General features: G+C 44.6%; 48 protein-coding genes, 3 tRNA genes and 1 riboswitch (1 of these 52 running past the window's edge). Of the genes, 26 read left to right on the top strand and 25 right to left on the bottom strand.

The genetic code is table 11. From position 1 onward, the window contains the following. The first annotated feature begins 401 nt into the window (after positions 1–401). A complete protein-coding gene (locus AB4185_RS02780; protein WP_372134804.1) occupies positions 402–2,393 on the top strand; it encodes a DNA topoisomerase III in 1,992 nt (663 codons plus the stop codon). Between the two features lie 18 nt (positions 2,394–2,411). Here the strand turns inward: AB4185_RS02780 and AB4185_RS02775 are convergent, their stop codons facing one another. Both AB4185_RS02775 and AB4185_RS02770 read right to left on the bottom strand, forming a co-directional pair. Then, positions 2,412–3,443: a DUF3080 domain-containing protein gene (locus tag AB4185_RS02775; protein ID WP_372134802.1), complete on the bottom strand. Its 1,032-nt coding sequence runs from the start codon at positions 3,441–3,443 to the stop codon at positions 2,412–2,414. Further along, complete coding sequence (locus AB4185_RS02770) at positions 3,421–4,107, bottom strand: SDR family oxidoreductase (RefSeq protein WP_372134800.1); 687 nt, start codon at positions 4,105–4,107, stop codon at positions 3,421–3,423. The genes AB4185_RS02775 and AB4185_RS02770 overlap by 23 nt, the downstream gene beginning before the upstream one ends. A gap of 262 nt (positions 4,108–4,369) precedes the next feature. Here AB4185_RS02770 and AB4185_RS02765 point away from each other — a divergent pair, with 262 nt between their 5' ends. Both AB4185_RS02765 and AB4185_RS02760 read left to right on the top strand, forming a co-directional pair. Next, positions 4,370–5,290 (top strand): histone deacetylase, encoded by a 921-nt coding sequence (locus AB4185_RS02765; protein WP_136973525.1) that lies wholly within the window; start codon positions 4,370–4,372, stop codon positions 5,288–5,290. A gap of 193 nt (positions 5,291–5,483) precedes the next feature. Next, positions 5,484–7,610, top strand: coding sequence for a methyl-accepting chemotaxis protein (locus AB4185_RS02760; RefSeq protein ID WP_372134798.1), 2,127 nt, complete (start codon positions 5,484–5,486; stop codon positions 7,608–7,610). A gap of 75 nt (positions 7,611–7,685) precedes the next feature. Here AB4185_RS02760 and AB4185_RS02755 read toward each other — a convergent pair. The 4 genes from AB4185_RS02755 to AB4185_RS02740 form a co-directional block, all read right to left on the bottom strand. Then, positions 7,686–7,776: transfer RNA gene (locus AB4185_RS02755), tRNA-Ser, on the bottom strand. A gap of 418 nt (positions 7,777–8,194) precedes the next feature. Then, positions 8,195–8,285 (bottom strand) — tRNA-Ser (locus tag AB4185_RS02750). A gap of 138 nt (positions 8,286–8,423) precedes the next feature. Continuing rightward, entirely contained in the window at positions 8,424–10,232 is a 1,809-nt protein-coding gene (locus AB4185_RS02745) for a DUF3413 domain-containing protein (protein ID WP_017065981.1), read from the bottom strand. A gap of 28 nt (positions 10,233–10,260) precedes the next feature. After that, the gene (locus AB4185_RS02740) at positions 10,261–10,488 is read right to left on the bottom strand and encodes a YejL family protein (protein WP_004734063.1); all 228 of its coding nucleotides are present in this window, start codon (positions 10,486–10,488) and stop codon (positions 10,261–10,263) included. Positions 10,489–10,572: 84 nt separating this feature from the next. Here AB4185_RS02740 and yejK point away from each other — a divergent pair, with 84 nt between their 5' ends. From yejK to AB4185_RS02725, 3 genes are all read left to right on the top strand, one after another. Next, complete coding sequence (gene yejK, locus AB4185_RS02735) at positions 10,573–11,577, top strand: nucleoid-associated protein YejK (protein ID WP_017061190.1); 1,005 nt, start codon at positions 10,573–10,575, stop codon at positions 11,575–11,577. A gap of 105 nt (positions 11,578–11,682) precedes the next feature. After that, positions 11,683–13,086: an Hpt domain-containing protein gene (locus AB4185_RS02730; RefSeq protein WP_372134796.1), complete on the top strand. Its 1,404-nt coding sequence runs from the start codon at positions 11,683–11,685 to the stop codon at positions 13,084–13,086. A gap of 76 nt (positions 13,087–13,162) precedes the next feature. Further along, the gene (locus AB4185_RS02725) at positions 13,163–14,341 is read left to right on the top strand and encodes a chemotaxis protein (protein ID WP_372134794.1); all 1,179 of its coding nucleotides are present in this window, start codon (positions 13,163–13,165) and stop codon (positions 14,339–14,341) included. A gap of 104 nt (positions 14,342–14,445) precedes the next feature. Here the strand turns inward: AB4185_RS02725 and nhaC are convergent, their stop codons facing one another. Then, entirely contained in the window at positions 14,446–15,882 is a 1,437-nt protein-coding gene (gene nhaC, locus AB4185_RS02720; RefSeq protein WP_017063453.1) for a Na+/H+ antiporter NhaC, read from the bottom strand. A gap of 500 nt (positions 15,883–16,382) precedes the next feature. On the opposite strand from nhaC, the gene asd reads away from it, so the two are divergent. Beyond that, positions 16,383–17,501 carry an aspartate-semialdehyde dehydrogenase gene (asd, locus tag AB4185_RS02715; protein ID WP_017629874.1) on the top strand — a complete coding sequence of 373 codons (1,119 nt, stop codon included), beginning with the start codon at positions 16,383–16,385 and terminating at the stop codon, positions 17,499–17,501. 152 nt (positions 17,502–17,653) lie between these two features. Here asd and AB4185_RS02710 read toward each other — a convergent pair whose 3' ends face one another. Both AB4185_RS02710 and AB4185_RS02705 read right to left on the bottom strand, forming a co-directional pair. Then, positions 17,654–18,496 carry an ion transporter gene (locus AB4185_RS02710; protein WP_029235134.1) on the bottom strand — a complete coding sequence of 281 codons (843 nt, stop codon included), beginning with the start codon at positions 18,494–18,496 and terminating at the stop codon, positions 17,654–17,656. Positions 18,497–18,645: 149 nt separating this feature from the next. Beyond that, positions 18,646–19,284, bottom strand: a complete 639-nt coding sequence (locus AB4185_RS02705; protein WP_004734056.1) for a YchE family NAAT transporter — start codon at positions 19,282–19,284, stop codon at positions 18,646–18,648. A gap of 638 nt (positions 19,285–19,922) precedes the next feature. Here AB4185_RS02705 and adhE point away from each other — a divergent pair. After that, positions 19,923–22,628, top strand: a complete 2,706-nt coding sequence (gene adhE, locus AB4185_RS02700; protein WP_372134792.1) for a bifunctional acetaldehyde-CoA/alcohol dehydrogenase — start codon at positions 19,923–19,925, stop codon at positions 22,626–22,628. 186 nt (positions 22,629–22,814) lie between these two features. Here adhE and AB4185_RS02695 read toward each other — a convergent pair whose 3' ends face one another. The 3 genes from AB4185_RS02695 to sodB form a co-directional block, all read right to left on the bottom strand. Further along, a complete protein-coding gene (locus tag AB4185_RS02695) occupies positions 22,815–23,498 on the bottom strand; it encodes an SDR family oxidoreductase (RefSeq protein ID WP_372107080.1) in 684 nt (227 codons plus the stop codon). Between the two features lie 278 nt (positions 23,499–23,776). Then, on the bottom strand, positions 23,777–24,280 hold the full coding sequence (locus AB4185_RS02690; protein ID WP_372107079.1) for a VC2046/SO_2500 family protein: 504 nt from the start codon (positions 24,278–24,280) through the stop codon (positions 23,777–23,779). 247 nt (positions 24,281–24,527) lie between these two features. Next, entirely contained in the window at positions 24,528–25,112 is a 585-nt protein-coding gene (sodB, locus tag AB4185_RS02685) for a superoxide dismutase [Fe] (protein WP_004734050.1), read from the bottom strand. Between the two features lie 269 nt (positions 25,113–25,381). Between sodB and AB4185_RS02680 the strand changes: the two genes are divergently transcribed. Continuing rightward, the gene (locus tag AB4185_RS02680) at positions 25,382–25,720 is read left to right on the top strand and encodes a Grx4 family monothiol glutaredoxin (RefSeq protein ID WP_004741702.1); all 339 of its coding nucleotides are present in this window, start codon (positions 25,382–25,384) and stop codon (positions 25,718–25,720) included. A gap of 98 nt (positions 25,721–25,818) precedes the next feature. Then, positions 25,819–26,448, top strand: coding sequence for a DsbA family protein (locus AB4185_RS02675; RefSeq protein WP_017061180.1), 630 nt, complete (start codon positions 25,819–25,821; stop codon positions 26,446–26,448). A 190-nt stretch (positions 26,449–26,638) separates the two neighbouring features. Here AB4185_RS02675 and AB4185_RS02670 read toward each other — a convergent pair whose 3' ends face one another. Both AB4185_RS02670 and rnt read right to left on the bottom strand, forming a co-directional pair. Further along, entirely contained in the window at positions 26,639–27,964 is a 1,326-nt protein-coding gene (locus tag AB4185_RS02670) for a Na+/H+ antiporter family protein (RefSeq protein ID WP_029235135.1), read from the bottom strand. 65 nt (positions 27,965–28,029) lie between these two features. Beyond that, positions 28,030–28,674 carry a ribonuclease T gene (gene rnt, locus AB4185_RS02665; RefSeq protein WP_017061178.1) on the bottom strand — a complete coding sequence of 215 codons (645 nt, stop codon included), beginning with the start codon at positions 28,672–28,674 and terminating at the stop codon, positions 28,030–28,032. A 188-nt stretch (positions 28,675–28,862) separates the two neighbouring features. On the opposite strand from rnt, the gene motY reads away from it, so the two are divergent. Further along, positions 28,863–29,744, top strand: coding sequence for a flagellar protein MotY (motY, locus tag AB4185_RS02660; protein ID WP_017063457.1), 882 nt, complete (start codon positions 28,863–28,865; stop codon positions 29,742–29,744). A 95-nt stretch (positions 29,745–29,839) separates the two neighbouring features. Here the strand turns inward: motY and AB4185_RS02655 are convergent, their stop codons facing one another. Beyond that, entirely contained in the window at positions 29,840–30,274 is a 435-nt protein-coding gene (locus tag AB4185_RS02655) for a DUF2753 domain-containing protein (RefSeq protein ID WP_004734047.1), read from the bottom strand. Positions 30,275–30,473: 199 nt separating this feature from the next. Further along, positions 30,474–30,890 carry a lactoylglutathione lyase gene (gene gloA / locus AB4185_RS02650; RefSeq protein ID WP_004734046.1) on the bottom strand — a complete coding sequence of 139 codons (417 nt, stop codon included), beginning with the start codon at positions 30,888–30,890 and terminating at the stop codon, positions 30,474–30,476. Between the two features lie 765 nt (positions 30,891–31,655). Between gloA and AB4185_RS02645 the strand changes: the two genes are divergently transcribed. Then, positions 31,656–34,409, top strand: a complete 2,754-nt coding sequence (locus AB4185_RS02645) for a cation-transporting P-type ATPase (protein WP_102321073.1) — start codon at positions 31,656–31,658, stop codon at positions 34,407–34,409. A 180-nt stretch (positions 34,410–34,589) separates the two neighbouring features. Here the strand turns inward: AB4185_RS02645 and nth are convergent, their stop codons facing one another. The 8 genes from nth to AB4185_RS02605 form a co-directional block, all read right to left on the bottom strand. Beyond that, on the bottom strand, positions 34,590–35,225 hold the full coding sequence (gene nth, locus AB4185_RS02640) for an endonuclease III (RefSeq protein WP_017061172.1): 636 nt from the start codon (positions 35,223–35,225) through the stop codon (positions 34,590–34,592). A gap of 164 nt (positions 35,226–35,389) precedes the next feature. Continuing rightward, on the bottom strand, positions 35,390–36,082 hold the full coding sequence (locus AB4185_RS02635; RefSeq protein ID WP_012603531.1) for an electron transport complex subunit E: 693 nt from the start codon (positions 36,080–36,082) through the stop codon (positions 35,390–35,392). Beyond that, positions 36,082–36,711, bottom strand: a complete 630-nt coding sequence (rsxG, locus tag AB4185_RS02630) for an electron transport complex subunit RsxG (RefSeq protein WP_372134790.1) — start codon at positions 36,709–36,711, stop codon at positions 36,082–36,084. Before rsxG ends, AB4185_RS02635 begins: the two co-directional genes overlap by 1 nt. Before the next feature lie 13 nt (positions 36,712–36,724). Continuing rightward, positions 36,725–37,771 carry an electron transport complex subunit RsxD gene (rsxD, locus tag AB4185_RS02625; protein WP_372134788.1) on the bottom strand — a complete coding sequence of 349 codons (1,047 nt, stop codon included), beginning with the start codon at positions 37,769–37,771 and terminating at the stop codon, positions 36,725–36,727. Beyond that, entirely contained in the window at positions 37,771–40,443 is a 2,673-nt protein-coding gene (gene rsxC, locus AB4185_RS02620) for an electron transport complex subunit RsxC (protein WP_372134786.1), read from the bottom strand. Before rsxC ends, rsxD begins: the two co-directional genes overlap by 1 nt. A gap of 7 nt (positions 40,444–40,450) precedes the next feature. Further along, complete coding sequence (rsxB, locus tag AB4185_RS02615; protein ID WP_004734040.1) at positions 40,451–41,044, bottom strand: electron transport complex subunit RsxB; 594 nt, start codon at positions 41,042–41,044, stop codon at positions 40,451–40,453. A 2-nt stretch (positions 41,045–41,046) separates the two neighbouring features. Beyond that, a complete protein-coding gene (gene rsxA / locus AB4185_RS02610; RefSeq protein ID WP_004734039.1) occupies positions 41,047–41,625 on the bottom strand; it encodes an electron transport complex subunit RsxA in 579 nt (192 codons plus the stop codon). A gap of 487 nt (positions 41,626–42,112) precedes the next feature. Beyond that, positions 42,113–42,188 (bottom strand) — tRNA-Asn (locus AB4185_RS02605). A gap of 508 nt (positions 42,189–42,696) precedes the next feature. Between AB4185_RS02605 and uvrB the strand changes: the two genes are divergently transcribed. From uvrB to luxU, 3 genes are all read left to right on the top strand, one after another. Further along, positions 42,697–44,727 carry an excinuclease ABC subunit UvrB gene (uvrB, locus tag AB4185_RS02600; protein WP_372102871.1) on the top strand — a complete coding sequence of 677 codons (2,031 nt, stop codon included), beginning with the start codon at positions 42,697–42,699 and terminating at the stop codon, positions 44,725–44,727. A gap of 302 nt (positions 44,728–45,029) precedes the next feature. Next, entirely contained in the window at positions 45,030–46,418 is a 1,389-nt protein-coding gene (luxO, locus tag AB4185_RS02595; RefSeq protein WP_004734031.1) for a quorum-sensing sigma-54 dependent transcriptional regulator LuxO, read from the top strand. Positions 46,419–46,442: 24 nt separating this feature from the next. Next, the gene (luxU, locus tag AB4185_RS02590) at positions 46,443–46,787 is read left to right on the top strand and encodes a quorum-sensing phosphorelay protein LuxU (RefSeq protein ID WP_017062179.1); all 345 of its coding nucleotides are present in this window, start codon (positions 46,443–46,445) and stop codon (positions 46,785–46,787) included. 74 nt (positions 46,788–46,861) lie between these two features. Here luxU and AB4185_RS02585 read toward each other — a convergent pair whose 3' ends face one another. Beyond that, complete coding sequence (locus AB4185_RS02585; protein ID WP_017062178.1) at positions 46,862–47,749, bottom strand: YvcK family protein; 888 nt, start codon at positions 47,747–47,749, stop codon at positions 46,862–46,864. Between the two features lie 194 nt (positions 47,750–47,943). Further along, a riboswitch (molybdenum cofactor riboswitch) is annotated at positions 47,944–48,096 on the top strand. Between AB4185_RS02585 and moaA the strand changes: the two genes are divergently transcribed. The 11 genes from moaA to AB4185_RS02530 all read left to right on the top strand — a co-directional run. Then, positions 48,085–49,074, top strand: coding sequence for a GTP 3',8-cyclase MoaA (gene moaA, locus AB4185_RS02580; protein WP_009848642.1), 990 nt, complete (start codon positions 48,085–48,087; stop codon positions 49,072–49,074). Its footprint overlaps the riboswitch before it by 12 nt. A gap of 86 nt (positions 49,075–49,160) precedes the next feature. After that, on the top strand, positions 49,161–49,673 hold the full coding sequence (moaB, locus tag AB4185_RS02575; protein ID WP_004734027.1) for a molybdenum cofactor biosynthesis protein B: 513 nt from the start codon (positions 49,161–49,163) through the stop codon (positions 49,671–49,673). A gap of 12 nt (positions 49,674–49,685) precedes the next feature. Next, complete coding sequence (gene moaC / locus AB4185_RS02570; protein ID WP_004734026.1) at positions 49,686–50,165, top strand: cyclic pyranopterin monophosphate synthase MoaC; 480 nt, start codon at positions 49,686–49,688, stop codon at positions 50,163–50,165. Next, positions 50,162–50,407 (top strand): molybdopterin synthase sulfur carrier subunit, encoded by a 246-nt coding sequence (gene moaD / locus AB4185_RS02565; protein ID WP_017063465.1) that lies wholly within the window; start codon positions 50,162–50,164, stop codon positions 50,405–50,407. The genes moaC and moaD overlap by 4 nt, the downstream gene beginning before the upstream one ends. Before the next feature lie 2 nt (positions 50,408–50,409). Further along, positions 50,410–50,865 carry a molybdopterin synthase catalytic subunit MoaE gene (gene moaE, locus AB4185_RS02560; RefSeq protein ID WP_372107068.1) on the top strand — a complete coding sequence of 152 codons (456 nt, stop codon included), beginning with the start codon at positions 50,410–50,412 and terminating at the stop codon, positions 50,863–50,865. A gap of 652 nt (positions 50,866–51,517) precedes the next feature. Further along, on the top strand, positions 51,518–53,149 hold the full coding sequence (locus tag AB4185_RS02555) for an ABC transporter substrate-binding protein (protein WP_065583971.1): 1,632 nt from the start codon (positions 51,518–51,520) through the stop codon (positions 53,147–53,149). 114 nt (positions 53,150–53,263) lie between these two features. Further along, positions 53,264–54,184, top strand: a complete 921-nt coding sequence (gene oppB, locus AB4185_RS02550; RefSeq protein ID WP_017062174.1) for an oligopeptide ABC transporter permease OppB — start codon at positions 53,264–53,266, stop codon at positions 54,182–54,184. Positions 54,185–54,199: 15 nt separating this feature from the next. Continuing rightward, positions 54,200–55,102: an oligopeptide ABC transporter permease OppC gene (gene oppC, locus AB4185_RS02545; protein ID WP_017062173.1), complete on the top strand. Its 903-nt coding sequence runs from the start codon at positions 54,200–54,202 to the stop codon at positions 55,100–55,102. Between the two features lie 42 nt (positions 55,103–55,144). After that, positions 55,145–56,116, top strand: a complete 972-nt coding sequence (locus AB4185_RS02540; protein WP_012603544.1) for an ABC transporter ATP-binding protein — start codon at positions 55,145–55,147, stop codon at positions 56,114–56,116. Then, positions 56,113–57,099, top strand: coding sequence for a murein tripeptide/oligopeptide ABC transporter ATP binding protein OppF (gene oppF, locus AB4185_RS02535; protein ID WP_017062172.1), 987 nt, complete (start codon positions 56,113–56,115; stop codon positions 57,097–57,099). Before AB4185_RS02540 ends, oppF begins: the two co-directional genes overlap by 4 nt. 205 nt (positions 57,100–57,304) lie before the next feature. Further along, positions 57,305–57,671, top strand: partial view of a glutathione S-transferase family protein gene (locus AB4185_RS02530; RefSeq protein ID WP_136978363.1) — the 5' portion only. 572 nt of this gene lie beyond the right edge of the window; only the first 367 of its 939 coding nucleotides appear in the window; the start codon lies at positions 57,305–57,307; the stop codon falls past the right edge of the window.

Below are 57,671 nucleotides of genomic sequence, written 5' to 3'. Positions count from 1 at the left end.
ATAGCCTTAACTTGCACTTCTAATACAACATATTGTGCCCAATTAAACGAGAACCACCAACTTTGAGTATTGATTTAGGTCAATAAAAGCCCCAAGCTGACTAAGATCAATTCATTATTATTACGTTAGTTCTCTCTTTAGGAAAAAATAAACAAAACCAATTATATAGTGTCAAAATCGTTGCTTTTTCTAGAGCCATTGCAGGCAGTGGCCGCGTAGTTATTGGGAGATACAAAACAAGGCAGCTAGTTACGAAAGCTTGTATCAGGCATGTTTTAGTCGCGCATATTTAGTAGTCAGTAGTTTTTTGAATGCTAACTGTATAAACAACCAGTTTTTCTTGATTTATTAGGGCCACATTAGATAATGTGGCCCTAATTGTTTGTAGCATCTGGAAAAACATGTCTCGCCTTATTATTGCTGAAAAACCAAGCCTCGGCCGCGCGATTGCCGCCGCACTCCCTAATCCACAAAAGAAAGACCAAGGGTTTATCAAATGTGGTAATGGAGATGTGGTGACTTGGTGTATTGGACACTTATTGGAGCAGGTTGAGCCGGATGCTTATGACGACCGTTATAAGAAGTGGAATTTAGCCGATCTTCCTATCGTGCCGGAGCAATGGCAGCTAAGACCGCGTAAGACTTCAAGCAAACAGCTCACGGTGATCCGAAAGCTATTGAAGGACGCCACACAAATTGTCCATGCGGGAGACCCAGATAGAGAAGGGCAACTGCTAGTCGATGAAGTGATCGACTACTGCAAGGTATCCAAGGCCAAGAAAGAGTCGATGGACAGGCTGCTGATCAGCGATTTGAACTTACCAGCCGTGAAGCGTGCGCTCTCTCAAATGCGCAGTAACCGAGACTTTATTCCATTGTCTATTTCTGCTTTAGCACGCTCTAGAGCCGATTGGCTGTATGGCATGAACATGACCCGAGCTTACACCTTGCTTGGTCAAAAGGCGGGTTACCAAGGCGTGTTGTCGGTAGGGCGAGTGCAAACGCCAGTACTTGGTTTGGTTGTAAGACGTGATGAAGAAATCGAGAATTTCATTCCTAAAGATTACTTCACTCTGCACGCTTTGATCCCTTATCAAAACAACGGCCAGAGCTTTGATATTCGAGCGCGTTGGAAACCAAGCGAAGCATGTAAACCATGGCAAGATGAAGAAGGCCGAGTGCTCAATCGAAAGCTGGTTGAGAACGTGGCTAACCGAATTGCGAGTCAACCTGCAACCGTGACGGAATCAGAGCAAAAGCAAAGTAAACAAGCTGCGCCACTGCCTTACTCGCTGTCAGCTTTGCAGATTGATGCGTCTAAACGTTTTGGTATGAGTGCTCAGCAGGTGTTAGATACGTGTCAGTCGTTGTACGAGAAACACAAACTCATCACTTACCCGCGTTCTGATAGCCGCTACCTGCCTAAAGATCACTACTCACAACGAGAGTCGGTCGTGGATGCTATCGCTAACAATGCGAAAGAGCTGCAAAGTGGTGCTCAAGGTGCGGACCTTTCTCTTAAATCCAAAGCATGGAACGACAGCAAGGTCGACGCTCACCACGCGATAATTCCTACTCCGAAAAAGTCATCGGTGAACGGCCTATCTGCCAATGAGATGAAGATCTATCAGCAAATCGCTCGTCAGTATCTAATGCAATTCTACCCACCTGCTATTTTTGCCGATGCCAAGTTAGTCTTTGATATTGCTGGTGGCGTGTTCATTGCGAAAGGGCGTCAGCTTATTAACCCTGGTTGGAAGGCGTTGATGGGTAAAACAGATACCGAAGAGAAGGGGGATGGAACTGATGCGGTTCCACCGCTAGATAAAGGTTCTGTGTTGACGTGTCGTGAAGGTGTGATTGGCGATAAGAAAACCGAGCCGCCAAAACACTTCACGGAAGCGACCTTGCTACAAGCGATGACAGGTATCGCGCGCTTTGTCGCGAACAAAGACCTTAAAGCCATTTTGAAAGAGACCGACGGCCTTGGCACAGAAGCAACCCGTGCGGGCATTTTAGATACTCTATTCAAAAGGCAACTGCTAACGCGCCAAGGTAAGAGCATTCATAGTAGCCCTGCGGGCAGAGGTTTGATTCATGCTTTACCTGAGGACTCGACCTTTCCCGACATGACAGCTCACTGGGAGCATCAGTTGCAAGGCATGGCTGAACGAAATCAAGCGTATCAACCTTTCATGCAAGCGCTAGAAAGCAAGATTGATGGTTTGATGGGCAAGGTAAAAACAGGCGAAGTTCCTGAGTCTCTGCGTCATCTTCCTAAAGTCGAAAGACCGGCTTTTAAACGTCGCAAAGGCGGTGGTGCGAAGTCTTCTGCTAACAAAGGTACGTATGCTAAAAAAGGGACTTACGCTAAGAAGGGCACTAAAAGCTAAGACTTATTGAGGTTAGGATTAGCGCCCGACCTTTCGTCCGCAGCGCTTAAACAGCTGCTGCCAATAGTCCACGTGGCGACGAGTTGATGATCGAAAGGCCTGATGTGCATCTTGAATGGGAAAGTAATAATTGTGCAGTTCAGGTTGCGCGTCAAACATCCCTAGTTGCGGGGCTAACTGCTGATAGTAGCCATCCAGCTGCGCCATGTAGGGCTGAACTTTGCCTATATATTGCTGCTCGAACACATTGTTGAGATAACGAAACTTAGTGGTGTCTCGTTGTTTACCACAGATTATACTGTCATCGAAAGTAGTGAGTTGCTTGGTGATGGTATCAAGCTCAACCGATGCACGAGCGAGTGAGTAATACAAATCCCCAAGGGTCGAACTCTTCTCTAATACTTCTTGTACCTCAGTGGTTTTGCCGGAAACGAGCGGCGCGTTTAACGCTTGGTTGAGATGTTCTAAGGCGCCACTGGTTTGTCGTACCTGATCGCCGATATCAGCGTGTAACCACCGACTACCACGCATTTGTGACTGCATAGCATCGCTGGCATAGATGAGATTCCATTGATGCAGTGGAAACTGTGCGAGTTTCTGTTGCTCAATTTCTCTTAGTAATTCTACGATCTCTGGGTCTAATTCATTACTGGATAAACATTTGCCCACGCCTTCAAGTAGCGCGACTTGATAATCGTAATTACGAAACTCATCCGCGACCTTGCCCAGAACCGAATTTCTTTCTGCAATCAGATTGAACAATCCACACTGACGAAGCTGGTAACTGTCGATGAGACCGATAGAAAGCGAGGGCACGTCAAGCAGCAGTTCTCGTTTTCTCGGTAGGCTTTCAAATTCCCATTCCTCTATTATCTCGTCAGCATCTTGTACTCTGGCTATCTTTGTTTGATAGTCGTCGAACAAGTCGCCGGGGCCATCACTGAAACAGCCAGCTAGCATCACTGTTAGACAAAACAGCGTTGAGTGCTTAACTAGGTTTGAGAGATGCCCTGCATTCATCTGTGGATTACCAGTCAATTTCGCTGCCATCGAAATTGAAGAAGTGACCACTCACTTCGGTATTCGCTGACTCGATGACTTCAATCAGGCCGGAAGCTGAAGTGTCGGTGTCGATCAGAGCATTAGGGCCACCCATTTCAGTCTGCACCCAACCTGGATGCAGTGCTAACACCGTAAAGCCATCATCGGTTAAGTCGTTGCTTAGGCTCTTCACCACGGAGTTTAGAGCGGCTTTAGAGGAGCGATAGATGTAACCGCCGCCTGAGGTGTTCTCTGACATACTGCCGACTCTAGAGGATAAACAAGCGACCTTTTTGATATCGCTGTCTTTGAGTAAAGGCAATAGCGTTTCGACAAGCTTTAGTGGAGCGATGGTGTTGACTTCGAATACACGACGCCACTCTTCGACATCGGTATTACCTAGCCCATAGCCTTTAGGGCCATAGTAGCCAGCGTTGTTGATCAAGATATCAATCGACTCTATTTGCGAAGGGAGTTGGCTTACTGCTTGGTAATCGGTTATCTCTAATTGAATACAGGTAAGGTTGGTGTTGTGGTCTGTGAGTGAGAGCAGTTCTTTTGCTGAATTGTCATCACGATAAGTCGCGTACACCTTGTGATTACTTTCCAAGTATTGTCGAGTCAGGCTTAAGCCAATGCCGCGGTTCGCTCCAGTAATAAAAATAACGCTCATGGTGATTCCTTTTCAGTTCAATTAGTTAAGTTTGATGGCTTAACACGAGAAAATCAACGCTCCACCAACTGGTCATTAGCATTCCTACAAAAATCATTACTGCTGCCGCTGAGCCGCAGATCACCCCAAAGATGAGTATTACGTTTTTCATTATGGTCTCTACTTTATAATTAATAACAATGATAACCATTATCATTAATTAAGGTTGTCGCCAAGTTTGAGGCTGTTATGATTTTGAGAAAGATACGCAATTAGCCTGATTATGATTCCTTTAATTTACCACCCAATCTATTCACAGTTACCTTTACCAGAAGGTCATCGCTACCCAATCAACAAATATCAGTTGTTGCATAGTGCTGTTGAGGCGCTGATGAATAGCGAACCTCGATGGAAGTGCAAGTTTGAAGTGTGCCAACCAACGCCGGTTTCGGTTGAGCAAGTAAAACAGGTACATGATAGCGAATATGTTGATTTGCTCGTGTCTGGTAAGTTACCTGCAGCAAAGATGAGACGTATCGGTTTCCCGTGGAGCGAGCAACTTATCGAAAGAACACTCTACTCAAGTGGTGGAACCTGCTTGGCCGCTGAAATGGCAATAGAGACTGGTTTAGCGATTCATTTGAGTGGTGGTTATCATCATGCGCATCATGATTTTGGAAGTGGCTTTTGTTTGTTGAACGATTTGGTTTTAGCGGCAAAACACGCGCTGACCTTTGAACATATCGATAAAGTGCTGATCGTTGATAGCGACGTTCATCATGGTGATGGCACAGCAACTCTTTGCCAAGACAACGACGACATCATTACTCTGTCGTTCCACTGCGATAAAAACTTCCCTGCACGAAAGCCGCTATCCGATTTAGATGTGCCATTAAGTCGTGAAACAGAAGATGAAGAGTTCCTACGTTGTTTTGAACAAGTCACTAAGTTAGCGATTGCTCACCATCAACCTGATCTGATTATTTATGATGCGGGGATAGATATTCATCAAGACGATGAACTGGGTTATTTGAATGTCTCGACACAAGGGATATTTGAGCGCGACTGTTTCATGATTGAATTAGCGAAATCAGAGTCTATTCCGATGGCTTGCGTAGTCGGTGGCGGGTACCGCACTAAACACCAAGATCTGGTGCCGATTCACATGCAGCTGTTAAAAGCGGCCTATCATGTTCACGGTTAACCTCTCAAATTAGCGGCTGATAGTTCATTGAAATGATGGTGTGAAATAAGCGCCTTTTGCACCATAAAAGACACGCTTGCATCATTGTGACTCATATAAAGTACTTTTTTATTAATTAGTTACGTATTTGTGTGGTTAATTGCGGTCTGTAAATTGCTTGACCCATGTGTCTATAAAAACACAAGGGATAAAAATGAACCTGACGGACAAGGAACGTAGTTGGCTTAATTGGTTTGGCGCAACAGGAAAACTGGCTATGCGCAGAGCTTGTTTCCTCAATCGAAGTAGGACGGAGGAGCTTGAACAAGCTTTTGAAAGTATTGCTCACACGCGAGTTCAACTTCTGCATAACTGGGTCAAGAATCAATGGGACTTTTTAGAAGACTCTGCTGTTTATTTGGCAAGTCGAACGGAAGAGCAAGCACAGGGGACGTTATCTAGCCTTCTTAAACGCAGTACGGATTTTTCTGAGTTGGCGATCGTCGATGCTAAGGGGATAGCACAAGCATCGAGTTATCATGAGCATGTAGGGGTTAACCTTGGAGACAAGAAGGCTTTAGTTGAAGGGGCTTCAAAGCGTTATCTGCATGGGCCGTATATGGATCAGCGCACGTTGAACGTAGGGGCTTCGAGTTCATCGTTTCATGACCAAGTAACGCTGATGTTTTATGTCCCCTTTTCTCGGGATGAAGGGGCGCCGCAATTCCTATGTGGTCGTGTTCCAAATGATGTTATTGGTGACATTATTCAAAGAGAAGCGGGGCATATTTATAGCGAGTCGGGTGATAACTATATCTTTATGGTCGACTCCATTCATGATCCTAATACTCAGCCGGGTGTTGCGCTCTCTCGTTCTCGCTTTGAAGATAATACCTTTTCACACGGCGAGAACTTAAAGCAAGGGATTCATACTGATTGGGGAACGGTTAAGATCCAGCACCACACCGAATTTGAGATTCGCTTTACAGACCCAGCCACTAATCAGCTTCACCCAGGCGTAAGAGAAACCATTAAAAATGGCAATAACTTGTTTATTGGTTATCCGGGGTATTCTGACTATCGCCACATACCCGTTATTGGCAAAGGTATCACTTTTCAATTGGATGGTTCACCAGATACCTTTGGCATGATGTGTGAGTCCGATTTAGAAGAGGTCTACAGAGACCGAAGTCTAAGTTATACCTTATCTAAGCACTTTATCAGCTGCATGCTACTGCCTCTATTTGTTCCATTACTGTTTGCCAACCTTTATACACTCACACCTTTTATGCAGAGTGGCATTATGTTCGCTTGCGCGTTGCTTTCATTGGGCTTATTCCGTTTAGTTAGCGCCAAACCACTAGCGAAGAAGATTCATGAAATGACCGGGGTAATGCAGACCTTAGCCGAAGGTGATGGCAACTTAAGTCGGAGACTTGATCCCACCACATTCAGTCATAATGAACTTGGCAACTTAGGGCGCTGGACTAACAGTTTTATCGACAATTTAGATAACACGGTGAGTGAGTTGATCCATGCGAGTCACGAAGTTAGAGAGGTTTCGGAATCGATGTTTCGTCGCAGTGTCGTGATGAAGCAAACCAGTGATGATGCATCACAAGCGTTAAGCAATATGCTTCAGTTGAGTCAGTATCAACAGAGCGAAATTACTCATGCGAGTGTCTCAGCAACGCAAATGGACACGGTGATGAAACAAGCCGTCCTGAGCGCAGAGAAGGAGTACAATCAGTCCGTCGAAGGCATGGAGATTGTTCGCAATATCGTAGAAAGCGCGGCGCATAGCGTGAATGAGGTGAATAATGAAATGACTAAGGTGTCTGATATTATAGATATCATTACTGACATTACCGCGCAGACTAACCTTTTGGCCTTGAATGCGGCCATTGAGTCGGCAAGAGCAGGTGAACACGGGAGAGGGTTCTCTGTCGTCGCTTCTGAAGTAAGAACTCTGGCTGACCGAACTTCACAAGCTGCTAACCATATTAGTGACCTAATGAAAGAGCTGCATAGTAAGTCTCGCAGTGCTGTTGAGTCCATGGAGCGAGGTGTCGAGAATGTGAGTAAAGGAAACTTAACAGTCGACTCAAATGCTCGCAGTGAGCAAATTCAATCAGCGGTGAGTGACCTCTTTACCACGATGTCTAACTTAGATGAAAACAGTCAGAAAAATGGACAAACGGCAGATAAAGCCCAACGTTCAATATCTGACTTACAACTGTCTACTAAGCAACTCGCACGTCGAGTGTCCTTGATGGGCAATGCATTGAGCCGTTTAGACCAATTGATTGGGCGTTTTGAAGTGAGCCGAAAGGTGGCGTAGTGGAAAATACGTAAGTTCTTTACGCAAACGCCAGATACAAAAAAGCCGCTGATTTCTCAGCGGCTTTCTTTAATGTGGTGGAGGGATAGGGATTTGAACCCTAGAACCGCTATTAACGGTTGCCGGTTTTCAAGACCGGTGCTTTCGACCACTCAGCCATCCCTCCAGTGGCGCGTATAATATAAGGGTGGCTTTCGCTTGTAAATACCCTTATTAACTGACTGCTTTTTTTATGAACGCTTTTTGGTATTTTTGTTCTGAATGATTATTTATTGTTCGGTTTATTAAGAAGCCGACAAAATCTAATATTCAATAAGCTAAGTATTCCCAACTTTTGTTATACGTGAAGTGTTTCTGTGCTATTAAAAAAGAAAGTATCTAATTGGCTTGCAGGTAAAGTTATGAGGGGAGTGGCTTAGGCGCATGAACTTTTAGTTTAGAACGGTGAGATCGGAATTTAAAACTAGGTATAAAGTGAATGGGTTTGAAACTGGGACTGTAGAGAGTTTTGTTAGATGAGCTTTATATTTTAAAAAGCTTCAGATACAAAAAAGCCGCTGATTTCTCAGCGGCTTTCTTTAAAGTGGTGGAGGGATAGGGATTTGAACCCTAGAACCGCTATTAACGGTTGCCGGTTTTCAAGACCGGTGCTTTCGACCACTCAGCCATCCCTCCAGTGGCGTGAATAATATAAGGGGTGGAGGATCTTGTAAACCCTTAATTTTCATAATTTTGTTTTGTTGCTTGTTTTCTAATCATTCACGGCAATAAAAAAGGGAAGCCATTGGCTTCCCTTTGCTGTTTGCTGATTATTTAGTCATTTTTTGTGTAGAAACGCTGTAGCTCTGTCAGGCCTTGCATCAACACAGGTAAGCGAGGGCTTACGTTTTTCAGGCGCTTGTAATTTTGGTCGTACAATTTGTAGTTACCAAATTTATCCAACACCGTTGTTTGCTGGTCAGTAACAAGAGCAAGTTCACGAGAGTCGCCCGCGAGAATCCACTTTCTGTTACGTTCATTAAACAGGCTGCGACCACTACTGAAATCTGTTGGGTTCGAAGATACACCCAATAGCTCTTGCATCAGTGTTACTGACACGTCTAGATGACTAGAACGGTGGGTGTATTCAGAAGCAGACTTGCCAGGCCAGCTGATAAACAGTGGTACTTGTAACTGATAACGACTGTAGTTGGAGTTTGCACCCCAGCTGTTGGTTTTGGTTTCGTTAAACTCAGTACCGTGGTTAGAGGTAATGATAACCACCGTGTTATCGGCAAGCTCTAAGCGTTCCAGTTCAGCGTAGATAGTTGCTAGCTGAGCATCGGCCGCTGTCGCCGACTTTTGATAGTCTGCTGCAAAACGCTCTGCTGTCGTTAGCGTAGAGTCCGACTCTGAACTTGAATCGTAGCTGGCGAAGTTATCCAGTGTGGTTAATTCAATAAAGTTAAACCAAGGGCGTTTAGCTTGCGGTGATTGAATCCAGTTAGACCAAGCTTTTATGGCACTCTGGTCATCATAAGTTGCTTGCTCTGGCATCACATCACGGCCTCGGAAGATAATATCCGAGTAAAGTGCATCGCTAAAGTTGTCGCCACTGAAAGCAGCGAACTTGTAATCGTGATTCTCTAAAACATCGAGCAATACTGCGCTTGACCCCTGAGCTTCAATGCTGCTTGCGTAGCTGCTCGGTAGGCCGTAGAACAAGCCAAAAATACCGAACATATCGTTACTTGAACTGTAGTGGTTGGTGAAGTTGATCGACTGTTGCGCGTAGGCATAGCTGTTTGGCATCGCCGTCGCATTAAGTGCGTCAGAGCGAAGGTTGTTCACACTCACCATCAGGATATTAAGATCATCACTGCGGCGGTTGTATTGAATTTTTTCTAGCGGGTAGCTAACTAGGTTTACATTCTCTTTGTTCGCTTCTAAACGCTCAAGGTACTCTTCACGGTCTAATAGGCCATGTTTTTCCATAAAGCTTTTCGCTGTCATAGGGTAAGACAGTGGGAAGTTCGCTTTCTGGCTAGTAATTGGGTTATAGAAGTACGCATCAGCCCACATGTAGGTCAAGTGGCTGCTGATGAAACACAAGAAGAAGACGGCAGTAATCGGACGGCCAATGTGTTTATGAGACAGTTTACGCTGCTTACGCCAAACCCACTCAGATAGACCGAGTTGCAGCAAGAAGATAAGCGGCATAACAATGAAGAGGTGCTGCAAATCAGACGTGAATGCAGATTCCTCTCCACTGAATAAAACCTCCCACACGACAGGCGTCAGGTGGAGGTTTATATTTTGATACGTTTGGGTATCAATCAGTAGGACAGTTAAACCTATGGTCGCGAAGATAACGGCAACCAAACGTAATAACTTCCTCGACGGAAGAATAAAAGTGAGCGGGAACAGCACTAATAGATAGAGCGCGAACACTAAAAAGCCAAAATGACCAACCCACGATGCAGCCAAATAGAATTGGCCTAGCAAGGTTTCTGGCCAAGCAGATTGAGTAATATAACGAGTACCAATCAACATCGCAGCAATGATGTTGAAAAATGCAAACCAGTGACCCCAACCAACCAGTCGAGATACACGATCGCTATATGAGTTTGCGCTGTCTACCATTTATAATTCTTTTATCCGTCAATCAAATTTAGTGAGACTTTTTATCTTCAAGAGAAGAAATTAAAGCCTCGGCAAATTTTTCAGCAATTCCTTTGCGTTGTGAAGCAGCAACATTCTGATTTAAGACATTGGTTGCGATATTTCCAGCGATCATCAGTGAAAGTTCTGGCGAAGCTTTGTGCTTAGTTAGTACAGCACCTACTTCAGCTAGGATTTTTTCAACTTGATCATCTGTGTATTTAGATATAATCGGCATAAGGACTCTAATAATGATAGTAAAAGCGGCTTATGATAACCTACTATGCACGACAACTGAAACCTGAACGGTAATATTTTCACTATGAGCCTTCACCTTTCCAACGTAATTTTACACCAGCTGAGCAAGAACGATCAGGATGAGCTGATTGTTAACTATCGTGCTGAATCTCTAGAAAACGATGCTTCATCTGAAAGCCTAGTTGCTGAACTTCACCGTGTTTTTAATTCAAAAGCAGGCAAAGGGTTTGGTTCTTTCAAATCTGACAGCGAATTCCAGCAGTGGTTGCATCAACTTCGTGCTGGTGAGACAAACTTTTACGATTTTTCTCAAAAGAGTGCGCAACGTCTAAAAGACGAACTATCAAAGTACCCATTCGCTGACGAAGGTATCTTGGTAATGGCTGAATATCAGTCACTTGCAACAGATTACCTTTTCATTGGTTTATTGCCTTCAAACCAAAGCCTAAAGGTAACTGAAGGGCTTGATATTAGTGCGACTGACTACCTTGATATCTCAAAAATGGATATCGCGGCTCGTCTAGACCTTTCAACTTATGAGACTGATAAAGAATCAAACCGTTACTTAACTTACATTAAAGGACGTGTTGGCCGTAAAGTCGCGGATTTCTTCTTAGATTTCTTACAAGCTGAAGTTGGTTTGGATGCGAAACAGCAGAACCAAGTACTGATGCAAGCGGTAGAAGACTTCGTTTCTGACTCTAAATTAGAGAAAGAAGAAGCGATCAGCTACAAAAAGCAGGTTGCGGATTACTGTAACGAGCAGCTTAAAGCGGGCGATGAAGTACAAGTTCGTGAACTTTCTGGTGAGTTGCCAGCAAGCACTGATGGCACAAGCTTCTTTGACTATACTAGTGAGCAAGGCTACGAGTTAGAAGACAGCTTCCCAGCCGATCGCGCAACTATGCGTAAACTAACAAAATTTGTTGGTGCTGGTGGCGGTTTGAATGTTAGTTTTGATAGTCTGCTTCTAGGCGAACGTATCTTTTACGATCCGGAGACAGACACGCTAACGATTAAAGGCACTCCACCGAACTTACGTGACCAACTGACTCGCAATAAGTCATAGTCCGAAGTTAACGGATAAAAGCGGCAGCAGGACGTTGTCGCTTATTTTGTGCTTAATCTTTTAGCTACGGTCATGGCTTCAAGTTAACACGCACAAGGAATATAGATGGAACAATCAGTAGCAAAGCCCAAACGCTTTAAAAAACCAGCCACCTTTTTGGTTGTGCTCTTGGCTCTGTGGTTACTTCCTTCATTGGCTCTTCTTAATCTAAGCCGTTCCTACACCAATTCTCTAGCTCAAATCGAAGAGCTCGGTATTCGAGTCAACGAATTGAGGCAATCGCTTTATTTCTCAGAACCGCTTCGAGTCTCTCGTATCAATGATCTCGCACTCGATGCTCAGTTGGTTTATTCGATCCGACTGCAGATTGAATCTGATTTCCAACACGCCTTGTTTCGTCCTGATGTCAACCAACTGTTGTACGTAGCTGATCAGTTCCTAGAAAAGTTCGATGAGTTCATTCCAATAGAAAGCCAAGTTCAAGACATCGTTGATAACATTAAGATCTTGCGTGCTGATAAAGAGCTTTCCCCTCAGCTAAAACCGCTCCTCAACGAATTCGGTGTTGTGGTATTTGAAGCCATGTATTCTGAAAATCAAAGTTCGTCAGCGACTTATCGCGCCTTTGATTCCATTCTAGAAAAATCTTATTCCTTAGAAAACGAAGAACAAGATGCACTCCAACAACTACTGGCTGATGCGTCAGCATTGTTGAGTGATTACGCTCAGCTTAACTATTTGGTTGATAAGATTAAGAAAAACTCAGTAAATGAACAGATCATAAAACTCGAAGCTGAGTTCCATGATCGTCAATTCAACCTATTGTTGGTGATGCTAGGCTTAAGCTTGGTGGCGATGAGCGGGATAGTGTTTTGGGGCGTTAGGTCCACAAAAACGATGAAAGAAGCAGACCAAGAACTCAGCTCTGAACTAGAAATTAATTCAAGTAAGGAAGACGCTTCTTATAGCGATGTTGTTTCCTCAGCAGTGAAACAAGCAGATAGTGACGCTTATGTATCCGAGAACAGGCCAACGCGCCAGTCTTCCTACTCTCAACCTCCGCAGAGCGTTAACGTTACAAGCCAACCCGTTGTACCGCAATACTCTATTCAGCAAGTCCCTGAACAGGCGCCAGTAGTAGAGAAACACGTTGCCAGTGTCACAGATTCAAAGCCTGCGATTGATATCGAAGACATGTTAGAAACGCTCGATGGTGATGCTGAGTCTGTCGAACTCTTGCTTGGTGTGTTTGTACAAGACCACGCAGGTGACTACGAGAAGTTTAAGTCTTTGTTGACCAAAGATGAAACCTCCGCGGCTCGCATTGTACATAGCTTAAAAGGCGTGGCTGGCAGTATTAAAGCGTCTCGGTTAGCCATCATTGCCGCAACCATTGAAATGACAATGAAGCAGTCCAGAGCGATCAGTGAACATGATTTAGCTGAACTAGAGCAGGCTATAAAAGCCTCTGTGGATTCTGCTCATGAATATTTAGACAGTCAGCGTTAACTTTTACAGGGTTTTTGACAATACTCTGACGAAGCGCTCATACAATCCGCGCCCTTAGTCTTTTTCAGAGGTTTATATGTTACGAGTTTCGAGTCGAAGTTGGATGGTGTTGGTGCTTAGCATTGTGCTAAGTGGTTGTTCTCTCTTAGAAGTTAAGTTAGATAGTCAAACGACGCCTCTCACTCAAAAAGAGTTAAATGCTCGGCTCATGACGCGTGAATACGCCAAGATGTTTTTTACACGAGTAGAAGACTCGGCTGATTTAATCGCGCAATTTTATCCTGCTGATGACACTTTACATCAATCTTATGTGTTGCTTTGGAAGATCCATGCAGAGCAGGGATTACAACAAGCGGCTTACCAAACTTCCCCAATGTCTGCGTTAATTGACTCGTGGGTTTTCACTGCCCAAATGAATCAGTTTTATAGCCAAGGCGATGGCGCGGACCTATTCGCGACGGATGATGCGGTAGAGGCTGCTCGTTTTCTTGACCAAGAAGCAGATAAATTGGCAAAGGGTGTATTGAACTCCAGTGATTTCAAAAAAAGCAAAGCGTTCGTTGCTCAGTTTGCTGCTAGCCACCCATTTAAAGACCTCACATTCAGAAGCACACCAGCTTACCGTGAATGGCTAAGTTACCTTGGTAAAGACGAATCGCAAATCGTTCAGAGCTTAGGCACCATGCCAGAAGCCATGAGTGACGCATCTGATCGTTTAAGCCTTATGGCTGACCAGACACCGAAACTGATGTCGTGGAAGGCGGAGCTGGTTGCATTGAATAGCTCGCTAACGGGTGAAGACCTATCGATGACGCTGGAAAGCCTTCGTCAAACATCAGCAAGCATGCAAGACTTCATTGAGAACAACCCGGAGTACATGCAAACACTGGCTTCTATTATGTCGACAGAAATGCAACCATTGCTCAACGACCTCAGTGATAAAACCGACCAAAAATTAGCGATGCTGAGTGATGAACGTGTGGCATTAGAAAAAATGGTGACACGTGAGAGAGAAGCTCTAGTAGAGATGATTGCGAAAGAGCGCATCGAGATTGCCGGCATTGTGACTTCAGAAAGAGAACTGTTCACGCAAGACCTTGATCGCGTCTCTCAAGAGGTGGTGGTACTGGCGATTGATAAGCTAATGGAGTTAATCAAAGGTGTGATTATCTACTTCATCCTGTTTATCTTAGTAGTGTTCTTTGCACCGTTAGGCATCGGTTACTGGTTGGGTAAACGAACCGCCAATAAATAGATAAATAAGTAAATCAGCAGATCAAAAAAGAGCGCTCTAGGGCGCTCTTTTTGCATTTATCCATTAACGTTTTGAGTTACGTTCGAAAGCGTTAGCTCCTGAACTTAAGCTTGTTGCTTGCTTAACTCGGTCGCTTCTTCAGCTTCAAACGCTGGTGCTGTTGGTTCACACTTATCAACGAACCAACCCATGTAAGATGTCACGATAGTCACGATGATACAGATGAAGCTTAACCACATGAAGGGTGCGTAAGACAGCGTCGCAACACCAAGAATACTCGCCATGTAGATACCGTTATCACTCCAGGGAACCATACCCGACGTTAGCGTGCCACCAAACTCAGCATTACGAGATAGGTTCTTACGCTTGTAGCCTAAACGGTCGTAGTTTTTCGCACAGATTTTTGGCGTAAGGATTAACGATACGTACATTGCAGAACCGAACACGTTACCCATGAAGGCCGTACCAATTGTGCTCGTCGCTAGTGAGCCTGCGCTGTTTACGCGGCGCTCAAACACCTTAGCGATTGTCTCTAGTACGCCCACTTTATCCAGTAAGCCACCGAAACCTAGACCAAATACGATAACCGCAACTGAACCTAGCATTGAAGACATGCCGCCACGGTTAAGAATCGAATCAATAAACTCTACGCCAGATGAGATTGAGAACGGTGCCCAAGCAGTGTTGAATGCCGTTAGGAAGTCGATATCTTGGATCATGACTGCCCAGATAATACCCAGCAGAGAACCAAAACTGATGACCGGGAATGAAGGCATACGGAAAGCCAACAGACCAAGCACGATAAGTACCGGAACGAATGAGTAAGGCGTGATGTAGAACTGAACTTCCATCGCTTTGATGACAGAGTCTACTTGGCTCATGTCAACGTTGCCCGCGTAGTGGAAACCAAACGCAGTAAACATGATGCCTGTAATCACGTAGCTGATTAACGCAACTGGAAGCATGCCCTTGATGTGTTCAACCACTTCAACACCAGACATTGAAGAAGCCAGAATCACTGAATCAGAAAGAGGAGACATCTTGTCACCGAAGTAACAGCCTGACAGCACGGCACCTGCAGTAATCGGTGCTGGAACACCTAGGCCTTGGCCGATACCCATCATCGCGATACCTGCTGTACCCGCAGCACCCCAAGAAGTACCGGTCGCCAATGCAGTTAGAGAACAGATGATCATGGTCGCTAAAAGGAAGATAGAAGGGTGGATAGCTTTCAGACCATAGTAAATGATAGTAGGTACGATCCCGCCTGAGATCCAAGTACCAACAAGAGCGCCAACGGCTAAAAGTATTAAAACCGCGCCTAAGCCATTGGATATTCCTTTGAGTGCTGCTTTTTCTAAGTCTTTGTATTGGTGTCCAAGACGAATACCAAGAACCATGATAATGAACCAGCCAATATACAAGGCAAGTTGAATTGGAAGGTCAAGCTTTGCAGTAAAGGAAAAAGCAAGGGATAGAAATAGTCCTAACGCGATGAATACCTGCAATAGGTTCGGTAGGCGAGTTTTACTCTGCTTCATAAAAGCCTCTTGTGATTTCGAGCATTTATAGTGCTTCGTTATAGTGTGTGGTGCAAAACGGACACTACAGTAATTAGTTTATTATATCGAAAAAATACGCCCAAGTTGTGATATTTGACTGTTAACTCAATCAATTGTGGTTTCATAATCTAAATTTTTGTTACATTCATGATTGTTACATGTTGAAATCTGTCGCACGTTGTTTTCGTTTTGTAAAATAAAACTCTGATTAACCTTGGTTTAAAAGAGGGATTTACTGTTTGTGATGAGCGTCGATTGAATCGACTTTGGCGATGTAAATGTTTGAATTTGACGATAATGGACGCTTAATCAATGAGGTGGAGATGGAATGTCGATACAGAGATAACTGCACGATTCATTACGTTCACTTAAAAGAAACGAAAAAGTTACACTTTTTGACAAAAAGCACTTGAGTTCTGTTTCTGAAAAACTTATAGATGGGGGAGAGCAATTTTTAATTTATACATGGAGAGTGAGCGATGAGAGTAGGTCTAGTTGGTTGGCGCGGTATGGTTGGTTCTGTACTGATGCAACGTATGGTTGAAGAGAAAGACTTCGACTTGATTGAGCCTGTTTATTACAGCACATCTCAGATTGGTATTCCTGCCCCTGTTTTAGGTGGTAAAGATGCGGGTCTACTTCAAGACGCTTTTGATATTGATAGCCTAAAACAGCTTGATGCTGTGATTACCTGTCAAGGCGGCGATTACACATCAAAAGTATACCCAGCACTGCGTCAAGCAGGTTGGAAAGGTTACTGGATTGATGCAGCATCTACTCTGCGTATGGATGCTGATTCAATCATCACTCTTGATCCTGTTAACTTGGCTCAAATCCAGCAAGGCATTCACAGCGGCACCAACACGTTCGTTGGCGGTAACTGTACTGTGAGCTTAATGCTTATGGCTCTAGGTGGTCTGTACGAGAAAGGCATGGTTGAGTGGATGAGTGCCATGACTTACCAAGCAGCTTCTGGTGCGGGTGCTAAGAACATGCGTGAGCTGATCTCACAAATGGGTGTGATCAACGACAGCGTAAGTTCTGAGTTAGCAAACCCTTCAAGCTCAATTCTTGATATCGATAAGAAAGTGGCTGATACGATTCGTTCATCTTCATTCCCAACAGACCAATTTGGTGCTCCGCTTGCAGGCTCACTGATTCCTTGGATCGATGTGAAGCGTGAAAACGGTCAGAGTAAAGAAGAGTGGAAAGCCGGTGTTGAAGCGAACAAGATTCTTGGTCTAGATGGTCAGCCAATCCCAATTGATGGTACTTGTGTACGAATCGGTGCAATGCGTTGTCACGCTCAAGCACTAACGATCAAGCTTAAGCAAGACGTGCCAATGGACGAGATCGAAGAGATCATCGCAACGCACAATGATTGGGTTAAAGTGATTCCTAATGACCGCGACATCACGGCACAGGAGCTAACACCAGCGAAAGTAACAGGCACAATGTCTGTACCTGTCGGTCGTCTGCGTAAGATGTCGATGGGTAACGACTTCCTAAACGCCTTCACGGTTGGTGACCAACTACTTTGGGGTGCTGCAGAACCACTACGTCGTACTCTGCGCATTATCCTTGCTGAGAAAGCGTAATAGGCAAGATTGCTTAAATTCTATTAGCTGATAAACCGAAAGGGTTGACGACAAACGTCAACCCTTTTTAGTTTATTGCTACCTCGTTATTCGGCCCTCGAAACTGCCCTTAAATCTCTTCGCATCTCGCTACTCGAATCTCGTGTCTGCTTTTATTTCTCGTCGGTGACGACACGCTTGTCTGGATCCGCTAATTCGCTAGCACAGTGCTTGCAATACATGGCGTCTGAATCATGACCCGCTCGGTTACAGTTCGGGCACTTAACCAATTCTTTGTGCGAGTTCATCTCATTACTGAGTTCTGCAGTAATGATCCCGGTTGGCACTGCTAAGATAGAGTAACCCAATAGCATGGTCAGTGATGCTATGGCTTTACCAAGCGCGGTCTGCGGCACCATGTCACCATAACCTACCGTAGTGATAGTCACGATGGCCCAATAGATACTGTGAGGAATACTGGTGAAGCCATTGTCAGGACCTTCAATAACAAAGATCAAGGCGCCAAAGATAACCACCAAGATGCCGACGGTGCTAAAGAAGATCAGTATCTTTCGTCGTGCCATTAATAGTGAGCGCAACAGAATATTGGAATCTTGCAGGTAGCGAACCAGCTTTAGAATTCGGAAGATACGCATCACACGCAGCAGTCTCACCACACCCATAAATGAAGCGCCTGGGAAGATGATTGCTAGGTAGGTCGGAAGAATCGCCAATAGGTCAACGACACCATAAAAACTGGTGGCGTAAGATTTTGGCTTTGGGGAGCAATAGAGCCTTAACAAATACTCAAGAGTGAAGAGTGCAGTGAAGGTGTATTCGATATAACGCAGCTGTTGTGACCATTCGGTCATCACATTAGGGATGGATTCTAAGATCAGAACCAACAGCGAAGCCAAGATTGCAACGATCAGAGTTATATCAAATGCACGTCCGGCTGGCGTGTGAGTACCAAAGATAATGACGTACAAATGATGCTTGAGTGGCTTGCGTGACATAAGGAGAGGTTCGTCTTCTGTTAAATGCATTAACAGTCATTATACAAGCTTCATAATAACGAGGCGAGTGAAAGCCCAATTGCTTTACTCGCCTCATCTATATTTCAATATTGTTGCCCTTTATAGAGCAACCGAAATGTTGTTAAACGTTATGCCAAGCCTGGGAACAGATTACGTAGGCCATTGGCGATGAACTCGATGCCCAATGCGCCAAGAATCAGACCCATGATACGAGTGATCACGTTGATACCCGTTTGACCTAAAAAGCGAACGATAACCGGCGCTGAACGGAACAAAAGCCAAGAGCACGTTGCGAATGCGATGATGCTAATGCCGATGCCGACCGTATCAATAGCAGCAGGGTAGCGAGAACCATAAACAATGGTCGAGCTGATTGCACCTGGGCCTGCCATTAGCGGCATAGCAAGTGGAACAACGCCGATCTGCTCTTTGCTGATGTATTCAGACTTCTCTTGTTTGTTCTGCTTATCTTCACCGAGCTTACCGCTCATCATCGAAAATGCGATGCTCAGTAATAGTAAACCACCTGCAACACGGAATGAGTCCAGCGAGATACTAAACATATCAAGCAGCATTTGCCCCGCAACAAGAGAGACAATGAGGATCACGGCAACAGCAATGTTTGCTTGTAAGGCTGTCCTGTTCCTCTCTTCTGGCGGCATATGAGCAGTAAGAGAAACAAAAACAGGCATGATGCCGATTGGGTTTACGGCAGCAACAAGCCCAAGGAAGAATTGCATAAAAATTGCGAGTTCTAAGCCTTGCATGAGAGCGATCTCCAGTTAGCGTACTTAAGGTTGAAGGGTTGATCTGTGAATAGTTTAGGCGCGTAATGTAAGGGACAAACTCGATTTACGCGAATGAAAAAAACTAACTTGAAATGGGTGATTCTTTTTAGAAAAACTAATTGAATCTCACTTTTGTTTTAAGCCTGTTGCAAGCTAGTTGGTAGTGTTTAATTTTGTAATTTATTATTGAGTAACTGTTAACCGACGCACGAAATTAATAAAAATTATGTCAGAATCTAGCCCGTACAACGGTATGGATATACTCTCAGTAGCACGAATATAGCTGTATACATGTAATTTAACGGACTAAAAATGAAACTTTTTTACAGTTTATTACGCTATGTAGAAAAAAGTTGTCTGTTTGCTTGTTTTTTTCGCGAACGAAAAGTGTGAGTTTAATCTATATAAATCATGCTCTTAAGTTCATTTTTTCGATTGCCTTACTACTTTCTGGTTAATTCTTTTTGGGTAACTGATCTGGGTCAATTTTTTTCACACAGTGAAATAATATACTCAGCCCTGAAAGCAATTTACTAAGAACGTTGGTGTTTAAGGTTAACGGCAAGCAGCGAGTTTAATAAAAAGTTTTTAATATTTATTATTTTAGGAGATCCACCATGCCTGTAACTAACTTAGCGGAACTTGATGCTCTAGTAGCTCGCGTTAAAGCAGCACAAGAAGAGTTTGCAACATTCTCTCAAGAGAAAGTAGATGCAATCTTCCGCGCAGCTTCTCTTGCTGCTAACCACGCTCGTATTCCACTTGCTCAGCAAGCAGTTGCTGAATCTGGAATGGGTATTGTTGAAGATAAGGTTATCAAAAACCACTTTGCATCTGAATTTATCTACAACAAATACAAAGACGAAAAAACATGTGGCATCTTAGAAGAAGATGACAACCTAGGCACAATGACTATCGCTGAGCCTGTAGGTATCATCTGTGGTATCGTTCCAACAACGAACCCAACTTCTACAGCAATCTTCAAATCTCTAATTTCTCTTAAGACACGTAACGGCATCATCTTCTCGCCACACCCACGTGCAAAGAACTCAACTAACGACGCAGCGAAACTAGTTCTAGACGCAGCTGTTGCAGCGGGTGCTCCACGAGACATCATCGGTTGGATCGACCAACCATCTGTAGAGCTTTCTAACGCGCTGATGAAGCACGACGGTATCGCACTTATCCTTGCTACTGGTGGTCCAGGCATGGTTAAAGCAGCATACTCTTCTGGTAAGCCTGCTATCGGTGTTGGTGCTGGTAACGTTCCTGTCGTTATCGATGAAACAGCTGACATCAAACGTGCTGTAGCATCTATCCTTATGTCTAAGACTTTCGATAACGGCGTAGTATGTGCTTCTGAGCAAGCTGCAATCGTAGTTAGCGAAGTATATGACGAAGTTAAAGAGCGTTTCGCTTCTCACAAAGCTCACGTTCTATCTAAAGCTGACGCTGATAAAGTACGTAAAGTTCTGCTTATCGACGGCAACCTAAACGCTAAAATCGTAGGTCAACCTGCTCCAGCAATCGCTGAAATGGCGGGTGTTAAAGTTCCTGCTGATACAAAAGTACTTGTAGGTGAAGGTCTTGGTAAAGTTTCTTACGATGACGAATTCGCTCACGAGAAACTATCTCCAACTCTAGGTCTATTCCGCGCAGATGACTTCGAAGACGCAGTTGCTCAAGCGGTAACTATGGTTGAAATCGGTGGTATCGGTCACACATCTGGTCTTTACACTAACCAAGATACTAACGCAGACCGCATCCGTTACTTCGGTGATAAGATGAAGACTGCTCGTATCCTAATCAACATCCCGACTACTCACGGTGGTATCGGTGACCTGTACAACTTCAACGTTGCACCTTCTCTAACTCTAGGTTGTGGTTCATGGGGTGGTAACTCTATCTCTGAGAACGTAGGTCCTAAGCACCTTATCAACAAGAAAACTGTAGCGAAGCGAGCTGAAAACATGTTGTGGCACAAACTACCTAAGTCTATCTACTTCCGTCGTGGTAGCCTTCCAATCGCAATGAGCGACCTAGAAGGTAAGAAACGCGCATTCCTAGTAACTGACCGTTTCCTATTCAACAACGGTTACGCAGATGACGTAGTTAGCTTGCTTAAAGCACAAGGCATCGAAGTTCAAACTTTCTTCGACGTAGAAGCGGATCCAACGCTATCTGTTGTTGAGAAAGGCGCTGAAGCAATGAAGAGCTTCCAACCTGACGTAATCCTTGCTCTAGGTGGCGGTTCTCCAATGGATGCTGCTAAGATCATGTGGGTTATGTACGAGCACCCAGAAACTCACTTCGAAGAACTAGCAATGCGCTTTATGGACATCCGTAAACGTATCTACAAGTTCCCTAAAATGGGTCAAAAAGCTGAGCTTGTATGTATCACTACAACTTCAGGTACAGGTTCAGAGGTTACTCCATTCGCTGTTGTTACTGACGACAAGACTGGTGCTAAATACCCACTAGCTGATTACGAAATCACGCCAAACATGGCTATCGTTGATGCGAACCTAGTAATGAACATGCCTAAGTCTCTAACAGCGTTCGGTGGTTACGATGCAGTAACTCACGCTCTTGAAGCTTACGTATCTGTTCTAGCGAACGAGTACTCAGACGGTCAAGCTCTTCAAGCTCTTAAGATGCTTAAAGAATACCTACCATCAAGCTACAAAAATGGTGCGGCTGACCCAATAGCTCGTGAGAAAGTACACAACGCAGCAACTATCGCTGGTGTAGCATTTGCGAACGCATTCCTAGGTGTGTGTCACTCAATGGCTCACAAAATTGGTGCTGAGTTCCACCTACCACACGGTCTTGCTAACGCACTACTTATCTCAAACGTTGTACGTTACAACGCGAACGATAACCCAACTAAGCAGACTGCATTCTCTCAGTACGACCGTCCACAAGCACGTCGTCGTTACGCTGAAGTTGCTGACCACCTAGGCCTAAGCCAAGCTGGTGACCGTACAGCTCAGAAGATTGAACGTCTACTGACTTGGTTAGAAGAGCTTAAAGTTGACCTAGACATCCCACTATCTATCCAATCTGCGGGTGTTAACGAGTCTGACTTCATCGCTAAACTAGACGAGCTAGCTGTTGAAGCGTTCGATGACCAGTGTACAGGTGCTAACCCACGTTACCCTCTAATCACTGAGCTAAAAGAAGTTCTAACAACTTCTTACTTCGGCCAACCATACGTTGAAGGCGAAACTTTCGAAGGTACTACAGTTATCCTTAAGAAAGCAGACCAAAAGCCAGCTGAAGCGAAAGCGCCAAAAGCTAAAAAAGAAAAAGCTAACGCATAATAAGTAAGCATTAGTTTTGAGATAAGTTTTCGCTAGCACGATACTTATCTATCGGGAAAAGATGAAAGCCCCAGTCGAGAGACTGGGGCTTTTTTTATGTTTGGTTCGTTTGTAAAACGGATTGAGAGGCAATAGCTCTGCTACTTAATATGAGCTGAGCCAGTCATGTTCAATTGGAATAGGGAGTTAAACCTCTGCCGCGACAACTCGCCCACTGAAGTAGTCATTCGAGACAATGTATTCGGTTGTTCTGGTCAGCTCGTCTTGCAGCTGCGCCCAGTGACATCGGTTGAGCTTGCCATCGGAGTTATGAACGGCGGGAACAACGCCACCGACTCGAATGCCAAAGGGAGTCAGCTCTTTCGCCCAACTATGGGTAAAGCCAGTGATCATTGAGTTTGCGCTCTCTAAGCCAGACACATCGTGAAAGTCATCATGAGATATCACATTCACAATCACGCCTTCCTTATCTTCCTCTCGCAATCTCTCAGCACTGATTTGCCCAAACTCGAACAGGGTCGATGCCATCGATGAGAGATCATTAATAAAGCTGCTCACAGGCTGATCGCCAATTAGGCTAGGCATTGGGGAGCTTATCCAGTTATTGACCAGCACATCGGGTGTCGTGTTGAAGGTGGTTTGAATAAAATCATATACGCTGAGAATCGCTTGGCTGTCATTGCCTTTGAGCGTGTAGTGGTAAACAGAGTCAGAAAACCGGGCACACTGTAGATACGTCGCTTTAAGTGCTTCCGTGTCTTTATCACAAAGGATGACGGTGGCTCCAAGGTTAACAAAGTGGTTCGCAATCGCCCCCCCCAGTCGCGAGCCGGCAGATGTCACCAATATGATTGAGCTTTTTATTTCCATCCCAGTACCTAAACAAATCGTCCATGTCGGATAAGGATGGGTTAAAATTTATACAACGGGTGTGAATTGGTTCAAACTAAGGTGTGCCAATTAATAAGTTTTTATGAACTTAGTGGCACGTCACATTTTGTAGTAACTTCAAGCGGTAACCGACATCAGGTGTTTTTAGGTTGCCTAAGGCTAGTGGTTCATATCATTCGTGTGAATACTTTGAAGTGTGCGAGTTAGTCGAAGAAGAGCTATGGATAGACAGCGAAAAAGGGAAAGGTAGGTGATCGCTATACTTGAGCTTGAATTTGATACCGACGTTGCGCGGTGGTTAGCTCATTGTAGAGCGTGGCATGTGGCAAATCAGGTAAATGCTTGTTTTCGAGTTTGCGTCGGTCATGACCAGAAAGGTTTTGGTAAACCTCTTCGGGTAAGTCGGCTGTATCTTCAGGCATGAAGGCAAGCGCTTCAGGTTTCAAGTAATGGCTGAGTTTGGCGCTGGCAAGGCTAGCTTGATGAAAATGATTAGATTGCTGAGCTGAAATCTCATATGAAGACTGGTTTGAACGCAGTTGTTGAGGTTCTGCTACGCCAAATTGTTTGCGCAGGCGATCTTCATTTGTCTCTGTGATTTCAATGGTGTCAATTGGCGTGCAATCACGGACATCATTAGAAAACATAGATAACAGCAACGCGAAATCTGCACGGCGACCTTGCTCAACCGCTTGGCTGATCCCGATGCCGAACTTCAGTTCGTTGATGATTCCTGCTTTGTCTAAAGTATGTATTTGCATGTCGCCTCTCATTGGATACACCTTTAACGGCATGGAGTCGGCAAACTTTAGTGTTTAATTACAGGCAAATAGAGAATTTATGTAGGGTTGGGAAGAAGGCTATCAATAGTTCGAGAAGTAAGCGCTATTGGCGGGTTTATTACGAAATGTTTAGATTTTGTGGAACACGACAGATACAAAAAAGCTCACGCCGAGGCATGAGCTTTCAATAGATAACTCGCTATAAATAGCGCAGCGTAAGCAATAATTACTTAGCTAGGTTCTCTTCTACGAAAGACCAGTTTACTAGGTTCCAGAATGCAGCCATGTAGTCAGGGCGAACATTGCGGAAATCGATGTAGTAAGCGTGTTCCCATAGGTCAACAGTTAGAAGTGGAGTAACACCTTCTTCTGTTAGAGGAGTAGCAGCGTTAGAAGTGTTAACGATGTCTAGAGAACCGTCAGCTTTCTTAACTAACCAAGTCCAAGAAGAACCGAAGTTGTTGATTGCTGAATCAGTGAATTTCGCTTTGAATTCTTCGAAAGAACCGAATGCAGCGTTGATAGCTTCTGCAACAGCGCCAGTTGGTTCGCCGCCCGCTTTAGGAGCAAGACAGTGCCAGTAGAACGTGTGGTTCCAGATTTGAGCAGCGTTATTGAAAACACCACCAGTAGAAGTCTTAACGATCTCTTCTAGTGTTTTGCCTTCAAACTCAGTACCTGGGATAAGGCCGTTTAGCTTAACAACGTAAGTGTTGTGGTGCTTACCGTGGTGGAAATCTAGCGTTTCTGCTGAGATGTGTGGTTCTAGCGCGTCTTTCGCGTAAGGAAGAGCCGGTAGTTCAAATGCCATTGCTCAATTCTCCATTGATATGAAAGAGTTAACTCTTTCGATTGCTTCCAGTGATATTATTATTCATGGCTCGCTATACTGCCAACCATGGTCAATTTGCTGACTTGCGATATAGTTTAGCAAGTTTTTACTTTATTAAAAGCTTATTTCATTACTTTTGTGTGAATTGTTAGCTTAGCTTGTTAACCGCTTTTTTTATATGGTTTTTATTCTTTTAGTTTGGGGTAGAATAAAGGCAATAAAAGCCGTAATCCATTAACGAGGAAGCAATGGAAACTATCGATAAAATCAAACAGCAAATTGAAGAAAACACTATTCTACTGTACATGAAAGGTTCTCCTAAGCTACCTAGCTGTGGTTTCTCTTCTCAAGCGTCTCAAGCTCTAATGGCATGTGGCGAAAAATTTGCTTACGTAGATATCCTACAAAACCCTGATATCCGTGCAGAGCTTCCTGCTTACGCACAGTGGCCAACTTTCCCACAACTTTGGGTTGAAGGTGAGCTAATCGGTGGTTGTGACATCATTCTTGAGATGTTCCAAAAAGGCGAACTTCAGCCAATCATCAAAGAAGCAGCGGCTAAAGTTGCTGGCGATGACGCTGAATAAGTTCTAGCCTTTGCGCTGAATAGTTAAAATGAGGGGCCTTAATCAGGCTCCTTTTTTGTTTGAATTGATCGAATCATTGACTCGATAAGGAATGAACAATGAACGTAAAACTTCATTATGTGCATGATCCAATGTGCAGCTGGTGTTGGGGTTACAAGCCAACACTTGAGTTATTGAAACAACAATTGCCTGCGAGCATTGAGTTTAACTATGTAGTGGGTGGTTTGGCCCCGGATTCTGATGAGCCAATGTCAGAAGAGATGAAAGGCAAGCTGCAAGCGATTTGGAAGCAGATCGAAGCTAAGTTGGGTACTGAGTTTAACCATGATTTTTGGACAGAGTGCCAACCTGTTCGCAGTACTTACCCTGCGTGCCGTGCCGTGATTGCTGCAGGTTTTCAAGACCACTACGAAGCGATGCTTGAAGCGATTCAACATGCTTACTACCTTCGTGCGATGTTGCCACATAGCCAAGACACACATTTGCAGTTGGCTGAAGAGCTAGGTATGAATGTTCAACAGTTTGAAAATGACCTTTCTAGCAAGTTATTGGAAAGTGAGTTAGATGACCAGCTAGGCTTTAAAGAAGCGATGGGTGTATTTTCTTACCCGACCTTAATGCTTGAAGTGAACGGCATCTTTAGTGAAGTTGAATTGGATTATCATTCAACGGAAGCGACGCTTAAGTCTATTCGCGAAATTTTAGTGAGTAATGCTCCCGCTGCGTAATTCAGCGAGAGTCATCTGTATTCGCAATGATTTCTAAGGCTTACTCATCAGAGTAAGCCTTTTTTGTTTGGTGTCGCTAGTTCAATGAGAGTGAGCGGAAGGAAGAGTAGAATGAATCTCAGAGACAAAAAAGACCGCACGAGGCGGTCTTTATAAAAGTGAGTGTAGGGCTCTTTAACTACAAACCTAATTACAGAACCATGGCTGCAATCCAACCGAATACGATCAGTGGGATGTTGTAGTGCAGGAATGTTGGAACTACGGTTTCCCATACGTGCTCGTGTTGACCATCAGCATTTAGACCAGACGTTGGACCTAATGTTGAGTCAGAAGCCGGAGAGCCCGCATCACCAAGTGCTGCAGCTGTACCTACTAGGGCGATTGTTGCCATAGGCGAGAAGCCAAATGCTGCTGCTAATGGAACGTAGATAGTTGCAAGGATTGGAATCGTAGAGAACGAAGAACCAATGCCCATAGTAACCAATAGACCAACAATTAGCATAAGTAGTGCTGCTAGAGGCTTGTTGTCGCCAATACTTGTTGAAAGTGCTTCAACCAGAGATTCAACGCCACCTGTTTGCTTCATAACTGCCGCGAAACCTGCCGCTGCAATCATGATGAAACCGATCATTGCCATCATGTGAACGCCCTTGGTGAAGACATCTTGTGTCTCTTTCCAAGCAATGACGCCACCGAAGGTAAATACCATGAAACCCGCTAGAGCACCGATGATCATAGAGCCCGTCGACAGTTGAACTGTTAGCGCAGCTACGATACCCGCCGCTGCAACTAAGATGTGCTTCTTGTTGATCTCTTTCACTTCTGTTGAAACAACAGTGTGAGAGGTTTCTTTGTATTGGCGAGGCTTACGGTAAGTAAAGAATACTGCAGTAAGGAGACCGAAGATCATGCCTGCTGCTGGTAACAACATTGCCATAGGTACTTGGCTTGCTACAACGTTTTCAAGACCATTGTCGTGAAGGTTTTTAAGCAGGATGTTGTTTAGGAAGATGCCACCAAAACCAATCGGTAACACCATGTAAGGTGTAATCAGACCAAAAGTCAGCACACACGCAACTAGACGACGGTCTAGGTTCATTTTTGCGAATACGCCTAGTAGAGGTGGGATTAAGATTGGGATGAAGGCGATATGTACCGGAATCACGTTTTGCGAAGACATGGTCACTAAGATCAACGACGCAAGCATGCCGTATTTAAGACCAGTCGATGCTGCACTGTTCTCTTTGCCGTGAATGCGTTTGATAACACTTTGAGCAAGGAGATCTGTGATACCAGAACGTGAGATAGCAACAGCGAATGTACCAAGCATAGCGTAGCTAAGTGCAATCGTTGCACCGCCGCCTAATCCACTTTCGAAAGCCGCGACTGCGTCGTTCAAGCTCATACCAGAGGCTACGCCACCGATAATTGCACTGAACGTCAGAGCAACGACTACGTTTACGCGCATCAAAGCTAAAACAAGCATGATGCAAACTGAAATTACAACAGGATTCATATTATTCTCGGGATGTTGTGTTTTTTATGAAGGCAATACGAAAAAACGTTTACCGACTCTATTTTTTATTCTTCGTCAACAAGAGGCCAACCACCAAGGGCTTTCCATTTGTTTACAATGCCGCAAAATAACTCTGTGGTTTTTTGCGTATCATACAAAGCAGAGTGTGCTTCTTTGTTGTCAAATTCCATCCCTGCAGTGCGGCAAGCTTTAGCCAAAACGGTTTGACCGTAGGCAAGACCACTAAGAGCTGCAGTGTCAAAAGTAGCAAATGGATGGAAAGGGACGCGTTTAAGCTTACAGCGCTCACTTGCCGCATTAACGAAGTTCAAATCGAATGTAGCGTTGTGAGCAACCATGATTGCACGACTGCAATCTGAAGCTTTTTGTTCTTTTCTCACTAGCTTGTAGATTTCTTTAAGGGCTTCTTGTTCCGACACAGCACCACGTAATGGGCTAAATGGGTCTTTAATTCCGTTAAAGTCTAATGCTGCCTGCTCTATATTTGCGCCTTCAAAAGGCTCAATGTGAAAATGAAGCGTTGATGCAGGGTGCAGATCTCCGTTCTCATCCATTTTTAATGTAATGGCACAGATTTCTAATAATGCATCGGTTTCAGCGTTAAACCCTGCGGTTTCCACGTCGATGACCACTGGAAAATAGCCGCGAAAGCGTTTTTTTAGGGTCAGAGCTTCGTTTTCTACAGTCATGTTAGCCCAAATAAGTGTGATTAAGGCTGCATTATTGCAGATAATAGCAGTGATAAAAACTAGGGAAGGGCAATAAATCTTAAATTACCCAACCCATTACGGCTTGATAATTGCATATTTAAACGTGAGAGAAAAATGCGGCAATTGGCTGCATTGTTAAACGAATTGCTTAAGAGATACTCCACTTTATGAAGAAACAACTCATAACAGGTTCAATGCTATTTTCGCTACTTGTGTCGTCATCGGTCATGGCACAAGAAAAGCGTTACGGAGCATCTCCTCAACAGTCGACATGGGAGATGGTAGCCAACACGCCACTTGAATGTCGCTTGGTCCACCCAATTCCAAACTTTGGTGATGCTGAGTTCTCATCTCGCGCGAGTAAAAAAATCATTTTGGACTTTGAGCTTAAAATGCGCCGTCCAATGGGTGCGACGCGCAATGTAAGCTTGATCTCTATGCCGCCACCTTGGCGTCCGGGTGAAAGTGCTGATCGTATGACAACCATTAAGTTCTTCCAGCAATTTGACGGCTATGTCGGCGGTCAAACAGCTTGGGGCATCTTGAGTGAGTTGGAGAAAGGGCGTTATCCGACATTCAGCTACCAAGAGTGGCAGAGCCGAGATCAACGTATCGAAGTGTCGTTGTCGTCGGTGTTGTTCCAAGAAAAATACAATGTGTTCAGTGACTGTGTTGCTAACCTGCTGCCTTACAGCTTTGAAGATATCTCTTTCACTATTTTGCATTACGACCGCAACAGCGATCAGCTGAATAAATCGTCGCGTAAAAGGCTGAGCCAGATTGCCGATTACGTTCGCTATAACCAAGACATCGACCTTGTGCTGGTGGCAACGTACACCGACTCTGTCGACAGCAAAGGGATTAGCCAAAACCTTTCAGAGCGCAGAGCAGAATCGTTAAGAGAGTACTTCAAATCTCTAGGCCTGCCAGAAGATCGTATCCAAGTGCAAGGCTATGGCAAGCGTCGTCCGATTGCGGACAATAACTCGCCAATTGGTAAAGATAAGAACCGACGTGTTGTGATCTCTTTAGGTCGCACACAGGTTTAAGCTAAACAACAGCTTGTTTTGAAATGACAAAGCCCGTCTTGATGACGGGCTTTTTTATGTTTTAAATTTGGAGTCGTTGTTTTAACGGAACTTGTTTAATTCAAGCGGAAGCGGGCGATCATTTCACAGTTGGTCGCGGTATCGATCTTTTCCACCATAGAGGCAATTTTAGGGTTTGGGTGGCGTTTCATGAAATCGATCAGCGCTTTCTTACAGCAACCAATAGAATCGATAAAGCTTGAACATTGAGTATTAGGGCACTGAGGGATCAGTGTGAGTACCTTTTCAGAAGCCAGTTGAAGATACTTGAGCTCGTATTCAGTGTCGCCAGCCCAACGCCAGAATTGAGCAAGATTGTGGCAAGAAATCACCGAGATCAGTAAGCGTTCATCGGCTTGAATATCGGTGCGTTCTGTAATTTCTTCACTTAAGTTCAAAGCCTGCTGATAATGAAGAATACTTCGTACAGGATCGTCGAGCTGCAATGCAGTATCGGCAAGTAACGTGTGTTTTTCCCATTCGCTAATCATTGTATTACCTCACTAATCAATAGGTGGTTAATTTAAATGATAATCATTATCATGTAAAGTTTCATCAATGAGATTGTTAAGAATAATTGGTGAAGCATATCGATTATGGGGAGAGTGATAAAAAAGAAGCGAGCATAGTGCTCGCTTCTTTTTTATTTCATCAGGCGTTCAAACTCAACTTCTCAAAGAGGTTAAGGAATTAACCTTCTAGACCTGCGCTTGCTTGTTTGTTCTGAATCAGCTCAATCATGTAGCCATCAGGATCTTTAACGAACGCAATGTGTGTAGAGCCGCCTTTAACCGGACCCGCTTCTCGCGTTACGTTGCCGCCAGCTGCTTTAATCGCATCACACGTTGTGTAGATGTCATCAACACCGATAGCAACGTGACCAAAAGCAGAGCCAAGATCGTATTCCGTGGTGCCCCAGTTGTAAGTCAGCTCAATCACTGCGCCTTGAGATTCGTCGCCAAAGCCAACGAAAGCCAGTGTGTATTCGTACTCTTTGTTTTCGTTCTTACGTAATAGCTGCATGCCCATTACATTGGTGTAGAACTCGATAGACTTGTCTAGATCACCCACGCGTAGCATGGTGTGTAAAATACGACCGTTTGACATGATTTGCTCCTAGCTTGTTATTGGTTGTTTCTTTTATAGCACTATATATGAGCAAGCTCATAAGCAACACCAAAGAGATGATGAGTTTGGTCATATTTTCTTATTCTCATCATCTATCTTACTCTCCCCCTCTGCCTTTTTTCTTATTTGTATTACAAGAAATTAAAGAGCGACGGCCTTATTAATTTGTCAGTCACTAGCGCTTAATTCGCAGTTTTGCATAAATAGTAAGTTTGAGTGTTGGTCTTTTTTGTAATGGCCAAGAATGGCCTTGGTTGTTGAATTGTGACTTATATCTCCATCTTGTTGCTGATTTCCTTTCGTTTTTACAATTGGCATCTAACTTTCCATTTTATCAATTTATGATTACGCCAACATCTCCCTGTTTATAGAAAGGTTATTCCGATGTTTTACTTCGTTATTAAGGAATTTTCGATAAAATACGCCGATAACCAATGGTTTTTACGAAAGTGCAAAGGGTGTCTATTTTTTGTGCTTATCTTTTTTAAACAATAGTTTGGGCTTGTATTGTTTGTTTTATGTTTGATGTTTGATGTGGTTGTGTTTTCAAAGTAGTTGTCAAGTGTGTATCAAGTGTATCTTTTGCGATCTTTGCTAAATAGACAATCCTTACTATATAGTTTTTCAAGCGTACCAAATCGACTAAATATTCACTTTTGATTTGTGCGATTTTTCTATCACATAAGAATAGGTATTATTTTATTACATTAGCCTCGGCGTGAGGCATTGATGTGGAGTACTCAAATGACGAGTAAATGGTTTACACAACAAAGTTCAGATGTTTTAAACGAACTGAACGCAGATCAAACGACAGGTTTATCAACTTCTGAAGCGGATGCACGCTTAGAGAAGCACGGCACTAACGAACTGACTGCACAAGAGTCAGCTTCTGCGTGGGAACTGTATATTCATCAATATAAAAACCCACTGATTTTTATTCTAGCTGTTGGTGCAATCGTTTCTTGGTCTACTGGCCACGCGATTGATGCTATTGCTATTGCAGTGATTATCCTTATCAATACTGGTATCGCGTTCTGGCAAGAATTTAAAGCTCAGAAAGGGATGGAAGCGCTAAAAGAAATGGCAGCTCCAGAAGCCGAAGTGATGCGCGATGGTAAATGGATCAGTGTTCCAGCTAAAACCCTCGTTCCTGGTGACATCATCAAAATTAATACTGGCGATATTCTGCCTGCTGATGTTCGTATTCTTGAGTCAAACCGTCTGACGGTAGATGAGGCTGCACTGACCGGTGAATCTGAGCCAGTGAATAAGCAGTCTGAACGCCTTGAAGATGAGACCCTTGGTCTTGGCGATCAGAAGAACATGGGCTTCATGACAACAATCGTGACTACAGGTACAGGCCTTGCTGTGGTAACAAGCACAGGTATGCAAACTGAAGTTGGTCACATCGCTGATATGATGAACCAAACGGAAGAGACGAAAACACCAATGCAAGAGCGTATGGACACCATCGCACTCGCATTATTGGTTGTTGCTCTTGTGGTTGTTGCTATTGTTTGTGCTATCGGTGTTTACCACGGTATGCCATGGTTAGAAATCCTAACAACAGGTATCTCTTTATCGGTTGCCGCTATTCCTGAAGGTTTACCAACGGTGGTTACTATCGTATTAACGATGGGCTCGACTAAGATGGTTAAGAATAATGCTTTGGCTAAACAGCTAGCAGCAATCGAAACGCTTGGTTCTACAACCGTTATCTGTTCAGATAAAACCGGTACGCTAACACAAAACCAAATGCAGGTGATGAAAGCGTACGATGTGTCTGGTCGTTACTGGGATGTGTCAGGTAAAGGTTTTGATCCTAAGGGCGAATTCATTACCAAAGGTCACAATGTCGAAGCGACAAACAGCCCTGCAATGATGAAAGGTCTTGTTGTTGCAACGCTTTGTAACGATGCTGAATATGTAAATGCTGATGGTAAATGGACGGTTCGTGGCAACCCGACAGAAGGTGCACTAATTGTTGCAGCTGCAAAAGCAGGTCTTAAACAAGATGAAATGCTATCAACGGGTGGCTACTCAATCGTTAAGAAGTTCCCGTTCGATTCTGGTCGTAAGATGGCTTCTGTTATCGTTCGTGACCCACAAGGTAAGCACTTCCTAGCATTGAAAGGTGCGCCAGATGTTGTTCTTGGTAAATCAACCAGCTTCATGGTTGACGGTGGTTTCGTACCAACGGTTGGCTGTGAAGTTTCAGGCAACTTGGCTCTCGATACCGCACCGTCTCAAGAGCTTCATTTAAACTTTGAAGCGGCAATCCAAACCTTTGGTGGTGATGCTCTGCGTACACTTGCCGTTGGTTTCCGTGAATTAAAAGAAGAAGAGCTTGAGTTAGATTTCCCTGAGCTTGAAAAAGACGTCAGCATCCTGGGTATCTATGGCATCATGGATCCACCACGCCCAGAAGTACGCGATGCAGTAAATAGCTGTTATAGCGCTGGTGTTCGTACGGTAATGATTACCGGTGACCACGCAGTCACGGCAGCAGCGATTGCTCGTGAAATCGGAATCATCCGTAGCGAAGACGATCTAGTGGTAACGGGTGCTGAGCTTGACCAAATGGATGACGAGAAGCTGTTGTCTATCTGTTCTCAGGTTGCAGTATTTGCCCGTGTTACTCCAGAGCACAAGCTGCGTATCGTAAAAGCGCAGCAAGAGAACAATGAAGTTGCCTCTATGACCGGTGACGGCGTGAACGATGCGCCAGCACTGCGTCGTGCAGACATTGGTGTTGCGATGGGTATTACAGGTACGTCTGTTGCGAAAGACTCAGGTGACCTTATCCTGTTGGATGACAACTTCAGTACTATCGTGAAGGCGGTACGTCAGGGTCGTCAAATTTTCGATAACCTACGTAAGTTTATCCGCCAAGCACTTACAGCGAACGTGGGTGAGGTTTCGGTAATCCTATTTGCATTCCTACTCATGGGACCAGATGTAGTACTTCCGCTAACTCCACTAATGATTTTATGGGTTAACCTCGTTTCTGATGGTCTACCAGCACTCGCACTCGGTGTTGAGCCAGAAGAGAAAGATCTCATGGAGCGTAAGCCAGGCAAACGTGACCAAGGCTTCTTCTCTAATGGTCTAGGCGCTCGTATCCTAACTCGTGGTCTCGCATTAGGTGGTCTAAGCTTTGTGACATTCTCTTACGCACTCGACGGTGGTTACAGTGCTCAATACGCACAAACCGTTGCGTTTTTAACACTGATCTTTGCTCAACTTTGGAGCTTGTTCGATGCACGTACGTTTACAACGATTTATCGTAAGAATCCGTTCACTAACCACTACCTACTTGGTGCGGTGGCAGTATCGGCTATCTTGTCTTTAAGCGTTGTGTACACAAGCTTCGGTCAGTTGGTATTCAGCACAGAAGCGCTAGAGTTTAATCACTTAATATCGTTAATCTTCATTGCAGCAGTACCAACATTTGTTCTATCTGCTATCAAAGAAGTGACTAAAGTGGAGTTTATCTAAGACAGACTTCTTAGCTAAATAATTGAATCCCGCCATAAAAGGCGGGATTTTTTATGCCTGTTGTCTTGGGAACGCAGAATTAGAAGTGAAAACTTATGTAGAGGCGGATTCTAGAGAGTGGCAATAAAAAAGCAGCGCTTTAAGCGCTGCCGTATTGATTAATCGTTGTGAACGGAAAGACTAATCTTCGCTCTTTTCTTTGAATTCACAGAGGTCTTCAATGATACAGCTGCCACAGCGTGGTTTACGTGCGACACAGGTGTAACGTCCATGAAGAATGAGCCAATGGTGGACATCCAGTTTGAATTCTTTTGGGATAACTTTAAGTAGTTTTGCTTCGACATCGTCGACGGTTTTACCCATCGCTAGCTTAGTGCGGTTTGATACACGATAGATGTGAGTATCAACGGCAATGGTTGGCCAACCGAATGCGGTATTTAACACTACGTTTGCTGTTTTACGACCGACACCTGGAAGGGCTTCTAATGCAGCGCGATCTTCCGGTACTTCACCATTATGTAGGTCAAGCAGCATACGACACGTTTTGATGGTGTTTTCTGCTTTTGAGTTAAATAGGCCGATGGTCTTGATATACTCTTTTAAGCCATCAACACCTAGGTCGAAAATTGCTTGCGGAGTGTTGGCTAAAGGGTACAGCTTATCCGTCGCCTTGTTCACGCTGACATCGGTTGCTTGTGCAGACAATAGAACGGCAATCAGCAGCTCGAATGGGCTGTTCCAGTTAAGCTCAGTCTCTGGCTTTGGATTGTTTTCTCTTAAACGCTCAAGTATTTCTACTCGTTTTACATTGTTCATAGCGACATTACTTTCAAATAGTTAGGGCATGAAGCTTGGATTGCTTCTGCTTTATCATCGGTTACGCGCTCTTATGAGCGTCATTATTATATGTACTGTTTAGATCTGATTTCCCCCGCTGAGTGGTTGAGCTAACTCAGCGAGGTTTAAGCTAATTTAACTTATTAGGCATTGGTAACGCGAGCGCGTTCAATGACTGGTTTTTCTTGTTTTGGTTGTCTAGATTTTGCTTGGTTATCGATGATATTTTTCAAAGCAATTAAGAAACCAACACCAATGAAGGCACCCGGTGGAAGCAGGGCTAACAAGAAGCTGTTATCAAATTGGAATATCTGGATTCGTAACACCGAAGCCCAGTCACCAAGCAGCAGGTCTGCGCCATCAAATAGGGTCCCGTTACCAATAATCTCACGCATCGCACCTAACACGACCAATACTGATGTCATGCCTAGACCCATCCAGAAACCATCTTGAGCCGCTGGTAGCACTTCATTTTTTGAAGCGAAGGCTTCCGCACGACCAATGATGATGCAGTTGGTTACGATCAGCGGGATGAAGATACCCAAAGAGAGGTAAAGCCCATAGGCGTAAGCGTTCATCAGCAATTGAACACAGGTTACTAGCGAGGCAATGATCATTACGAATACTGGGATACGTACTTCTTTTGGCACATGATTACGAACCAAAGAAACAGAAACGTTTGAGCCGACCAGTACAAGCAAGGTAGCAATGCCTAGCCCAAGTGCGTTAGTGACTGTTGACGATACAGCCAGCAGCGGACATAACCCAAGAAGTTGCACTAGGGCAGGGTTATTGGCCCACATGCCATTTTTGATCAATGTTTTATGGTCACTCATTATTCACCACCACAATTTAGAGGTTGAGCAAGCAATGCTTGGTTGTTTTGGTTAACGTACTGGACCGCTTGTTTGACTGACTTCACGACTGCTCTTGGCGTGATAGTAGCGCCAGTAAACTGGTCAAAATCACCACCGTCTTTACGAACCTTCCAACGGTCTAGATTAGAATCCGTCACTTGCTTACCTGCAAACGAAAGAATCCAATCACTCACACGCAGATCAATCTTATCACCCAAGCCCGGAGTCTCTTGGTGAGAAAGCACGCGAGTACCTAAAATAGTACCGTCAGTTTTCATTCCAACAATGACTTTAATCGCGCCATTGTAGCCGTCTGGTGCAATCGCTTCGATCGCAATCGCGCTTGGCTCACCATTAAGCTTAGCAATGTAAGCCGGCATCGCTTGCTCAGTACCAAGCTCTTCTGCTTGAACCAAAGTACAAGACGAAAACAGCTCGTTGTCGTGCTGATCGTCTGGGATCACTTGGTTAAGAACAGACAGTAACTGAGCCTGTTCTTGTTGTTTGATCTGATCTTTGGTCAGGTAGTGAGTTACCGCGACCAAACCCGTCGAAGCACACGCAAAAATCGCGAGTACAAGGCCGTTTTTCTTAATTGCATTTAGCATGGTATCCGCTCCCTTAGTGACCGTATGTGCGAGGTTTGGTGTAGTAGTCAATCAGTGGAACACACATGTTGGCTAACAATACAGCAAACGCCACGCCATCAGGGAAACCACCCCAACTGCGGATGATAAAGACTAAACCGCCGATCAGAGCGCCAAACACTAAGCGACCTTTGACTGTCGTGGATGCTGAAACTGGGTCGGTTGCAATAAAGAATGCACCAAGCATAGTCGCGCCAGACAGAAGGTGAATGGTTGGAGAAGCGGTTTCACCAGGAGTGAGCACTAAGAACACTAAGCTAAACAGAGTAAGACTGCCGATGAAAGCCACAGGGATATACCATTGAATAACACGTTGCTTAATCAGCACTAAACCGCCGATTAGGTAAGCAAGGTTTACCCACTCCCAGTCTACGCCAGCTAACCAACTAAATTGAGGTTGAGATAGTGCTTCTGAGGCAGTATTGCCTGCCGTTAATGCCGTTTTGAATGCATCAAGCGGCGTCGCCATTGTGGTGCCATCAATGCCAAGGCGTGCTTGTTGCAGAGACAAACCTTCGTTATTGAAGCCAGTAAAGATCATCAAGAATGAGTCAATAAAGCTTGTTGCTTCTGCTGTCAGGCTCGCGGGAGCATTCCAACTGGTCATTTGAACTGGGAATGAAATCAGCAAAACAACGTAAGCGACCATCGCAGGGTTAAATGGGTTCTGCCCTAGGCCGCCGTATAAGTGTTTCGCGATAATAATAGCGAAGAACATACCAATGACGAGGATCCACCACGGAGAGTGTGGGGGAATCGCGACACTCAGTAGCCAAGCGGTTACAACAGCACTGTAATCACGCAGTGCCATTACTGGCGGGCGTTTTCTCAATAGCATGACGGCTGCTTCAAAGGTAACAGCAAGTGCAATAGCAAATACTAACTGGATGAGGGTACCCCATCCAAAGAAGTAGGTTTGAGCTAGTAGACCTGGCAATGCACAAATAGCCACCCATTTCATTAGATCTGGGGTGCTTCTACGGCTATGCGCGTGCGGTGAGCTGGCGATAAAGAAGGCCACTACTCTTTCTCCTCATTGTTCTTTTTATCTAGCTCTTGCTGTGCTTTTCTTGCTTTAGCACGAGCAATAGCGGCAGCAACGGCTGCTTTTTTAGGATCGACTGGTTCTTGTTGAGTTTCAGCTTCAACTTCAATCACTGGCTCAGGAGTTTCTGCTGTTTCGTCTTGCTTAGCCTGCTGTGCTTTCTTGGCTTTAGCACGAGCAATCGCGGCGGCAACTGCAGCTTTCTTAGGATCGACTGACTCTTGTTGAGTTTCAGCTTCCACTTCAACCACTGGCTCAGGAGTTTCTGCCGTTTCGTCTTGCTTAGCTTGTTGAGCTTTCTTCGCTTTAGCACGAGCAATCGCAGCAGCGACGGCATCTTTCTTAGCGTCGCCAGAGCTTTCAGCTGGAGCTTCACTTTCGGTTTGAGCAGCTGATTCTGCTTGTTGGGCTTTTTTCGCTTTAGCACGAGCGATAGCTGCAGCAACGGCGTCTTTTTTAGCGTCGCCAGTACTTTCAACTGGAGCCTCGGAAGCTGAACCTGCTTGTTGTGCTTTCTTGGCTTTAGCACGAGCAATAGCCGCAGCAACAGCAGCTTTCTTAGGGTCGACTTGCTCCGATTGAGTCTCGGTTTCAACTTCAACCACTGGTTCAGATGTTTCTGCTTGCTTCGCTTGCTGGGCTTTTTTGGCTTTAGCACGAGCGATAGCGGCAGTAACAGCATCTTTCTTGGCATCGCCGGATTTTTCAGCAGGAGCTTCAGCAGCAGATTCAGCTTGTTGAGCTTTCTTGGCTTTAGCACGAGCAATGGCCGCAGCGACAGCATCTTTCTTAGCATCGCCAGAGCTTTCAACAGGAGCATCCGAAGCAGATTCCGCTTGCTGTGCTTTCTTCGCTTTAGCGCGAGCAATCGCAGCAGCAACGGCGTCTTTCTTCGTATCGCCTGAGCTTTCTGCAGGAGTATCGGCTGCTGCTTGTTGTGCCTTGCGCTCTCTCGCTTGACGCTTGCGCTCTTCACGCAGTTTAGACATTTCAGAGTTGTCTGGTTCAGCGCCTTCCGCTTTTTGAGCTGCAGCTTGTTTCGCTTTTGCCTTCGCAATAGCGGCAGCAACCGCAGGTTTCACTGCTGGTTCTTCATTCGGAGCCTGATCCGCAGCGGCTTTTTGTGCTTTAACACGAGCAATCGCAGCAGCAATAGCATCATCACCGCCGGATGTTTTCATATCTTTACGGCGGTTATCTGCGGCTTTTTTAAAGCGGTTTTCACGTTCGGCTTTATCACGCTCCATACGAGCGTTCTTCTCTTCAAAACGAATCTTGGCGCGTTCTGCAGCAGCGGCTTCATCTTTTCGAGTTTTGATTTCAGCTTTTGCTTGGCGATAGTACTGAACAAGAGGGATTTCGCTTGGGCAGACAAATGCACATGCACCACATTCAATACAGTCTTTAATATTTAGCTCTTCACACTTATCTAACTCGTTGGCTTTTGCATGCCATTGCAGTTGTTGAGGAAGAAGTGATGCGGGGCAGGCTTCGGCACATGCGCTGCAACGAATACATTCCATCTCGTAAGTGCTTGGTGAAATCTCACGACGCGTTGGCGCTAAAATACAGTTCGACGTTTTAGTGATTGGCACATTGGCATGCGGCAAGGTAAAGCCCATCATCGGGCCGCCCAAAATTAAACGCGGCAGTTTTTTATCTGCTTTGTAGCCAAACTCTTCAAGTAACTCATGTACTGGTGTGCCTAATAGCGCCCAAACGTTACGAGGTTGCTTAAAGGTTTTACCGGTTAATGTCACAACGCGGTTAACCACAGGTTCGCCGTCAATTACCGCTCGCTTAATCGAGTAAAGAGAGCCGACGTTCTGAACCAAAACACCAATGTCTGCAGGAATGCCGCCAGCTGGAACCTCTTTGTTGGTGAGGATCTTGATAAGTTGCTTCTCACCACCAGAAGGGTATTTGGTTGGGATAACGCGAATGACGATATCTTTGTCTTTCGCTGCAATCTCAAGTGCTTTTATCGCATCTGGTTTGTTGTCTTCAATGCCGATAACCGTCAGCTTTGGTTGAAGAATGTGTTCAACCACTTCGATGCCTTTTAATACTTCGTCGGCATGTTCTTGAAGCAACTTGTCATCAGAGGTGATGTAAGGTTCACATTCCGCAGCGTTGACGATCAAAATGTCGGTACGACCTAAGCCTGATTGAAGCTTCTTAGCCGTAGGGAAACCTGCGCCGCCCATGCCTGAAATACCAGCTTGGCGAATCACATCAAGCAGTTCGTCAGAAGTCTTTGTCGAAAAATCTTCAACTGGATTTTTTTCAATCCAAGTGTCTAGGCCATCAGGTTTAATAACCACGCATATTTCGCTCAAGCCTGAAGGGTGAGCGGTAGTTCGCGGTTCGATAGCGGTAATCACACCCGATGTTGGTGCGTGTACTGGCAAAGTAAAACCTGTGTCTAAGGCTGTAAGTTGCTGACCTTTTAACACAGTGTCGCCAGCAGCAACCAATAGGTTCCCCGGCTTACCGATGTGCTGTTTCACAGGAAGAACGATTTCTTCTGGAAGCCTTGCATGGACGATATCAGTAGTATTCGACTGTTTCTTGTTTTCAGCAGGGTGCACGCCACCAGGGAAGTTCCAAATAGAGCCCGTGCGAATTTGTTCAATTAAAGAGATCATACTAACCCTATGCTTTAGGCTCTGACGCAGTCGCATCAGTCGCTTGGTTAGTGATATCAGTAACAGGGATGATGTTCATCTGCCATTTCCAATTTTCAGTCGTTGTTGCCACTGGAATCATTTCAATACAGTCAGTAGGGCACGGTGCGACACATAGATCACAACCTGTACATTCATCTTTAATTACTGTGTGCAGTGCCTTGGTGCCACCAACAATGGCGTCAACAGGGCAGGCTTGAATACACTTGGTACAGCCGATACACATATCTTCGTGAATGAAGGCAACGGTTTTTACTTTGTTATCTAAGTCATGAGCGGAGTCTTCAACTTCTACGCCCATTAAATCTGCTAGCTTCTCAATGGTTGCTTGGCCGCCCGGAGGACATTTGTTGATCTTGTCTCCGTTAGCGATCGCCTCTGCGTATGGGCGACAGCCAGGGTAGCCACACTGGCCACATTGAGTTTGCGGTAAAATGGTGTCGATTTGATCGACGATAGGATCGGCTTCAACTTTAAAGCGGATAGAAGCAAAGCCCAAAATAGCGCCAAAAACAGCGGCTAAAACGGCTAGCGCAATGATCGCAATTAAAATGGTACTCATGCTTATTTCACCAACCCAGTAAAGCCCATAAATGCCAAAGACATTAAGCCTGCTGTGATCATCGCAATCGATGCGCCTTTGAAGGGCATTGGAACATCAGCAACCGCAATACGTTCACGCATCGCAGCAAATAGGATCAATACAAGAGAGAAACCCACCGCAGCGCCAAAACCATAGATGATCGACTGAATGAAGTTGTGGTTTTCATTGATGTTCAAAAGTGCCACACCTAATACCGCACAGTTGGTGGTGATAAGAGGCAGGAAGATACCCAATAGGCGATAAAGAGTCGGGCTGGTTTTGTGAACGACCATTTCCGTAAATTGAACGACCACCGCGATAACCAAAATGAAGCTCATGGTACGCAGGTATTCAATACCCAGAGGGGTAAGGATGTAGGTTTCTACTAGGTATGCAGATACCGACGCTAACGTCAGAACGAAAGTCGTCGCGAGGCCCATGCCAATCGCAGTCTCCAGTTTCTTGGAGACTCCCATGAAAGGACATAGCCCTAAAAATTTCACTAGCACAAAGTTATTGACCAGCACTGTGCCAACCAACAACAAAAGGTATTCGGTCATAATGGATTAATTCTTGAGATTCCGATCCCGATATTATCCTGCTTTGCTCACCTAATAACAACCAAGGATCACTAGGGATTTAGACACTTGGTGAAAAAAACATCAGGTAATCGATTGATTATTAAAGTTACCGTAAGTATAGACGGCCAATTTTTACTTCGTGAGACAAGTTTGTAGGAGTAGTTGAATTGGATCTTTCATAAGATCATTCTTGAATTGAACTCGATTTGCTTCCTACGAATAGGGTCATATTTGTGGCTTTTTGTGCTCAGAACTATCAAAAAGAGGAGTGAAAGAGGCGAGTAAAATACGAGCCCAAAGCACTAAAACGCAAAAAGCCGCATCGAGTGATGCGGCTTCTTTAAATTTGGCCCCCTTGTCGAGACTTGAACGCGGGCGGCTAGGTTTGTGACATTAACTTGGAACAAGTTAGTCGCAGTTATATACGAAAAAAGCCCAATCTTTCGATTGAGCTTTTTTCTGAATTTGGCTCCCCTTGCAAGACTTGAACTTGCGACATACGGATTAACAGTCCGCCGTTCTACCAACTGAACTAAAGGGGAATTGCTTGTTAGCGACGCGAATTCTAATAATTGTCCGGATTTCTGTCAATAAAAAATATCAGAAAAAAGTAAGATAAAAAACTTTACTTTCTTGAACGCCTTATAGGATTTAGCTTTGCTTTAGTTATCCACCAAAATTGTGGATAAGTGTGTGTGTGAAACTTTAACAACAATAATCGGGATAAATCGAAAAATGTAAAAACCTTATCTAACGTAATGTATTTAAAAGATTTATAGCAAAATGTCGCAATTGTATAACTTTTGTAGATTATAAAACGAACAGTAAAACAAGCGGTATTTTTAGGTTTTTTGGGGAAAAGTAGTGGATTAAAATTCGAGTAATTTAGCTGGGGAAACTTTGCAGGGCACGGATAATACCAAGTTCTAAAAATAAAAGCTATAACTGATCTCTGATCTTAAGATGCATTTCTCTAGATAATTGTTGCAACGACACTCCTCCTAGAGTGACAATGACCTGATTAAAAAAACAGTATGGAAATGGCGACCTATGAGTAAACTCTTTGACTTGGTATCGGACTACAGCCCGTCCGGTGATCAGCCGACAGCGATAACCAAATTACTAGACGGATTAGATTCTGGTTTGGCACATCAAACTCTACTAGGGGTAACGGGCTCAGGTAAAACCTTTACCCTTGCCAACGTCATTTCCCAATCTCAAAGACCTGCGATTCTGTTAGCGCCTAACAAGACATTGGCGGCTCAACTTTACGGTGAGATGAAATCTTTCTTTCCAAACAATGCCGTTGAGTATTTCGTTTCTTACTACGATTACTACCAACCTGAAGCCTACGTTCCAACCACGGACACGTTCATCGAGAAAGATGCGTCTGTGAACGCTCATATCGAACAAATGAGGCTTTCGGCAACCAAAGCCTTATTAGAACGAAAAGACGCCATCATTGTGGCTTCTGTGTCGGCTATCTACGGTCTGGGTGATCCTAAGTCTTATTTGAAGATGATGCTTCATTTGAGTCGTGGCGAGGTGATGGATCAGCGAGACATCCTGCGTCGATTGGCTGAGCTGCAATATTCAAGAAACGATGTCGCCTTTGAACGTGGTCAGTTCCGTGTTCGTGGTGAGGTGATTGATATCTTTCCGGCTGAATCTGACCAAGATGCGGTTCGAATTGAGATGTTCGATGACGAAGTGGACTGCATTAGTATTTTTGATCCTCTGACTGGTGCGGTGAAACAAAGAGACTTGCCGCGCTTTACGGTTTATCCAAAAACTCACTATGTAACGCCAAGAGAAAAAATCCTTGAGGCGATTGAGAACATCAAGGACGAACTGCGCGATCGTGCTCAATACTTAAAAGACAACAATAAGCTTTTGGAAGAGCAGCGTATCTCTCAAAGAACTCAGTTTGATATTGAGATGATGACTGAGCTTGGCTTCTGTTCCGGTATCGAAAACTATTCACGATACTTGAGCGGCCGTGCGGAAGGGGAAGCGCCGCCAACGTTATTTGACTACCTGCCTGATGATGGTTTGCTGATCATCGATGAGTCACACGTGACTGTGCCGCAAATTGGTGCGATGTATAAAGGTGACCGTTCTCGTAAAGAAACCTTGGTCGAGTTTGGTTTTAGACTGCCTTCTGCATTGGATAACCGTCCAATGAAGTTTGAAGAATTTGAGTCTATAGCCCCACAAACGATTTTTGTGTCGGCAACACCAGGTAATTACGAGATTGAAAAATCAGATGGCGAGATTGCTGATCAAGTGGTACGTCCTACTGGTCTGTTAGACCCAATCATCGAAGTAAGACCTGTCGCGACGCAGGTGGATGACTTGCTGTCTGAAATCAGAATCCGTTCAGTGAAAGAAGAGCGTGTTTTGGTTACCACGTTGACCAAGAGAATGGCAGAAGACTTAACCGAATACCTAAGTGAGCACGGCGTTAAAGTGCGTTACTTGCACTCGGATATCGATACCGTTGAGCGTGTAGAGATCATCCGAGACCTACGTTTGGGCAAGTTCGATGTGTTAGTGGGCATTAACTTACTTCGTGAAGGTTTGGATATGCCTGAAGTGTCGCTGGTGGCGATTCTTGATGCAGATAAAGAGGGCTTCTTGCGTTCTGAGCGTTCTCTGATTCAAACCATTGGTCGTGCTGCGCGTAACTTGGAAGGTCGAGCGATCCTTTATGGTGATTCGATTACTAAGTCGATGAGAAAAGCGATTGATGAAACCGATCGTCGTCGTGAGAAGCAGCAAGCATACAATGAAGAGCAAGGCATCACGCCGCAAGCGTTGAAACGTAATATCAAAGACATTATGGAGCTAGGTGATCTAACCAAGTCGAAGCAGCAGCGCCAATCGAAACAAGTTCCACTATCTAAGGTGGCAGAGCCTTCTGAAAGTTATGTAGTACTTACGCCGCAACAGCTTGATAAAGAGATCAGCAAGCTAGAATCTGCGATGTATCAGCATGCTCAGAATCTGGAATTTGAATTGGCCGCACAGAAGCGTGATGAAATTGAGCAGTTAAGAAAGCAGTTTATTACCAACAGCTAATCTCACTTTTCGCTCGAGAATTGATCCCCCTCAACACAAGAATTGAGAGTGTTTCAGACAAAAAAACAGCCAGTAGTAAATGTTCTACTGGCTTACGTTTGTGAACAATCGGTCCACTAACAACGTCAGTTGGCTAGGTGACCCGAAGGCCATTTATACCGTTGCATCGTTCGTGCCAGATAGATAAAACATTGATTGTTTGAAGCAAGTAAAAAAACACACTACAAATACTGTGGCTAATTTGCATAATGCAAAGCGGAATGCGACTATAATAAGAAATGCAAATTATAAATGGCTAGGATATGCAATCAAAAACGCTAGATAACAAATCGAAGTATTTGTTGATGGTAGAGGATACCGCTTCGGTAGCAGCTTTATATCGCTCGTATCTTACACCGCTCGAAATTGATATCAACATTGTCGGCACTGGCCGCGATGCAATCGAGAGTTTGAATCATCGAATCCCAGACCTTATTTTATTAGATCTACGTCTGCCTGATATGACGGGTATGGACGTACTATTTGCTGTAAAACAAAAATACCCTGAAGTTCCAGTTATCTTCATGACGGCTCACGGCTCTATCGATACCGCTGTAGAAGCGATGCGTCATGGCTCTCAAGATTTCCTTATCAAACCGTGTGAAGCCGACCGACTCCGTATTACGGTGAATAATGCGATCCGCAAAGCCACCAAACTTAAAAATAGCTCGGAACACCCGGGAAACCAGAACTACCAAGGTTTTATCGGCAGCAGCCAAACCATGCAGCAGGTTTACCGAACTATCGATTCTGCTGCATCGAGTAAGGCGAGCATTTTCATTACTGGTGAAAGTGGTACCGGTAAAGAGGTATGTGCAGAAGCCATTCATGCGGCGAGTAAGCGTGGCGATAAGCCGTTCATCGCGATTAACTGTGCCGCTATCCCTAAAGACCTGATTGAAAGTGAGCTGTTTGGCCACGTTAAAGGTGCCTTTACCGGTGCTGCGACCGATCGCCAAGGTGCTGCTGAGCTTGCTGATGGTGGAACACTGTTCCTTGATGAACTGTGCGAAATGGACTTAGAGCTGCAAACCAAGCTGCTGCGCTTTATCCAAACCGGTACTTTCCAAAAAGTCGGCTCTTCGAAGATGAAGAGTGTCGACGTTCGTTTTGTGTGTGCGACCAACCGTGACCCTTGGAAAGAAGTACAAGAAGGTCGCTTTAGAGAAGATTTATACTATCGTTTATACGTGATTCCATTGCACTTGCCGCCATTGCGTGAGCGTGGTGAAGATGTCATCGAGATCGCGTATTCTCTGCTAGGCTATATGTCGGTCGAGGAGGGGAAGGCGTTTGTACGTTTTGCTCAGGAAGTACTTGATCGCTTTAATCAATATGAGTGGCCGGGTAACGTTCGTCAGCTACAAAACGTGTTGCGGAACGTGGTGGTTTTGAATAACGGCAAAGAGATTACTCTCAACATGCTTCCACCACCGTTGAACCAACCGATTGAAAACAGTCTGCGATTGAAAGAGAAGCAGAATGAAGACATCACGGTAAAAGATATTTTCCCATTGTGGATCACTGAGAAAACGGCTATCGAGCAGGCCATTAAAGCGTGTGATGGCAACATCCCTCGTGCGGCAGGTTTCTTAGATGTCAGTCCATCGACGATATACCGTAAGTTGCAAACGTGGAATGCGAAGCAGTAATCAACAAACAATAAGAAAATAATAATGACGAAAGTATTAAATCAGCAAAAAGTTGATGAGCTTGCCGGCGAAATAGGCCAAGAGAATGTCCCGGTTTTACTGGAAATCTTTTTAGGTGAGTTGAAAGGCTACTACGAACACCTAGAGATAAATAAAGAGTCGGATACCTCTAAGTACTTGGCTGATATCAGTCATGCGCTTAAGAGCAGCGCAGCAAGCTTTGGTGCGGATTCTTTGTGTAGTTTTGCGATTAGCTTAGACGCAAAAGTGAAGCAAGCGTTGCCTGTAACCGAGATTGATTTTCAAGATATGCAAGACCTCCTGTTATCGACGTACACTGAATATCAGCAGTTGATGACGGACCTTTAAAACAGCGAGTTATTACTGAGATTAAAAAAGGAGCAGCATGCTCCTTTTTTGTTGTTTGTCGCTTGAACCTATGGCTACGCCAACTGGGCTTCAATGGCTTGTTGAAGCTTCACACGGTCGTGTCGCCAATCTCGGTTTGCCGATGCAAGATCTGTGGTCACACAATTCCATTGCACTTCTAGTTCCGGGTGAGGTTCATTGCCTAACACGATGTCTATTTTCCTTGCCTTACAGGTACGTTCACACCACTCCAATTGCTCTTGAAGCGTCATTTTCCCTGCGGGACCGTGCTCTGGTGAAAGGTTTTCAACGAAGATAACTTTTGCCTTGGTGTTCTCAGAGATTGCTTTGCCAATCTCTGGAAGGAGAAGAGGGGGCATCACACTGGTTAAAAAGCTTCCAGGGCCAAGGACAATGCAGTCTGCTTGCTCAACGGCAGCAACGGCTTCTTTGGTTGCTGGCACTTCTGGAGACAAGTCCATCATGCGCAGCTTTTCCGTCATGTCATCAACGTTGGTTTCGCCGGTAACCCAGCGGCCGTCCATTGATAGAGCCGTGAGGTCTGAAGGATGCTCAGTCATCGGCACGATATTGACATCGACCTTGAGCATATTTCGAATCAGGTTAATTGCTTCCAATGGGCGAACGGAAAGGTTGTCTAACGCCGTCAGCATTAGGTTACCCAAGTTATGACCGTCTAGCTCACCTTGACCACGAAAGCGGTATTCGAACATCATCGAACTGATTGAAGGCTCTGTGATTAATTGGTTGATACAGTTGCGTGTATCTCCCCATGCGATGCCACCTTGGCAATCTCTAATACGTCCGGTGGAACCGCCGTTATCTGTCGTTGCAACAATGCCAGTTGCGTTGTTACCAAAGTCTTTTAATGCAGCTAACATGCGACCTAAGCCATGGCCACCGCCGATTGCTACGACTTTCTTTGAAGAGTAAATATTCATTTATTGTTCTTGTTAGGTTATTACCAACTATAATTTAGGTTAAATGCTTCTCGCTATATACTCAACAAGAGTTATTTTGAGCGTTTGATACGTTTTTTTTGCCGATGTGACCCGTTTTTTACCATCAGAGCTAGATTCACGTACAAATATTAAGTATTTTATTACTCAGCTACTGCGCGTGTGAATATAACGCTCAGTTGCCATAACTCCGAGCTCTCGCATGCTAAGTCGCACAGTGGTATTTGCTGTACCGATACGCATCAAGAGCCAGTGACATGTTGTCACAAGGGCTTAATTGGAAATGATTATGCCTCCCGTGTTTGGAAAGGTGTTCCGTGGCGCAACAATTCGAAGATAGATTCCATCGCAAGTTTTATTACTTGCGCTTGTCGGTTACAGACGTCTGTAACTTTAAATGTACTTACTGCTTACCAGATGGTTACAAACCGTCAGGGCAAAAAAACTCGTCTTTTTTAAGTGTTCCCGAGATCAAACGCGTTGTTAAAGCGTTTGCAGATTGTGGTACCTCAAAGATCCGCATTACAGGCGGAGAGCCGAGTCTGCGTAAAGACTTTCCTGAAATCATACATACCGTTGCTTCTACTCCAGGCATCGAAAAAGTAGCCACCACAACGAATGGCTACCGCATGGAGAAACAAGTAGGGCAATGGCGTGATGCTGGTTTAACCCATATAAACGTGAGCGTGGATAGTTTAGATTCGCGCATGTTCCATCAGATCACTGGTGAGAATAAGTTTACTGAGGTTATGCGAGGCATTGATAAAGCGTTTGAGGTTGGCTTTGAACAAGTCAAAGTCAACGTCGTATTAATGAAAGACCTCAATAGTCAGGAATTACCAGCCTTCCTTAATTGGATCAAAGACAAACCTATTCAATTACGTTTTATCGAGCTGATGAAAACCGGCGAGATGGACGAGTTGTTCGATAAACATCATGTGTCTGGCGTTGCGATTCGCAACCAGCTTATTGCTAATGGTTGGCTGTTAAAAGTCAAAGCCGTTAACGATGGCCCGGCGCAAGTGTTTGTCCACCCAGACTACAAGGGTGAAATCGGTTTGATCATGCCTTACGAGAAAGACTTTTGTGAGAGTTGTAACCGACTGCGCGTTTCTGCGACCGGTAAACTTCACTTATGTCTGTTTGGCGACCATGGTGTTGAACTGAGAGATCTGATTCAAGAAGATCAACAAGAGCAAGAACTCATTGATCGAATTCAGGCTCAGCTTCAAACCAAGTCCGTTAGCCACTTCTTACACGATGGCAACAGCGGCATGACTCCAAACTTGGCGTCAATCGGCGGTTAACCCGCTACACACTCTAAAGCATTTTATCGCTCAGCTTCTTCAGGCTGGGCGAATCAGTCTAATGAAAAATTTATATAGGTGAACAAATGGGTCACGCAGAAAGCAAATTCCAAGCAGCAAACATCGCAGTACTAACGGTTTCAGATACTCGTACAGAAGAAAACGACACTTCAGGCGGTTACCTAGCAGAGCATGCTAAAGAAGCGGGTCACAACGTGGTTGATAAGCAAATCGTTATTGATGACATGTACAAGATCCGTGCGATCGTATCTAAATGGATCGCTGATGAAAGCGTACAAGCTATCATGATCACGGGTGGTACTGGTTTCACTTCTCGTGACAGCACGCCTGAAGCGCTTAAGCCACTGTTCGACAAAGAAGTAGAAGGCTTTGGTGAGCTATTCCGTCAAGTATCTTACGAAGAGATCGGTACTTCGACAATTCAATCTCGTGCGATTGCGGGTTTTGCTAACCACACGGTTATCTTTGCGATGCCAGGTTCTACAGGCGCTTGCCGCACCGGTTGGACTAAGATCATCAAGCAACAGATGGATGCTAGCCACCGTCCTTGTAACTTCATGCCACACCTTTCTGTATAAGGCGGTTTGAGTATGAGCCAATTTACACACATTAACGCGTCTGGCGAAGCAAACATGGTCGATGTATCGGCTAAAGCGGAAACAGTACGTGAAGCGAGAGCGGAAGCCTTCGTTCAAATGTCGGCAGAAACGCTAGAGCTGATTGTCTCTGGTAGCCACCATAAAGGTGATGTTTTCGCAACGGCACGTATTGCGGGTATTCAAGCGGCGAAGAAGACGTGGGATCTGATTCCCCTGTGTCACCCTCTGCTATTAACTAAAGTAGAAGTGCAGCTTGAAGCTATCGAGTCTGAAAACAAGGTTCGCATCGAATCTGTTTGTAAGCTTGCGGGTAAGACGGGCGTAGAGATGGAAGCGCTAACGGCTGCTTCTGTGGCTGCGTTAACGATTTACGATATGTGTAAAGCTGTTCAGAAAGACATTGTTATCGAAAACGTGCGCCTGCTAGAGAAGACAGGTGGTAAATCTGGTCACTTTAAGGTGGAGTCATGATTACAGTACTTTTCTTTGCTCAAACTCGTGAACTTGTTGGTGTGGACAGCGTTGAAGTTGATGCACAATTTAAGACGATTGAAGCGATTCGTAGTCATCTTGTGACACAAGAAGGCAAATGGGATATCGCATTGGAAGAGGGGAAGCTTCTGGCTGCACTTAACCAATCAATCGTACCTCTGACAGCTGAAGTGAAAGACGGCGACGAAGTGGCTTTCTTCCCACCAGTGACTGGAGGCTAAGCATGGATCCAAGAGTATTAGTGACAGCTGAGGACTTCTCGGTAGGCGACGAATACGACTACTTGGCTCAAGGTACAGCTGCCGGAGCGATTGTGACGTTCGTTGGTAAAGTTCGCGACATGAACCTTGGCGACAATGTGATTGGTTTGTCTCTGGAGCACTATCCGGGTATGACAGAAAAATCACTGAGCGAGATCTGTGACCAAGCTGAGGCTCGCTGGCCTATTCAGAAGATGCGTGTTATCCACCGTATAGGTGACTTAGATATCGGCGACCAGATTGTTTACGTTGGTGTATCCAGTGCACACCGTGGTGCTGCATTTGAAGCCTGTGAATTCGTTATGGACTTCCTGAAAACCAAGGCTCCCTTTTGGAAAAAGGAACGCACGACCGAAACGACGCGTTGGGTTGATTCTCGTGATTCAGACACGAAAGCAGCGGAACGCTGGGAGAAGTAATTTCTCTTAAAGTGATGTTGCTTCAGCATTCACTCATTTGTATATGAGACAGTCAAAAACCGACCACTTAGGTCGGTTTTTTTGTACCTGCTATAAATCTATTTATAGATAATCATTGATTTGACAAATGATAATTCATTGTGGTTGCATATAAATTCAGCGCGTAATTTTGTCTTAATTGGTGCATTGGATAACCCGGTTTGGTGCAGAGCATTATGCTGTCTTGTATAAAGTGATTATCCTCACAAATAGTGTAGACGGTTTAGGTGATATGTGATGTGCAATTAGATTTCATGTGGCGTTAATGTTAATTTGCGCTCAGTGTTCTAGCATAAGATGCTAAAAAAAAGTATCAACACAGATACATCAACACTAAAGGCTGTTTTTTAATTAATCCCTCTACGCAAGTCACTACTGATTTGGGGTTTTTTAGATATTTACACTGATACCTTAAGTATTTCGGAGAATTATCCGATTTTTTGCGACTTGTTTGTGGCAAATTACTTCAATGGTTGATAGTGTGTGCCTCAATCTTTGTAAGGTTTTAGATTTTTATGCTTAAATTTTGAGCTAAATAAATCTAAATCACTGCCGTTCAGTGAACCAAGCAAAGAAGTCATGGATGCAATACATAAAACTTGGAGTTTATTAAATGTACAAGAATAAAATCACTCAGGCCCTTCTTCTAGGTGCTGGTTTGGCAGTGGCTGCCTCTTCTACTCTTTCTATCGCTGCTGAAGTTCCAGCAGGCACAGAACTGGCAAAAGTTCAGGAACTTGTTCGCGGTAACGGTACTGAAGTTGCAACTATCGACCCACACAAATCTCAAGGTGTACCAGAATCTCACGTAATTCGTGATCTTCTAGAAGGTCTAGTGAACCAAGACGGCGACGGCAACACTATCCCTGGTGTTGCGGAAAGCTGGGAAACGACAGACAACAAAACATTCACTTTCCACCTACGCAAAGACGCAAAATGGTCTAACGGCGATCCTGTAACAGCTCAAGATTTTGTATACAGCTGGCAACGTGCAGTTGATCCTGCAACGGCTTCTCCATACGCTTGGTACATGGAATACACCAAGATGGCGAATGCGAAAGATATCGTAGCGGGTAAGAAAGACAAGAGTGAACTAGGCGTTAAAGCAGTGGATGCAAACACTCTAGTTGTTGAATTAGAAACAGCGGTACCATACTTCGTAATGATGATGGGCCACACAACAATGAAGCCAGTACACCAGGCAACTGTTGAAAAATACGGTGACCAGTGGACTAAGCCAGAGCACTTTGTTGGCAACGGTGCATTCTCTGTTGATAAATGGGTTGTTAACGAGCGTCTAGTACTCAAGCGTAACGAACAGTACTGGGACAACGATAAAACAGTTCTTAACAAAGTAACGTTCCTACCAATCGAAAACCAAGTAGCGGAAATGAACCGTTTCCTATCTGGTGAAATCGATTTCACAAACGAACTTCCAACTGAGCACTTCAAGCGTCTTCAAAAAGAGTACGCAGAAGATGTATCTGTAGCGGGTAACCTATGTACTTACTACTACATCTTCAATACGAAGAAAGCACCATTTGATGATGTTCGTGTTCGTCAAGCAATCTCTTACGCGATCGACCGTGATATCGTAACAGGTGCTATCCTAGCGCAAGGTCAAAAACCTGCGTATTTCCTAACGCCTGAAATCACAGCTGGCTTCGATCCTGAGCTACCTGCTTACGGCAAGATGTCTCAGAAAGAGCGTAACGCAGAAGCGGAACGTCTTCTTGAAGAAGCGGGTTACGGTAAAGACAACCCACTTAAATTCAACCTGCTTTACAACACTTCAGAGAACCACAAGAAGATTGCTGTAGCGCTAGGTTCTATGTGGAAGAAAACACTGGGTCTTTCTGTAACACTTGAGAACCAAGAGTGGAAAACGTACCTATCTTCTAAAGATTCTGGTGACTTCGAAGTAGCACGTGCTGGTTGGTGTGGTGACTACAATGAAGCGTCTTCGTTCCTGACGCTAATGAAGAGTAACAACACTACCGGTGGTGTTCACTACGACAGCGCGGCTTACGATAAGATCATCGATAAAGCACTTAACTCAACTTCAGAAGAAGAGCGCAAAGCACTTTACCTAGAAGCTGAGGCGCTAATGGCAAACGACATGCCAATTGCTCCTATCTACCAATACGTGAAATCTCGTCTACTTAACCCGCATGTTGGTGGTTTCCCAATCAACAACGCGGAAGACAAGATCTTCTCGAAAGACCTATACATCAAAGCTCAATAATAAGCTTCGATTCTAAAAAGTTAATATAACTATAACGATACAGGCACTACATGCGCAGGGCGCGCATGTAGCGTCTTTCTAATTTTAATTGTCACAGACTGAAAGAGTGAGTTTATGCTTAAATTCATTATGAAAAGGATATTTGAAGCGATTCCAACCATGTTGGTGTTGATCACTATATCTTTCTTTCTCATGCGTTTCGCACCGGGTAACCCGTTTTCAAGCGAGCGTCCATTACCGCCAGAAGTTATGGCTAACATCGAAGCTAAATACGGCTTAGATAAACCAGTGTTTGAACAATACACCACGTATTTGACAAATATCTTACAAGGTGACTTCGGTCCCTCTTTTAAATACCAAGATTACACAGTAAATGAGCTGATCGCGGTTGCACTTCCAGTATCTGCGAAGGTAGGTTTCGTTGCTTTTATCTTCACATTATTGATGGGGGTAACGGTCGGAACCATTGCCGCCTTGAAGCACAACACCTGGGTCGACTACACCATAATGTCGACCGCCATGCTCGGGGTGGTAATGCCATCTTTCGTGTTGGCACCGGCGCTTATTTACCTTTTCTCCCTGCACTGGAACATATTCCCAGCAGGTGGTTGGCATGGCGGTACATTCATGTACATCGTGCTGCCTGTTATCGCGATGTCTCTTCTTTACGTAGCAACCTTTGCTCGTATTACTCGTGGTAGCATGATTGAAACGCTAAACAGTAACTTTATCCGAACTGCACGTGCAAAAGGTCTAAGCTACCGTTATATCATTCTAAAACATGCACTTAAGCCAGCAATGCTACCTGTTGTTTCTTACATGGGACCTGCGTTCGTAGGTATCATCACAGGTTCAGTTGTTGTTGAAACCATCTTCGGCCTACCAGGTATCGGTAAGCTGTTTGTTAACGCCGCGTTTAACCGTGACTACTCGCTAGTAATGGGTGTAACCATCTTGATTGGTTTCCTATTCATCTTGTTCAACGCAATCGTTGATATTTTGCTAGCGCTTATTGACCCGAAAATTCGCTACTAACAGGGACGCATGGTTATGTTGAAGAAAAAAGAAAATTTAGAAGCGATCGAAAAGTTCTCTGAGAGCTTAGAGATTGAAGGTCGTAGTTTGTGGCAGGACGCGCGCATTCGTTTCATGCGAAACAAAGCTGCGATGGTGAGTCTGTTCATTCTTACGCTTATGGTACTGGCAGTTATCTTCTTACCAATGCTGGCTCAGTACACTTATGATGATACTGACTGGTACGCAATGCACGTTGGTCCGAATGCGGATCACTGGTTTGGTACCGATAGCTTAGGTCGTGATTTGTACGTTCGTACTCTTGTCGGTGGCCGCATCTCATTGATGGTTGGTGTGATGGGTGCCTTCGTAGCGGTACTGATTGGTACGCTTTACGGTGCAGCTTCAGGCTTCATCGGCGGTCGTACTGACCGAGTGATGATGCGTATCCTAGAGATCTTGTACGCAGTGCCATTCATGTTCCTAGTAATCGTACTGGTAACGTTCTTTGGTCGTAACATCGTCCTAATCTTCGTTGCTATTGGTGCGATTGCTTGGCTAGATATGGCGCGTATTGTACGTGGTCAAACGTTGAGCCTACGTAGTAAAGAGTTCATTGAAGCTGCACACGTATGTGGTGTAAGCAAATGGAAGATCATTACACGTCACATCGTACCAAACGTACTGGGTATCGTAGCGGTTTACTCTACGTTGCTTATTCCAAGCATGATCCTTACAGAATCATTCTTATCTTTCCTTGGTCTTGGTGTTCAAGAGCCTATGACAAGCTGGGGCGCATTGCTTCAAGAAGGTTCGCAAACAATGGAAGTTGCAATCTGGCAATTGACATTCCCTGCGGCATTCATGGTAGTTACGCTGTTCTGCTTTAACTACGTAGGTGATGGTCTGCGCGACGCGCTTGATCCAAAAGACAGATAACGAAATAGCAATTAAAAGCTATAAAAGATTAAGGAAGCAATAATGAGCTTATTAGATGTCAAAGATCTGCGCGTCGAATTTACCACACAAGATGGTATCGTAACCGCAGTAAACGACTTGAACTTCTCACTTAACCAAGGCGAAACGCTGGGTATTGTTGGTGAGTCGGGTTCAGGTAAATCACAAACGGTATTTGCACTGATGGGGCTGCTGGCTAAGAACGGCATCATCTCAGGCAGTGCAAAGTTTGAAGGCAATGAAATTCTCAACCTGCCTGAAAAAGCACTGAACAAGGTTCGTGCTGAACAAATCGCGATGATCTTCCAAGATCCAATGACCTCACTGAACCCTTACATGAAAGTAAGTGATCAGCTGATGGAAGTACTTATGCTGCATAAAGGCATGGGTAAAGCAGAAGCGTTTGAAGAATCAGTACGCATGCTTGAAGCGGTGAAAATTCCTGAAGCTCGTAAACGTATTACCATGTATCCGCACGAATTTTCGGGCGGTATGCGTCAGCGTGTGATGATCGCAATGGCACTGCTGTGTCGTCCTAAATTGCTTATCGCTGATGAACCAACAACGGCACTGGATGTAACCATTCAAGCGCAAATCATGGAATTGCTGAACGAACTTAAAGATGAGTTCAATACGGCAATCATCATGATCACCCATGACTTGGGTGTTGTTGCTGGTTCTTGTGACAAAGTACTTGTGATGTACGCGGGTCGTACAATGGAGTACGGCACGGTTGATGAAATCTTCTACGAGCCAAGCCACCCATACGCGGAAGGCTTGCTTAAAGCGATTCCTCGTTTGGATACCGAAGGTGAAATTCTACCGACGATTCCAGGTAACCCACCTAACTTACTTCGCCTACCAACAGGTTGTCCTTACCAAGACCGTTGTCACCGTGTAATGGACCGTTGTAAGCAAGAAGCACCGATTTTGCAGCCATTTGCTAAAGACCGTCAGCGTGCTTGTTTTTCAGACTGGGAGACTTGGACAAAATGAGTAAAGAATTACTATTAGATATTAAAGACCTGAAAGTTCACTTTAGCATTGCAGCTAAGTCTGCTTGGCCTTGGGCAAAACCATCAAACCTTAAAGCGGTTGATGGGGTTGATGTTCACCTTTACGAAGGCGAAACACTAGGCGTAGTGGGTGAGTCTGGTTGTGGTAAATCAACTTTTGCCCGTGCGATTATCGGCTTGGTTGAAGCGACTGAAGGTCAAGTGATGTGGTTAGGTCAAGACCTAACTAAGATGCAGGAAGTGAAGCGTCGTGAGACTCGTAAAGAGATTCAGATGATCTTCCAAGACCCGCTAGCATCGCTTAACCCACGTATGTCAGTAGGCGATATTATTGCTGAGCCTCTAGAGACTTTCTTCCCTGAACTTTCTAAACAAGAAGTGAAGGACAGAGTTAAAGAGATGATGGCAAAGGTTGGTCTACTACCCAACGTAATCAACCGTTACCCTCATGAATTCTCTGGTGGTCAGTGTCAGCGTATTGGTATTGCACGTGCGCTTATCTTGAAACCTAAGATGATCATCTGTGATGAACCTGTTTCTGCACTTGACGTATCTATCCAAGCTCAAGTTGTTAACCTTTTGAAAGAACTGCAAAAAGAGCTAGGTCTTTCGCTGGTATTCATCGCGCACGATTTGTCAGTGGTTAAACACATTTCTGACCGTGTCTTGGTGATGTACCTAGGTAACGCGGTAGAGCTTGGTGAATCAGATGCCTTATTCTCTGATCCAAAGCACCCGTACACCAAGGCGTTGATGTCTGCCGTTCCGATTCCAGACCCTCGTCTAGAGCGTAGTAAAACTATCCAGATGTTGGAAGGTGATTTACCATCGCCAATCAATCCTCCATCAGGTTGTGTGTTCCGTACACGTTGCCCACAAGCAACAGAGGCGTGTGCGCAAACTAAGCCAACTATCCAAGGCGATGACGTACACGCAGTATCTTGCTTGCACGTGCAAGTCTAGAGCCAATCTAAAACGGTTCAGCCTGTGACAGGCTTAAGCGCGACTAGTTTTTAGAGTCGCGCTTTTTTTGTACTGCAGACCTAGTTCCTATATTTTGCTCAACAGCTTCATCAAATAATTCGAACAACTAAGCCAACTTTTTCTAGTTTTGAAAAAGTTGGCTTTTTTTATACTAGAGAAAAGTTAGCATCACAGAGGTTTGGATATGGGCAAATTAGTTGAAGGTGTTTGGCATGATGTGTGGTACGACACGAAAGAAAGCGGTGGTAAGTTTGTTCGTGAAGATGCGGGCTTTCGTCATTGGGTAGAGAACAAACCGGGCGCGCAGTTTGAGCCGGAAAGCGGCCGTTATCACTTATACGTATCGTTAGCTTGCCCTTGGGCGCACCGAACCCTTATCTTCCGCGAGCTGAAAGACCTAACCGATCACATTGACGTGACGGTTGTTTGCCCAGACATGATGAGTGAAGGTTGGCAAATGGGGTTACCTGAACCTCTATTTGGCCATACCCGCATGCACCAAATCTACACTCAAGCCAAGCCTGACTACTCGGGTAGAGTAACGGTACCTG

This window comes from Vibrio sp. 10N.286.48.F5 (assembly GCF_041469785.1).
Classification (GTDB): Bacteria; Pseudomonadota; Gammaproteobacteria; order Enterobacterales; family Vibrionaceae; genus Vibrio; species Vibrio crassostreae_C.
The sequence above is the reverse complement of the archived record's forward strand: the minus strand, read 5'-3'. Positions and strand labels throughout refer to the sequence as shown.

Bases quoted from the DNA above. Each gene is read 5' to 3' on its own strand.
- AB4185_RS02780 (WP_372134804.1), top strand. From the start codon at position 402: ATGTCTCGCCTTATTATTGCTGAAAAACCAAGCCTCGGCCGCGCGATT.
- AB4185_RS02775 (WP_372134802.1), bottom strand. From the start codon at position 3,443: ATGGCAGCGAAATTGACTGGTAATCCACAGATGAATGCAGGGCATCTC.
- AB4185_RS02770 (WP_372134800.1), bottom strand. From the start codon at position 4,107: ATGAGCGTTATTTTTATTACTGGAGCGAACCGCGGCATTGGCTTAAGC.
- AB4185_RS02765 (WP_136973525.1), top strand. From the start codon at position 4,370: ATGATTCCTTTAATTTACCACCCAATCTATTCACAGTTACCTTTACCA.
- AB4185_RS02760 (WP_372134798.1), top strand. From the start codon at position 5,484: ATGAACCTGACGGACAAGGAACGTAGTTGGCTTAATTGGTTTGGCGCA.
- AB4185_RS02745 (WP_017065981.1), bottom strand. From the start codon at position 10,232: ATGGTAGACAGCGCAAACTCATATAGCGATCGTGTATCTCGACTGGTT.
- AB4185_RS02740 (WP_004734063.1), bottom strand. From the start codon at position 10,488: ATGCCGATTATATCTAAATACACAGATGATCAAGTTGAAAAAATCCTA.
- yejK (WP_017061190.1), top strand. From the start codon at position 10,573: ATGAGCCTTCACCTTTCCAACGTAATTTTACACCAGCTGAGCAAGAAC.
- AB4185_RS02730 (WP_372134796.1), top strand. From the start codon at position 11,683: ATGGAACAATCAGTAGCAAAGCCCAAACGCTTTAAAAAACCAGCCACC.
- AB4185_RS02725 (WP_372134794.1), top strand. From the start codon at position 13,163: ATGTTACGAGTTTCGAGTCGAAGTTGGATGGTGTTGGTGCTTAGCATT.
- nhaC (WP_017063453.1), bottom strand. From the start codon at position 15,882: ATGAAGCAGAGTAAAACTCGCCTACCGAACCTATTGCAGGTATTCATC.
- asd (WP_017629874.1), top strand. From the start codon at position 16,383: ATGAGAGTAGGTCTAGTTGGTTGGCGCGGTATGGTTGGTTCTGTACTG.
- AB4185_RS02710 (WP_029235134.1), bottom strand. From the start codon at position 18,496: ATGTCACGCAAGCCACTCAAGCATCATTTGTACGTCATTATCTTTGGT.
- AB4185_RS02705 (WP_004734056.1), bottom strand. From the start codon at position 19,284: ATGCAAGGCTTAGAACTCGCAATTTTTATGCAATTCTTCCTTGGGCTT.
- adhE (WP_372134792.1), top strand. From the start codon at position 19,923: ATGCCTGTAACTAACTTAGCGGAACTTGATGCTCTAGTAGCTCGCGTT.
- AB4185_RS02695 (WP_372107080.1), bottom strand. From the start codon at position 23,498: ATGGAAATAAAAAGCTCAATCATATTGGTGACATCTGCCGGCTCGCGA.
- AB4185_RS02690 (WP_372107079.1), bottom strand. From the start codon at position 24,280: ATGCAAATACATACTTTAGACAAAGCAGGAATCATCAACGAACTGAAG.
- sodB (WP_004734050.1), bottom strand. From the start codon at position 25,112: ATGGCATTTGAACTACCGGCTCTTCCTTACGCGAAAGACGCGCTAGAA.
- AB4185_RS02680 (WP_004741702.1), top strand. From the start codon at position 25,382: ATGGAAACTATCGATAAAATCAAACAGCAAATTGAAGAAAACACTATT.
- AB4185_RS02675 (WP_017061180.1), top strand. From the start codon at position 25,819: ATGAACGTAAAACTTCATTATGTGCATGATCCAATGTGCAGCTGGTGT.
- AB4185_RS02670 (WP_029235135.1), bottom strand. From the start codon at position 27,964: ATGAATCCTGTTGTAATTTCAGTTTGCATCATGCTTGTTTTAGCTTTG.
- rnt (WP_017061178.1), bottom strand. From the start codon at position 28,674: ATGACTGTAGAAAACGAAGCTCTGACCCTAAAAAAACGCTTTCGCGGC.
- motY (WP_017063457.1), top strand. From the start codon at position 28,863: ATGAAGAAACAACTCATAACAGGTTCAATGCTATTTTCGCTACTTGTG.
- AB4185_RS02655 (WP_004734047.1), bottom strand. From the start codon at position 30,274: ATGATTAGCGAATGGGAAAAACACACGTTACTTGCCGATACTGCATTG.
- gloA (WP_004734046.1), bottom strand. From the start codon at position 30,890: ATGTCAAACGGTCGTATTTTACACACCATGCTACGCGTGGGTGATCTA.
- AB4185_RS02645 (WP_102321073.1), top strand. From the start codon at position 31,656: ATGACGAGTAAATGGTTTACACAACAAAGTTCAGATGTTTTAAACGAA.
- nth (WP_017061172.1), bottom strand. From the start codon at position 35,225: ATGAACAATGTAAAACGAGTAGAAATACTTGAGCGTTTAAGAGAAAAC.
- AB4185_RS02635 (WP_012603531.1), bottom strand. From the start codon at position 36,082: ATGAGTGACCATAAAACATTGATCAAAAATGGCATGTGGGCCAATAAC.
- rsxG (WP_372134790.1), bottom strand. From the start codon at position 36,711: ATGCTAAATGCAATTAAGAAAAACGGCCTTGTACTCGCGATTTTTGCG.
- rsxC (WP_372134786.1), bottom strand. From the start codon at position 40,443: ATGATCTCTTTAATTGAACAAATTCGCACGGGCTCTATTTGGAACTTC.
- rsxB (WP_004734040.1), bottom strand. From the start codon at position 41,044: ATGAGTACCATTTTAATTGCGATCATTGCGCTAGCCGTTTTAGCCGCT.
- rsxA (WP_004734039.1), bottom strand. From the start codon at position 41,625: ATGACCGAATACCTTTTGTTGTTGGTTGGCACAGTGCTGGTCAATAAC.
- uvrB (WP_372102871.1), top strand. From the start codon at position 42,697: ATGAGTAAACTCTTTGACTTGGTATCGGACTACAGCCCGTCCGGTGAT.
- luxO (WP_004734031.1), top strand. From the start codon at position 45,030: ATGCAATCAAAAACGCTAGATAACAAATCGAAGTATTTGTTGATGGTA.
- luxU (WP_017062179.1), top strand. From the start codon at position 46,443: ATGACGAAAGTATTAAATCAGCAAAAAGTTGATGAGCTTGCCGGCGAA.
- AB4185_RS02585 (WP_017062178.1), bottom strand. From the start codon at position 47,749: ATGAATATTTACTCTTCAAAGAAAGTCGTAGCAATCGGCGGTGGCCAT.
- moaB (WP_004734027.1), top strand. From the start codon at position 49,161: ATGGGTCACGCAGAAAGCAAATTCCAAGCAGCAAACATCGCAGTACTA.
- moaC (WP_004734026.1), top strand. From the start codon at position 49,686: ATGAGCCAATTTACACACATTAACGCGTCTGGCGAAGCAAACATGGTC.
- moaD (WP_017063465.1), top strand. From the start codon at position 50,162: ATGATTACAGTACTTTTCTTTGCTCAAACTCGTGAACTTGTTGGTGTG.
- moaE (WP_372107068.1), top strand. From the start codon at position 50,410: ATGGATCCAAGAGTATTAGTGACAGCTGAGGACTTCTCGGTAGGCGAC.
- AB4185_RS02555 (WP_065583971.1), top strand. From the start codon at position 51,518: ATGTACAAGAATAAAATCACTCAGGCCCTTCTTCTAGGTGCTGGTTTG.
- oppB (WP_017062174.1), top strand. From the start codon at position 53,264: ATGCTTAAATTCATTATGAAAAGGATATTTGAAGCGATTCCAACCATG.
- oppC (WP_017062173.1), top strand. From the start codon at position 54,200: ATGTTGAAGAAAAAAGAAAATTTAGAAGCGATCGAAAAGTTCTCTGAG.
- AB4185_RS02540 (WP_012603544.1), top strand. From the start codon at position 55,145: ATGAGCTTATTAGATGTCAAAGATCTGCGCGTCGAATTTACCACACAA.
- oppF (WP_017062172.1), top strand. From the start codon at position 56,113: ATGAGTAAAGAATTACTATTAGATATTAAAGACCTGAAAGTTCACTTT.